General features: G+C 63.0%; 60 protein-coding genes (2 of these 60 running past the window's edge). 39 read left to right on the top strand and 21 right to left on the bottom strand.

Annotation, left to right across the window (positions count from 1 at the left end):
• A protein-coding gene (locus tag DUPY_RS12130) for an Hpt domain-containing protein (protein WP_070248349.1) crosses the window boundary here: on the top strand, positions 1-1,665 show its 3' portion. The gene continues 3,462 nt to the left of window position 1, outside the view; only the last 1,665 of its 5,127 coding nucleotides appear in the window; its start codon lies beyond the left edge, outside the window; the stop codon is at positions 1,663-1,665.
• Here the strand turns inward: DUPY_RS12130 and DUPY_RS12125 are convergent.
• Positions 1,646-3,094, bottom strand: a complete 1,449-nt coding sequence (locus tag DUPY_RS12125) for a cryptochrome/photolyase family protein (RefSeq protein ID WP_070248346.1) — start codon at positions 3,092-3,094, stop codon at positions 1,646-1,648. The two genes, DUPY_RS12130 and DUPY_RS12125, sit on opposite strands and share 20 nt — an antisense overlap.
• A gap of 144 nt (positions 3,095-3,238) precedes the next feature.
• On the opposite strand from DUPY_RS12125, the gene DUPY_RS12120 reads away from it, so the two are divergent.
• The 6 genes from DUPY_RS12120 to DUPY_RS12095 are packed head-to-tail and all read left to right on the top strand — an operon-like array spanning position 3,239 to position 7,946.
• Complete coding sequence (locus DUPY_RS12120) at positions 3,239-3,916, top strand: YqgE/AlgH family protein (protein WP_070248344.1); 678 nt, start codon at positions 3,239-3,241, stop codon at positions 3,914-3,916.
• Between the two features lie 24 nt (positions 3,917-3,940).
• Positions 3,941-4,339 (top strand): Holliday junction resolvase RuvX, encoded by a 399-nt coding sequence (ruvX, locus tag DUPY_RS12115; protein ID WP_070248342.1) that lies wholly within the window; start codon positions 3,941-3,943, stop codon positions 4,337-4,339.
• A 2-nt stretch (positions 4,340-4,341) separates the two neighbouring features.
• Positions 4,342-4,857: a bifunctional pyr operon transcriptional regulator/uracil phosphoribosyltransferase PyrR gene (gene pyrR, locus DUPY_RS12110; RefSeq protein WP_070248340.1), complete on the top strand. Its 516-nt coding sequence runs from the start codon at positions 4,342-4,344 to the stop codon at positions 4,855-4,857.
• A gap of 41 nt (positions 4,858-4,898) precedes the next feature.
• Positions 4,899-5,864, top strand: a complete 966-nt coding sequence (locus DUPY_RS12105; RefSeq protein WP_019921341.1) for an aspartate carbamoyltransferase catalytic subunit — start codon at positions 4,899-4,901, stop codon at positions 5,862-5,864.
• An 8-nt stretch (positions 5,865-5,872) separates the two neighbouring features.
• Positions 5,873-7,177, top strand: a complete 1,305-nt coding sequence (locus DUPY_RS12100) for a dihydroorotase (protein ID WP_070248338.1) — start codon at positions 5,873-5,875, stop codon at positions 7,175-7,177.
• A 4-nt stretch (positions 7,178-7,181) separates the two neighbouring features.
• The gene (locus DUPY_RS12095; RefSeq protein WP_070248336.1) at positions 7,182-7,946 is read left to right on the top strand and encodes a lysophospholipid acyltransferase family protein; all 765 of its coding nucleotides are present in this window, start codon (positions 7,182-7,184) and stop codon (positions 7,944-7,946) included.
• 12 nt (positions 7,947-7,958) lie between these two features.
• Here the strand turns inward: DUPY_RS12095 and DUPY_RS12090 are convergent, their stop codons facing one another.
• The gene (locus tag DUPY_RS12090) at positions 7,959-8,837 is read right to left on the bottom strand and encodes a symmetrical bis(5'-nucleosyl)-tetraphosphatase (protein ID WP_070248335.1); all 879 of its coding nucleotides are present in this window, start codon (positions 8,835-8,837) and stop codon (positions 7,959-7,961) included.
• 141 nt (positions 8,838-8,978) lie between these two features.
• Here DUPY_RS12090 and rfbB point away from each other — a divergent pair, with 141 nt between their 5' ends.
• The 9 genes from rfbB to waaA all read left to right on the top strand — a co-directional run bounded on the left by rfbB (position 8,979) and on the right by waaA (position 17,945).
• Entirely contained in the window at positions 8,979-10,052 is a 1,074-nt protein-coding gene (gene rfbB / locus DUPY_RS12085; RefSeq protein WP_070248334.1) for a dTDP-glucose 4,6-dehydratase, read from the top strand.
• On the top strand, positions 10,049-10,957 hold the full coding sequence (gene rfbA, locus DUPY_RS12080; protein WP_070248333.1) for a glucose-1-phosphate thymidylyltransferase RfbA: 909 nt from the start codon (positions 10,049-10,051) through the stop codon (positions 10,955-10,957). The genes rfbB and rfbA overlap by 4 nt, the downstream gene beginning before the upstream one ends.
• Positions 10,954-11,499: a dTDP-4-dehydrorhamnose 3,5-epimerase gene (rfbC, locus tag DUPY_RS12075; RefSeq protein ID WP_070248332.1), complete on the top strand. Its 546-nt coding sequence runs from the start codon at positions 10,954-10,956 to the stop codon at positions 11,497-11,499. The genes rfbA and rfbC overlap by 4 nt, the downstream gene beginning before the upstream one ends.
• Positions 11,496-12,356 (top strand): dTDP-4-dehydrorhamnose reductase, encoded by an 861-nt coding sequence (rfbD, locus tag DUPY_RS12070; RefSeq protein WP_070248330.1) that lies wholly within the window; start codon positions 11,496-11,498, stop codon positions 12,354-12,356. Before rfbC ends, rfbD begins: the two co-directional genes overlap by 4 nt.
• Before the next feature lie 243 nt (positions 12,357-12,599).
• On the top strand, positions 12,600-13,691 hold the full coding sequence (locus DUPY_RS12065; protein ID WP_070248327.1) for an MraY family glycosyltransferase: 1,092 nt from the start codon (positions 12,600-12,602) through the stop codon (positions 13,689-13,691).
• A gap of 65 nt (positions 13,692-13,756) precedes the next feature.
• A complete protein-coding gene (locus tag DUPY_RS12060) occupies positions 13,757-14,071 on the top strand; it encodes an H-NS histone family protein (RefSeq protein WP_070248324.1) in 315 nt (104 codons plus the stop codon).
• Between the two features lie 180 nt (positions 14,072-14,251).
• Positions 14,252-15,634 carry a phosphomannomutase/phosphoglucomutase gene (locus DUPY_RS12055; RefSeq protein WP_070248322.1) on the top strand — a complete coding sequence of 461 codons (1,383 nt, stop codon included), beginning with the start codon at positions 14,252-14,254 and terminating at the stop codon, positions 15,632-15,634.
• A gap of 3 nt (positions 15,635-15,637) precedes the next feature.
• Positions 15,638-16,660 carry a lipopolysaccharide heptosyltransferase I gene (waaC, locus tag DUPY_RS12050; RefSeq protein WP_070248320.1) on the top strand — a complete coding sequence of 341 codons (1,023 nt, stop codon included), beginning with the start codon at positions 15,638-15,640 and terminating at the stop codon, positions 16,658-16,660.
• A gap of 1 nt (position 16,661) precedes the next feature.
• Positions 16,662-17,945, top strand: coding sequence for a lipid IV(A) 3-deoxy-D-manno-octulosonic acid transferase (gene waaA / locus DUPY_RS12045; RefSeq protein WP_070248318.1), 1,284 nt, complete (start codon positions 16,662-16,664; stop codon positions 17,943-17,945).
• 11 nt (positions 17,946-17,956) lie between these two features.
• Here waaA and DUPY_RS12040 read toward each other — a convergent pair whose 3' ends face one another.
• From DUPY_RS12040 to DUPY_RS11990, 11 genes are all read right to left on the bottom strand, one after another.
• Positions 17,957-18,604 carry a hypothetical protein gene (locus DUPY_RS12040; RefSeq protein ID WP_070248316.1) on the bottom strand — a complete coding sequence of 216 codons (648 nt, stop codon included), beginning with the start codon at positions 18,602-18,604 and terminating at the stop codon, positions 17,957-17,959.
• A 179-nt stretch (positions 18,605-18,783) separates the two neighbouring features.
• Positions 18,784-18,963, bottom strand: coding sequence for a hypothetical protein (locus DUPY_RS27200; RefSeq protein WP_071651623.1), 180 nt, complete (start codon positions 18,961-18,963; stop codon positions 18,784-18,786).
• Between the two features lie 81 nt (positions 18,964-19,044).
• Entirely contained in the window at positions 19,045-19,971 is a 927-nt protein-coding gene (locus DUPY_RS12030) for a M48 family metallopeptidase (RefSeq protein WP_141749523.1), read from the bottom strand.
• A 65-nt stretch (positions 19,972-20,036) separates the two neighbouring features.
• Positions 20,037-20,738 carry a lysophospholipid acyltransferase family protein gene (locus tag DUPY_RS12025; RefSeq protein ID WP_371851784.1) on the bottom strand — a complete coding sequence of 234 codons (702 nt, stop codon included), beginning with the start codon at positions 20,736-20,738 and terminating at the stop codon, positions 20,037-20,039.
• Positions 20,739-20,803: 65 nt separating this feature from the next.
• Entirely contained in the window at positions 20,804-21,391 is a 588-nt protein-coding gene (gene gmhB / locus DUPY_RS12020; protein WP_070248310.1) for a D-glycero-beta-D-manno-heptose 1,7-bisphosphate 7-phosphatase, read from the bottom strand.
• Positions 21,391-23,505, bottom strand: coding sequence for a glycine--tRNA ligase subunit beta (glyS, locus tag DUPY_RS12015; RefSeq protein ID WP_070248309.1), 2,115 nt, complete (start codon positions 23,503-23,505; stop codon positions 21,391-21,393). Before glyS ends, gmhB begins: the two co-directional genes overlap by 1 nt.
• 15 nt (positions 23,506-23,520) lie before the next feature.
• Positions 23,521-24,453: a glycine--tRNA ligase subunit alpha gene (gene glyQ / locus DUPY_RS12010; RefSeq protein ID WP_070248307.1), complete on the bottom strand. Its 933-nt coding sequence runs from the start codon at positions 24,451-24,453 to the stop codon at positions 23,521-23,523.
• Between the two features lie 99 nt (positions 24,454-24,552).
• Positions 24,553-26,145, bottom strand: coding sequence for an apolipoprotein N-acyltransferase (lnt, locus tag DUPY_RS12005; protein WP_070248305.1), 1,593 nt, complete (start codon positions 26,143-26,145; stop codon positions 24,553-24,555).
• Entirely contained in the window at positions 26,145-27,029 is an 885-nt protein-coding gene (locus DUPY_RS12000) for a CorC family transporter (protein WP_070248303.1), read from the bottom strand. The genes lnt and DUPY_RS12000 overlap by 1 nt, the downstream gene beginning before the upstream one ends.
• Positions 27,030-27,108: 79 nt before the next feature.
• Positions 27,109-27,609, bottom strand: a complete 501-nt coding sequence (ybeY, locus tag DUPY_RS11995; RefSeq protein WP_070248300.1) for an rRNA maturation RNase YbeY — start codon at positions 27,607-27,609, stop codon at positions 27,109-27,111.
• A gap of 3 nt (positions 27,610-27,612) precedes the next feature.
• Positions 27,613-28,686, bottom strand: coding sequence for a PhoH family protein (locus tag DUPY_RS11990; RefSeq protein ID WP_141749518.1), 1,074 nt, complete (start codon positions 28,684-28,686; stop codon positions 27,613-27,615).
• 331 nt (positions 28,687-29,017) lie between these two features.
• On the opposite strand from DUPY_RS11990, the gene DUPY_RS11985 reads away from it, so the two are divergent.
• Positions 29,018-29,356, top strand: coding sequence for a hypothetical protein (locus tag DUPY_RS11985; RefSeq protein WP_070248298.1), 339 nt, complete (start codon positions 29,018-29,020; stop codon positions 29,354-29,356).
• A gap of 84 nt (positions 29,357-29,440) precedes the next feature.
• On the opposite strand, the gene DUPY_RS11980 is transcribed toward DUPY_RS11985, so the two are convergent.
• Together DUPY_RS11980 and DUPY_RS11975 are read right to left on the bottom strand one after the other, a co-directional pair.
• The gene (locus DUPY_RS11980) at positions 29,441-30,286 is read right to left on the bottom strand and encodes an HDOD domain-containing protein (RefSeq protein ID WP_070248296.1); all 846 of its coding nucleotides are present in this window, start codon (positions 30,284-30,286) and stop codon (positions 29,441-29,443) included.
• Positions 30,279-30,623 carry a hypothetical protein gene (locus DUPY_RS11975; protein WP_070248294.1) on the bottom strand — a complete coding sequence of 115 codons (345 nt, stop codon included), beginning with the start codon at positions 30,621-30,623 and terminating at the stop codon, positions 30,279-30,281. Before DUPY_RS11975 ends, DUPY_RS11980 begins: the two co-directional genes overlap by 8 nt.
• 162 nt (positions 30,624-30,785) lie before the next feature.
• Between DUPY_RS11975 and DUPY_RS11970 the strand changes: the two genes are divergently transcribed.
• The gene (locus tag DUPY_RS11970) at positions 30,786-32,357 is read left to right on the top strand and encodes a sensor histidine kinase (RefSeq protein WP_070248292.1); all 1,572 of its coding nucleotides are present in this window, start codon (positions 30,786-30,788) and stop codon (positions 32,355-32,357) included.
• Positions 32,358-32,414: 57 nt separating this feature from the next.
• Here the strand turns inward: DUPY_RS11970 and DUPY_RS11965 are convergent, their stop codons facing one another.
• Entirely contained in the window at positions 32,415-32,726 is a 312-nt protein-coding gene (locus DUPY_RS11965) for a hypothetical protein (RefSeq protein ID WP_141749517.1), read from the bottom strand.
• Between the two features lie 252 nt (positions 32,727-32,978).
• On the opposite strand from DUPY_RS11965, the gene DUPY_RS11960 reads away from it, so the two are divergent.
• The 5 genes from DUPY_RS11960 to DUPY_RS11940 all read left to right on the top strand — a co-directional run bounded on the left by DUPY_RS11960 (position 32,979) and on the right by DUPY_RS11940 (position 38,182).
• A complete protein-coding gene (locus DUPY_RS11960) occupies positions 32,979-33,839 on the top strand; it encodes a ChaN family lipoprotein (RefSeq protein WP_229255337.1) in 861 nt (286 codons plus the stop codon).
• Complete coding sequence (locus DUPY_RS11955; RefSeq protein WP_070248284.1) at positions 33,836-34,162, top strand: thioredoxin family protein; 327 nt, start codon at positions 33,836-33,838, stop codon at positions 34,160-34,162. The genes DUPY_RS11960 and DUPY_RS11955 overlap by 4 nt, the downstream gene beginning before the upstream one ends.
• A 103-nt stretch (positions 34,163-34,265) precedes the next feature.
• Entirely contained in the window at positions 34,266-35,549 is a 1,284-nt protein-coding gene (locus DUPY_RS11950) for an MFS transporter (protein ID WP_070248282.1), read from the top strand.
• A 158-nt stretch (positions 35,550-35,707) separates the two neighbouring features.
• Complete coding sequence (locus tag DUPY_RS11945) at positions 35,708-37,111, top strand: MFS transporter (RefSeq protein ID WP_070248280.1); 1,404 nt, start codon at positions 35,708-35,710, stop codon at positions 37,109-37,111.
• A 69-nt stretch (positions 37,112-37,180) separates the two neighbouring features.
• Positions 37,181-38,182 (top strand): LacI family DNA-binding transcriptional regulator, encoded by a 1,002-nt coding sequence (locus DUPY_RS11940; protein WP_084640673.1) that lies wholly within the window; start codon positions 37,181-37,183, stop codon positions 38,180-38,182.
• A 112-nt stretch (positions 38,183-38,294) separates the two neighbouring features.
• Here DUPY_RS11940 and trmL read toward each other — a convergent pair whose 3' ends face one another.
• Both trmL and DUPY_RS11930 read right to left on the bottom strand, forming a co-directional pair.
• On the bottom strand, positions 38,295-38,765 hold the full coding sequence (trmL, locus tag DUPY_RS11935) for a tRNA (uridine(34)/cytosine(34)/5-carboxymethylaminomethyluridine(34)-2'-O)-methyltransferase TrmL (protein ID WP_070248276.1): 471 nt from the start codon (positions 38,763-38,765) through the stop codon (positions 38,295-38,297).
• Positions 38,766-38,785: 20 nt separating this feature from the next.
• Entirely contained in the window at positions 38,786-39,505 is a 720-nt protein-coding gene (locus DUPY_RS11930; RefSeq protein WP_070248373.1) for a ComF family protein, read from the bottom strand.
• A 151-nt stretch (positions 39,506-39,656) separates the two neighbouring features.
• Between DUPY_RS11930 and DUPY_RS11925 the strand changes: the two genes are divergently transcribed.
• From DUPY_RS11925 to DUPY_RS11900, 7 genes are all read left to right on the top strand, one after another.
• On the top strand, positions 39,657-40,580 hold the full coding sequence (locus DUPY_RS11925) for a methyltransferase domain-containing protein (protein WP_070248371.1): 924 nt from the start codon (positions 39,657-39,659) through the stop codon (positions 40,578-40,580).
• Positions 40,581-40,953: 373 nt separating this feature from the next.
• Complete coding sequence (gene coxB, locus DUPY_RS11920) at positions 40,954-42,168, top strand: cytochrome c oxidase subunit II (protein WP_071651622.1); 1,215 nt, start codon at positions 40,954-40,956, stop codon at positions 42,166-42,168.
• Between the two features lie 25 nt (positions 42,169-42,193).
• On the top strand, positions 42,194-43,807 hold the full coding sequence (gene ctaD / locus DUPY_RS11915; RefSeq protein WP_070248273.1) for a cytochrome c oxidase subunit I: 1,614 nt from the start codon (positions 42,194-42,196) through the stop codon (positions 43,805-43,807).
• A 10-nt stretch (positions 43,808-43,817) separates the two neighbouring features.
• Complete coding sequence (locus DUPY_RS28875) at positions 43,818-43,922, top strand: cytochrome oxidase small assembly protein (protein WP_229255336.1); 105 nt, start codon at positions 43,818-43,820, stop codon at positions 43,920-43,922.
• Between the two features lies 1 nt (position 43,923).
• A complete protein-coding gene (locus DUPY_RS11910; protein WP_070248272.1) occupies positions 43,924-44,478 on the top strand; it encodes a cytochrome c oxidase assembly protein in 555 nt (184 codons plus the stop codon).
• On the top strand, positions 44,479-44,676 hold the full coding sequence (locus tag DUPY_RS11905; RefSeq protein ID WP_070248270.1) for a DUF2970 domain-containing protein: 198 nt from the start codon (positions 44,479-44,481) through the stop codon (positions 44,674-44,676). It abuts the gene before it with no gap.
• A 27-nt stretch (positions 44,677-44,703) separates the two neighbouring features.
• On the top strand, positions 44,704-45,564 hold the full coding sequence (locus tag DUPY_RS11900; RefSeq protein WP_070248269.1) for a cytochrome c oxidase subunit 3: 861 nt from the start codon (positions 44,704-44,706) through the stop codon (positions 45,562-45,564).
• A 105-nt stretch (positions 45,565-45,669) separates the two neighbouring features.
• On the opposite strand, the gene DUPY_RS11895 is transcribed toward DUPY_RS11900, so the two are convergent.
• Positions 45,670-45,870 (bottom strand): twin transmembrane helix small protein, encoded by a 201-nt coding sequence (locus DUPY_RS11895; protein WP_070248267.1) that lies wholly within the window; start codon positions 45,868-45,870, stop codon positions 45,670-45,672.
• Positions 45,871-45,904: 34 nt separating this feature from the next.
• On the opposite strand from DUPY_RS11895, the gene DUPY_RS11890 reads away from it, so the two are divergent.
• Genes DUPY_RS11890 through DUPY_RS11860 form a run of 7 tightly spaced genes read left to right on the top strand, consistent with a single transcriptional unit; the run spans position 45,905 to position 51,419 of the window.
• A complete protein-coding gene (locus DUPY_RS11890) occupies positions 45,905-46,642 on the top strand; it encodes an SURF1 family protein (RefSeq protein WP_070248265.1) in 738 nt (245 codons plus the stop codon).
• Positions 46,608-47,240, top strand: a complete 633-nt coding sequence (locus DUPY_RS11885; RefSeq protein WP_070248264.1) for an SCO family protein — start codon at positions 46,608-46,610, stop codon at positions 47,238-47,240. Before DUPY_RS11890 ends, DUPY_RS11885 begins: the two co-directional genes overlap by 35 nt.
• A gap of 15 nt (positions 47,241-47,255) precedes the next feature.
• Positions 47,256-48,419: a COX15/CtaA family protein gene (locus DUPY_RS11880; protein ID WP_070248263.1), complete on the top strand. Its 1,164-nt coding sequence runs from the start codon at positions 47,256-47,258 to the stop codon at positions 48,417-48,419.
• A gap of 45 nt (positions 48,420-48,464) precedes the next feature.
• A complete protein-coding gene (gene cyoE / locus DUPY_RS11875) occupies positions 48,465-49,355 on the top strand; it encodes a heme o synthase (protein WP_070248261.1) in 891 nt (296 codons plus the stop codon).
• Positions 49,352-49,936 carry an SCO family protein gene (locus DUPY_RS11870; RefSeq protein ID WP_070248259.1) on the top strand — a complete coding sequence of 195 codons (585 nt, stop codon included), beginning with the start codon at positions 49,352-49,354 and terminating at the stop codon, positions 49,934-49,936. Before cyoE ends, DUPY_RS11870 begins: the two co-directional genes overlap by 4 nt.
• Positions 49,937-49,941: 5 nt before the next feature.
• A complete protein-coding gene (locus tag DUPY_RS11865; RefSeq protein ID WP_070248257.1) occupies positions 49,942-50,982 on the top strand; it encodes an AI-2E family transporter in 1,041 nt (346 codons plus the stop codon).
• Positions 50,979-51,419, top strand: a complete 441-nt coding sequence (locus DUPY_RS11860) for a ribosomal maturation YjgA family protein (protein ID WP_070248255.1) — start codon at positions 50,979-50,981, stop codon at positions 51,417-51,419. Before DUPY_RS11865 ends, DUPY_RS11860 begins: the two co-directional genes overlap by 4 nt.
• On the opposite strand, the gene DUPY_RS11855 is transcribed toward DUPY_RS11860, so the two are convergent.
• Entirely contained in the window at positions 51,370-52,707 is a 1,338-nt protein-coding gene (locus tag DUPY_RS11855; RefSeq protein WP_070248251.1) for a hemolysin family protein, read from the bottom strand. The genes DUPY_RS11860 and DUPY_RS11855 overlap by 50 nt on opposite strands.
• A gap of 210 nt (positions 52,708-52,917) precedes the next feature.
• Positions 52,918-53,823: a transcriptional activator NhaR gene (gene nhaR, locus DUPY_RS11850; protein WP_070248249.1), complete on the bottom strand. Its 906-nt coding sequence runs from the start codon at positions 53,821-53,823 to the stop codon at positions 52,918-52,920.
• 113 nt (positions 53,824-53,936) lie between these two features.
• Here nhaR and DUPY_RS11845 point away from each other — a divergent pair, with 113 nt between their 5' ends.
• Both DUPY_RS11845 and DUPY_RS11840 read left to right on the top strand, forming a co-directional pair.
• Positions 53,937-54,992: a DUF475 domain-containing protein gene (locus DUPY_RS11845; RefSeq protein WP_070248246.1), complete on the top strand. Its 1,056-nt coding sequence runs from the start codon at positions 53,937-53,939 to the stop codon at positions 54,990-54,992.
• 92 nt (positions 54,993-55,084) lie between these two features.
• On the top strand, positions 55,085-55,518 hold the 5' portion of the coding sequence (locus DUPY_RS11840; protein ID WP_070248245.1) for a TerD family protein. The gene runs 142 nt beyond the window's last position; 434 of the gene's 576 nt are visible here — the first part of the coding sequence; it begins with the start codon at positions 55,085-55,087; its stop codon lies off the right edge, out of view.

Below are 55,518 nucleotides of genomic sequence, written 5' to 3'. Positions count from 1 at the left end.
GCCGAGTCGCAGATCGCCTCGAGCATGTCGCGCATGGCCGACATCAACGAGCGCGATTTCGATCCGCTCGAATTCGACCGCTTTACCCGTTTGCAGGAACTCACGCGCATGATGGCCGAAAGCGTCAACGATGCAGCCAGCCTGCACGAGCACCTGTCGCACAGCGTCCATCACGCCGGCGACGACCTGGTGCTGCAGGCGCGCGTGACGCGCGACCTCCAGCGCGACCTGATGCGGGTGCGCATGGTGCCGTTTTCCAGCATTGCCGAACGGCTGTTCCGGGTGGCGCGCCAGAGCGCCAAGGAAGTGGACAAGCGCGTCAACCTCGACCTGCGCGGCGGCAGCGTGGAAATCGACCGCGGCGTTTTGGAGCGCATGGTCGCGCCGTTCGAACACCTGCTGCGCAATGCGATCGCCCACGGCGTGGAACCGCGCGCCGCGCGCACCGCCGCAGGCAAGAGCGAAACCGGCGAGCTACTGATGGAAGTGACGCAGCAGGGCAACGAGGTCGTGATCGAATTCTCCGACGATGGCGCGGGCCTCGACCTGGCGCGCATCCGCGCCAAGGGCGTGGCCAGCGGCTTGCTGGAAGACGGCGAAGATGTCACCGAAGCCCAGGTGGCCGACCTGATTTTCGAACCCGGCTTTACCACCGCCGAAGCGCTGACCGAATTGTCTGGCCGGGGCGTGGGCATGGACATCGTGCAGTCCGAGGCGCAGGCACTGGGCGGCCGGGTGGACCTGGAATCGACGCCGGGCAAGGGCACGCGTTTCGTGATCCGCCTGCCGCTCACGCTCGCTGTTACCCAGGTTGTGCTGGTGGCCGCCGGTGGCCGCAGCTACGCCTTGCCGGCCATCCTGGTCGAGCAGGTGCAGCAGATGAAGGAGGAGGCACTGGCCGCCGCCCACCGGTCGGGTCACGTGACGCTACAGGGCCGCCAGGCCGCGCTGCACTACCTGCCCGCGCTGCTGGGCGATGTGGCCGCGCAGCCGCAGGTGAAACAGTCGGCGCCGGTGATGATGCTCAAGAACGGCACCGAGCGGCTGGCATTGCAGGTGGACCAGGTACTGGGCAACCGCGAAGTGGTGGTCAAGAATATCGGTCCGCAGCTCGCGCGCATGGCCGGCATCGCCGGCGCCACCGTGCTGGGATCGGGCGATATCGTGTTGATCCTTAACCCGGTGGCGCTGGTGCAGCACCTGGCGCAACACCCGGAGGCGCGCGAGCAGTATGCCCAGGCGGCTCAAGGTGGCGCCGCCCCCGGTACCGGTGCGGTGGCGGGCGCACACGCAGCGACGGTGATGGTGGTCGATGATTCGATGACGGTGCGCCGCGTAACCGGGCGCCTGCTCGAGCGCGAAGGCTACCGCGTGCTGCTGGCCAAGGACGGCGTCGATGCGCTCGAACAGCTGCGCGAGCAAAAGCCCGACATGCTGCTGGTCGATATCGAAATGCCGCGCATGGACGGCTTCGACCTCACGCGCCAGGTGCGCGGCGACGACAGCACGGCGGCCATCCCGATCATCATGATCACGTCGCGCAGCGCCGACAAGCACCGCAACTACGCGCTGGACCTGGGCGTGAATGCCTTCTTCGGCAAGCCGTTCCCCGAGCCGGAACTGCTGGCGACGATGCAGGAACTGCTCAATCCTCAGGAGGCTTGACCTTTTTGACGACCTCGTAGCGCTCGAGCGTACGCTTGCGCGCCTCGTCGTGCATGACGATCGGGCCGGGGTACGCCAGCGGCTCCATGCGCGTGTGCAGCCACGGCGCGTGGATTTCCTTGTCGCCCAGGTGTTTCAGCTGCGGCAGGTAGCGGCGTATGAATTTGCCGGCGCCGTCGAATTTTTCCGACTGCGTGATCGGGTTGAAGATGCGAAAGTACGGTTGCGCGTCGCACCCCGACGATGAGGCCCACTGCCAGCCGCCGTTGTTCGACGCCAGGTCGAAGTCGTTCAGGTGCAGCGCAAAATAGGCTTCGCCCCGGCGCCAGTCGATGCCGAGATCCTTGATCAAAAAACAGGCGGTCACCATGCGCAGGCGGTTGTGCATATAGCCGGTCTGGTTCAGTTGCAGCATGGCCGCATCGACCAGCGGATAGCCGGTGCGCGCCTCGCACCAGGCGATAAACAGCTCATCGGCTTCCGGCCCGGTCTCCCATGCGATGGCGTCATAGGCGGGCTTGAACGCGCTACCCACCACGTGCGGATTGTGGAACAAAATCATGGCGTAGAACTCGCGCCAGATCAGTTCCGCCAGCCACACCGGCGCGCCGTCGCCGCCGCCGCCGCGCGCCATCAGGTCCACCACGGTGCGCACCAGGTGGCGCACCGACAGGGTGCCAAAACGGAAATGCAGCGACAGGTAAGACGGGCCTTTGACGGCCGGGAAGTCGCGCGCGGTCTTGTAGTGGGCGATGCGCGGTAAAAAATCATCGAACAATTGTGCGGCGCCCGACATGCCGGTGGGGATTTTCAGTTCGGCCAGGTTGCTCGGCTCGAAGCCAAGCTGCTGCAAGGTGGGCAGCGTGGAGGACGGGAAGGGCGGCGGCGCCAGGCGCGCCGCGTGCGGCTCGATGTGGTACGGCGCGATCACGCTCGGATCGGCCTCGAGCTTTTTGAGCCAGGCGTTCTTGTACGGAGTGAAGACGGAAAACACGCCACCCGTTTGCGACAGCACTTCGCTCTTTTCGAACACCACCTGGTCCTTGAAACCGGTCAGCGCGCGGCCATCGGCTTGCAATGCTTGATGGACGGCGGCGTCGCGGGCGATTGCCTGCGGTTCATAGTCGTGGTTGCAATAGACCGCAGCGACGTTCAACTCGGCGGCCAGCGCCGGAATCTCCTTGAGCGGGTCGCCGTGGCGCGCCAGCAGGCAGCCACCGAGCTGGCGCAGCTCCGCATCCACTTCGGCCACGCTGGCGTGGATAAAGTCCACGCGCCGGTCCTGGCGCGGCAGGGCGTCCAGGATGGTGCTGTCGTAAATGAAAACGCAGTAGACTTTGTCGCTGTCCTGCAGCGCCTGGTGCAAGGCAACGTGATCGAAAACCCGCAGATCGCGGCGCAGCCATACCAGGGTGGAATCGTGTTTCATTTAGTCTGTGTCTATCTTGTGGGGCAACGCAATCGTGGGTGCGCCGTGATTTCAGTGTAAACTACGCGGTGATTTGCTGGTTTCTTGCAGGCGAATACTAGCACCGACCGCCCCGAGCGGCCCCGCACACAGAGAGCAATGCGTATGAAGAAGAGCAAAATCGGCAAAACGCTTCCTGTTCCCGGCTTGTTACAGGAAGATCCATTGGCCCCCGCAGGTGCCACAGGTCCAGCCGCCACCGAAGGTGACAGCCCGGTCCCGCAACTGAACCTGGCCAATCATTTCCTGATCGCCATGCCTTCCATGCAAGACCCGGTATTCGGCGGCACCGTCGTGTATGTGTGCGAACACAATGAGAACGGCGTGCTGGGCGTGGTGATCAACAAGCCTACCGACATGACCATGCAGGTGTTGTTCGAGCGTATCGACCTGACCCTCGAAGGTGACCAGGACAGCGCAGTCGATCAGCCCGTCATGTTTGGTGGCCCGGTGCAGGACGATCGCGGTTTTGTCCTGCACACGCCGGGCCAGCGCTACTCGTCCTCGCTCACCGTCACCGAAGAAGTGGCGTTTACCACGTCGATCGACGTGCTCGAAGCGGTTGCGTCCGGCGACGGTCCGCCGCGCATGCTGGTGTCGATAGGCTATTCGGGCTGGAGCCCGGGCCAGCTCGAGGACGAGATCGGCCGCAATGGCTGGCTCACGGTCGGCGCCGATCCCGAGATCCTGTTCGGCGTGCCGATCGATCAACGCTACACGGCGGCCATCCGCCTGCTGGGTATCGACCCTTTGATGCTCGCGTCCGAGGCCGGTCATGCGTAAAGCGCTGTACACGGTGACTTCCCGGTGAGCGCGGATACCATCTTTGCCTTCGACTTCGGCGTCAAGCGCATCGGTGTGGCCATGGGCAATACTCTGATCCGCCAGGCCACGCCCGTAAAAGTCATTGCCGCCATCGACAATGCCACCCGCTTTGCTGCAATTCAAACCCTGCTCGACGAGTGGCAGCCCACGCTGCTGGTCGTCGGCCTGCCGATGCACCCGGACGGCACCTCTCACGACATGACGGCGCGCGCGCGCAAGTTCGCCAACCAGCTGCACGGCCGTTTCAATTTGCCGGTAGAACTGGTCGACGAACGCTATACCTCGGCCGTGATCAGCGCCAAGCGCGGCGAGGTGATCGACGACCGCGCCGCTGCCATCATCTTGCAACAATATTTCGACGCTCATTTTTCACGCCCTTGACTATGCCTACAACAAACCCCAACCAACTCGATGCCGAAGCGCTGTACGCGACGCTGCTGGCGGACGTCCAGGCCGGCCTGGCCGGCGTGGCCGATGTCGCCATCGTCGGCATCCACTCCGGCGGCGCCTGGATCGCCGAACGCCTGGCAGCCGACCTCGGCCTGTCCGACCGCTGCGGCGTGCTCGACGTCTCGTTCTACCGCGACGACTATGCCAAGAAGGGTCTGCCGGCCGAGGTCAAGCCCACCAACATCACGTTCGATGTGGCTGCGGCCAACATCCTGCTGGTCGATGACGTGCTGTACACGGGCCGCACCACGCGCGCTGCAATTAACGAGCTGTTCGATTACGGCCGCCCGGCGCGCATCATGCTCGCGGCCCTGGTCGATCGCGGTGAGCGGCAGCTGCCGGTCGCGGCCGATTTCGTGGCGGCGCACGTCACCGTGCAAAAAGGGCAGGCGCTGGTCCTCAAGCGCGCCGACGACGGACAATTCACGCTCACCATCGATCACGCATAACTCTACGCTCAACTCTACGCTCAACTCCGCGCCCAACCACCATGCTCAATCCGCAACTGAACAAACACGGCGAACTGCAGCACCTGCTGTCGATCGAGGGACTGCCCAAGTCCATCCTCAATCACATCCTCGATACTGCGTCGTCGTTCGTCGGCATTTCCGACCGCGATGTGAAAAAAGTGCCGCTGATGCGCGGCAAATCGGTGTTCAACCTGTTCTTCGAGAACTCCACGCGCACCCGCACCACCTTCGAGATCGCCGCCAAGCGCTTGTCGGCCGACGTGATCAACCTGAACATCCAGGCGTCGTCGGCCAGCAAGGGCGAGTCGCTGCTCGATACCATCGACAACCTGTCGGCCATGCATGCCGACATGTTCGTGGTGCGCCACGCGCAGTCGGGCGCGCCGTACCTGATCGCCAAGCACCTGATGGAAACCAAGCAGTCGCACGTGCACGTGGTCAACGCCGGTGACGGCCGCCATGCCCACCCGACCCAGGGCTTGCTGGACATGTACACGATCCGCCACTACAAGAAAGATTTCACGAATCTGCGCGTGGCCATCGTCGGCGACATCCTGCACAGCCGGGTGGCCCGTTCCGATATTCACGCCCTGACCACGCTGGGCGTGCCGGAAGTGCGCGCGATCGGCCCGCATACCTTGCTGCCGGGCGGCCTCGAGCAGATGGGCGTGCGCACCTTCACCAACATGGATGAGGGCCTGAAGGATGTCGACGTGATCATCATGCTGCGCCTGCAAAACGAGCGCATGAGCGGCGCGCTGCTGCCATCGGCGCAGGAATACTTCAAGAGCTATGGCCTGACGCCCGAGCGCCTGGCGCTGGCCAAGCCCGACGCCATCGTGATGCACCCCGGTCCGATGAACCGGGGCGTGGAAATCGATTCGGCCGTGGCCGATGGCGCACAAGCGGTGATTTTGCCGCAGGTAACTTTCGGGATCGCCGTCCGCATGGCGGTGATGAGCATCGTGGCAGGTACGCAGGGATGAACGCAAGTATGAACAAAATCATTATCAAGAACGGCCAGTTGATCGACCCGGCCAACGGCATCGATGGCCGGCACGACGTCTACATTGTCGATGGCAAGATCGCCGCCATCGGCACAGCACCTGTGGGCTTTACCGCCGACCACACCATCGACGCTGCCGGCCTGGTCGTGGCCCCTGGCCTGGTGGACCTGGCCACGCGCCTGCGCGAACCGGGTTACGAGTACAAGGCTACGCTGGACTCGGAAATGCAGGCCGCCATGCAAGGCGGCGTGACCAGCCTGGTGTGCCCGCCCGATACCGACCCGGTGCTCGACGAACCCGGTTTGGTGGAAATGCTGAAACATCGGGCCCGTTCGCTGAACCAGGCTCACGTGCATCCGCTGGGCGCACTGACCATGGGCCTGAAAGGCAAGGCGCTGACCGAGATGGCCGAGCTGACCGAATCGGGTTGCATCGGCTTCTCGCAGGCCGAGGAACCGATCGAAGACACCAACGTGCTGTTGCGCGCGCTGCAATACGCGGCCACGTTCGGCTTTACCGTGTGGCTGCGCCCGCAGGATGCGCACATCGGCCGCAGCGGCATCGCTGCCAGCGGCCCGCTGGCCTCGCGCCTGGGGCTGTCCGGCGTGCCGGTCATGTCCGAGACCATTGCCCTGCACACGATTTTTGAGCTGATGCGCGCCACCGGCGCCCGTGTGCACCTGTGCCGTATTTCGTCGGCTGCCGGCCTGGAGCTGATCCGTGGCGCCAAGGCCGAAGGCCTGCCGGTCACCTGCGACGTCGGCGCCCACCACGTGCACATGACCGACGCCGACATCGGCTTCTTCGACTCCAATGCCCGCATGACGCCGCCATTCCGCAGCCAGCGCGACCGCGACGCGATCCGCCTGGGCCTGCTCGACGGCACCATCGACGCGCTGTGCTCGGACCACACGCCGGTCGACGACGACGAAAAACTGCTGCCCTTCGGCGAAGCCTCGCCTGGCGCCACCGGCCTGGAACTGCTGCTGTCACTGAGCCTGAAATGGGCCACCGACTACGCGGCCCAGCAAAATACTGGCGATACCCGTCCTTTGGCGCGCGCGATCGCGCGCATCACGTCCGAGCCGGCCCGCGTGGCCGGGCTGGCAGCCGGTACCTTGTCGGTCGGCGCGGTGGCCGACGTGGTGGTGTTCGATCCCGAAGCACACTGGACGGTGGAAGCCTCGGCCCTGGCCAGCCAGGGCAAGCACACGCCTTTCCTCGGCTACAACCTGGCCGGGCAGGTGCGCACCACCATCGTGGCGGGTCACGTCGCGTTCCAGCGTTCTTGATGGCATGAAGCTGTCGACGATGTTGCGCCTGGCGCGCGTGCTGTTGCACGTGCTGCAAGGCATGGCGATTTGCGCTGTCGTGTTCCCGTGGCTGGGGCAGGAGCGGCGCAACGGTCAGATTCGCCGCTGGTCGCGCAAGTTGCTGTTGCTCTGCAATGTGACGGTGGCGCAGGATGGCGGCGCGTTATCGGGTGCGCCAGCGCCGGTGCTGGCGCAGGCGATGGTGGTATCGAACCATGTGTCGTGGCTCGATATTTTCGTCATCCACAGCCTGTATCCGAGCCATTTCGTGGCCAAGGCCGAAATCCGGTCGTGGCCGCTGGCCGGCTGGCTGGCGCAAAAAGCCGGCACGGTGTTTATTGCGCGTGGCAATCGGCGCGACTTGCGCCTGATTTTCGAAGGACTGGTGGCGACCTTGCAGCGCGGCGAACGCGTGGCGTTCTTCCCCGAGGGCACCACCGCCTCGCAGGGCGAGTTGCTGCCGTTCCACGCGAACCTGTTCGAAGCGGCGATCGACGCCGGCGTGCCGGTGCAGCCGTTCGCGCTGCGTTACGTCGATGCCAAGGGCGCGCTGCACCATGCGGTCGATTTCATCGGCGAGATGACGTTTGCCCAGAGCATCGTGGCGATCCTGGACGGCCCGCCGGTGACGGCGCGGGTGGCCATCATGCCCGCCATCGCTACCACGGGCGCCCACCGGCGCGAACTGGCCGAGGTGGCGCAACAGGCCGTCGCTGCCGCCCTGGGCGTATCCGCCGGCGTTCACTAGGCTTTCTTTGCACTAGGCTTTCTTCTTGCCTGGCTCCTGGAACTGCGGACATTGCACTTGCAGCAAGCTGCGGTCTTCCAGGCACATGGCAGATAATTGCCCGCCCCATACGCAACCGCTGTCGAGGCCGATCAGGTCGGGCCGCACCGTCAGCCCCAGCGCCGACCAGTGGCCGAACACCACGGTGGCGTTTGCGCTCTGGCGGCCCGGCACCTCGAACCACGGCATCAGCCCGGACGACGGGTCGGCCTTGCCGCTTTCCTTCATCTTGAAGTCCATTACGCCATCGGCATCGCAAAACCGCAGCCGTGTCATGGCGTTGATGATGCAGCGCAGGCGGTCGGCGCCTTGCAAGCGGTCCGACCAGTGCGCCGGTTCATTGCCGTACATCTGTGCCAGGAATGCTGCAAATTCGTTATCGGGACCGCGCAACATGGCGTGCACCTCGTCGGCCAGCGCCAGGGCTTGCTCAGGGTTCCATTGTGGCAACAATCCAGCGTGGACCAGGACGTGCTGGCAACCGGCGGCATGGACGCCAATCGCCAGCGGCCGGCGCCGCACCCAGTCGATCAGTTCGTCTCGGTCGGGGGCGGTCAGAATTGCCGACAGGGTGTCGGACTTGTGCTCAGCGCGGATGCCATGGGCCACCGCCAGCAGGTGCAGATCATGGTTGCCCAGCACACTGTCGATGCGACCGTCGCTGGCCAGCGCCAGTTGGCGCACGTGGCGTAGGGTGGCCAGCGAGTCGGGGCCCCGGTTGATCAGGTCGCCGGCAAACAGGATGGCAGGTTTCATGTCACCGCATTCGGCCGCGTGCGCGCGGATGCGGTCGAGCATGGACAAGGCTTGCTCGTGGCAGCCTTGCAGATCCCCGATGACATAGGTTTTCATATTAAATACTCACGGAATCGTTGTTTGGACATTTGAAAATAACGGGGAAATCAGGGCACGATGTCGATTTTTGCCCATCAGCACGGTAGTTTCACATAAAATATCGCCTAATATTAACTAACGCTTGCCGCAGGATACTAAATGATTTTTGTTACAGGTGGTGCCGGTTTCATCGGTTCGAATTTTGTCCTCGACTGGCTGGCCCAGTCCGATGAGCCAGTGATCAACTTCGACAAGCTCACGTATGCCGGCAACCTCAATAACCTGGCGACCCTGAAACAGGATGCGCGCCACATCTTCGTGCGCGGCGACATCTGCGACCAGGCCCAGGTACTGGCGCTGTTCCAGGAACACAAGCCACGCGCGGTGGTGCACTTCGCCGCCGAGAGCCACGTCGATCGTTCGATCGTGGGTCCTGGCGAATTCATCAACACCAATATCAACGGCACCTTCAGCCTGCTGGAAGCCGCACGCGCTTACTGGTCGGCGCTGCCGGACGCAGAAAAAGCGTCGTTCCGCTTCCTGCACGTGTCCACCGACGAGGTGTATGGCACGCTGGGCCCGGACGATGCGCCGTTTACCGAAACCACCGCGTTTGCGCCCAACAGCCCGTATTCGGCATCGAAAGCCGCCTCGGATCACCTGGTGCGCTCGTACTTCCACACCTACGGCCTGCCGGTGGTGACCACCAACTGCTCGAACAACTACGGTCCGTACCATTTCCCGGAAAAGCTGATCCCGCTGATCATCGCCAACGCCCAGGCCGGCAAACCGCTGCCGATCTACGGCGACGGCCAGCAGGTGCGCGACTGGCTGTACGTGAGCGACCACTGCGCGGCAATCCGCCGCGTGCTGGAAGCCGGCCGCCTGGGCGAGACCTACAACGTGGGCGGCTGGAATGAAATGGCCAACCTCGACGTGGTCAACACCTTGTGCGACATGCTCGACAAGCAAAAGCCGAAGGCCGACGGCAGCAGCTACCGCGCCCAGATCACCTATGTCAAAGACCGTCCGGGCCACGACCGCCGCTACGCCATCGATGCCCGCAAACTCGAGCGCGAACTGGGCTGGAAGCCGGCCGAGACCTTCGAGACCGGTATCGCCAAGACCGTGCAATGGTACCTGGACAACCAGGCCTGGGTCACCGACGTGCAGTCGGGCAGCTATGCCAACTGGGTGGAAACCAACTACTTCAATCGCGAAGGCCAGCAATGATCGCCGTAAACAATACCCTGAACCGCAAGGGCATTATCCTGGCGGGCGGTTCCGGCACCCGTCTGTACCCGGTCACGATGGCCGTATCGAAGCAGTTGCTGCCGATTTACGACAAGCCGATGATTTATCATCCACTGACCGTGTTGATGCTCGCTGGCATCACCGAAATCCTGCTGATTTCGACGCCGCAAGACACGCCGCGCTTCCAGGATCTGCTGGGCGATGGCAGCCAGTGGGGTATCAAGCTCAGCTACGCGGTACAGCCATCGCCGGACGGCCTGGCGCAAGCATTCATCATCGGCAGGGAATTCATCGGCGATGCGCCATCGGCGCTGATCCTCGGCGATAACATTTATTACGGTAACGATCTCGATGGTTTGCTGCGCAGCGCCAACGACGAGCCGCAAGGCGCGACCGTGTTCGCTTACCACGTACAGGATCCCGAGCGTTACGGCGTGGTGGAATTCGACGACGGCCGCACCGCCATCTCGATCGAGGAAAAGCCGCTCAAGCCAAAGTCGAACTACGCGGTCACCGGCCTGTATTTCTACGACAACAAGGTGTGCGACATCGCCGCCAGCATCAAGCCGTCGCCGCGCGGTGAACTGGAAATTACCGACGTCAACCGCGTCTACCTCGAGCAGAACAAGCTCAAGGTGGAAGTGATGGGACGTGGCATGGCCTGGCTCGATACCGGCACCCATGACTCACTGCTGGAAGCGGGGCAGTTCATCGCCACCATCGAAAAGCGCCAGGGCCTGAAAGTCGCGTGCCCCGAAGAGATCGCCTACCGCAAGGGCTATATCACCGCCGACCAGGTACGCAAGCTGGCCGAGCCGCTGAAGAAAAATAATTATGGCCAGTATTTGCTGCAGATTTTGCAAGATAAGGTTGTTACCCGATGAATGTGATTACTACCCCGCTGGAAGGCGTACTGGTGATTGAACCACGCGTGTTCGGCGACGACCGCGGTTATTTTTTCGAAAGCTATAACGCCCGTCGTTTCAAGGAATTGTCGGGCGTCGATCCGGTTTTCGTGCAAGACAATCATTCGCGCTCGGCCAAGGGCGTGTTGCGCGGCCTGCATTACCAGATTCAGCAAGCCCAGGGCAAGCTGGTGCGCGTGACCGAAGGCGCGGTGTTCGACGTCGCCGTCGATCTGCGTAAGAGCTCGCCAACTTTCGGCCAGTGGTTCGGTATCGAACTGTCGGCCGAGAACAAGCGCCAGTTGTGGATACCCGCCGGCTTCGCGCACGGCTTCGTGGTCACGTCCGACGTGGCGTCGTTCCTCTACAAGACCACCGATTACTGGGCGCCGGAATTCGAGCGCGCGGTGCTGTGGAACGATCCGGCGATCGGCATCGAGTGGCCGCTCGACGGCGAACCGCAGTTGTCGGGCAAGGACCAGGTAGCAGCGCTGCTGGCCGACGCCGAGGTCTTCGCATGAAGATCCTGCTGACCGGCAGCACCGGCCAGGTCGGTTACGAGCTGGCGCGCAGTCTGCAAGGCCTGGGCGACGTGGTGGCAGTCGACCGCAACGTCATGGACTTGTCCAACCTCGACCAGGTGCGCGACGTGATCCGTACCGTGCGTCCGCAACTGATCGTCAACCCGGCCGCCTACACCGCCGTGGACAAGGCCGAGAGCGAGCCGGAACTGGCGTATCGCGTCAATGCCGAAGCACCGGGCCTGATGGCGCAGGAAGCCAAATTGCTGGGCGCTGCCATGGTGCATTATTCGACCGACTACGTGTTCGATGGCAGCAACCCCGAGCCGCGCGGCGAGGACGATGTCACCGGCCCGCTCAACGTGTATGGCGCCAGCAAGCTGGCCGGCGAACAGGCGATTGCCGCCGCCGGCATCGATCACCTGATCTTCCGCACCAGCTGGGTGTATGGCATGCGCGGCAAGAACTTCCTGCTGACCATGATGCGCCTGGCCAGCGAGCGCGAGGAATTGAAGGTTGTGGCAGACCAGCATGGCGCGCCGACCTGGAGCCGCACCATTGCCGACACCACGGCCCTGGTGCTGGCGCAAGCCCGGCAGGGCGGTCCGGAGTGGTGGGGCCAGAACAGCGGTGTGTATCACCTCAGTGCACAAGGCCAGACCACCTGGTTCGAGTTCACCCAGGCCATCGTCGAAGCTGCCGGCCTGTCGTGCCGCGTGCTGCCGATCGGTAGCGCCGAATATCCGACCCCGGCTCGCCGTCCGCAATATTCAGTGATGTCGTCCGAACGCCTGGTATCGCGCTTCTGCCACCTGCCCGACTGGAAGCAGGCCCTGCACCTGTGCATGGGCCAGTAACATCGCAGTAACATGTTACAAATTTGGCGAGTTTGTATCGATTGGTAAGCAAGCAAGCTTTACCGATTTTCCACTGCTAAGATCGCGGCGCACCTTTATGCGCCGCGCATCGCCCCCTCCCTTGCTGCGCGCATAGATCCCCACCAATACACGACGGCTACCGGCGATCCGGTACAATCGCGTTGACGTGCTGACAACCAGGACGTCGGACGTAGCAGGCGCCTTCGGTACCATGGACCATCTATGTTTTCTTTCTTGTTGAGCTTTATCGCTTCCGCGCTCCTGACCTTGTTGGTAATCAAGGAATCGCGGCTGCACGGGGCCGCGCTCGATGACGTGGCCGGCGTGCAGAAAGTGCATGCGCACCGGGTGGCGCGCATCGGCGGATTGTCGATTTTCCTGGCGGTGGCGCTCAGTTCCGCCATTTCCGTCTGGCGCGTGCCCACCATGGGCGCATGGCTGGCAGGCTTGTTGCTGTGCTCGGCGGTAGCGTTCGCCGGCGGCATCATCGAGGATTACACGGGGCGGGTGAGCCCGGCGCGGCGCCTGCTGCTGACCATGATTGCCGCCGGGCTCGGGTTCTTCCTGCTCGACGCCCGCATCGACCGCATCGACTGGCCGTTTGCCGTGCTGGCGCTGAGCCACTGGTGGTTTACCTTGCCGCTGACGGTGCTGGCGGTCTCCGGCATCGCCAACGCGGTCAACATCATCGACGGCTTCAATGGCCTGGCCAGCGTGGTATGCATCTGCATGTTGCTCTCGCTCGGCTATGTGGCGTTGCAAGTGAGCGATACTTTCGTGCTGGTGGCCGCGCTGATGGTGGCCGGCGCCACCGCCGGTTTCCTGATCTGGAATTATCCGGTAGGGCTGATCTTTCTCGGCGATGGCGGCGCTTATTTCATCGGTTTCATGCTGGGAGAACTGGCCTTGTTGCTGGTGATGCGTAATCCCGAGGTGTCGACCTGGTACGCGGCATTGTTATTAATTTATCCCGCATTTGAAACCCTGTTCTCGGTGTACCGCAGAATGTTTGTTCGCGGAAAATCCCCGGCCATACCCGATGGCATCCATTTGCATAGCCTGATCTTTCGGCGGGTGGTGCAATGGGCAGTGGGGCGCAAGGAAGCGCGGGCGCTGGTGCGCCGCAATTCGCTCACTTCCCCTTATTTGTGGCTGTTCTCGCTCTCGGCAGTGATACCGGCCACCCTGTTCTGGAATAACACGCCGGTGTTAATGGGCTGTTGCCTGGTATTTATGGCCAGCTATATCTGGATTTATGTGCGCATCGTGCGTTTTAAAGCCCCGCGCTGGATGATACGGCATAAGAAACCGTGACTTTTCCGTGATGAGGTAATATATTCTGCCGGCGAAAATAGTTCGTTATCACTTAAAGGATCGACATGGACCTGAGTAAATTAACTTCCGCGCAATTACGTCAATTGCAGGACCAGTTAAAAGATGAATTGGCGCAGCGCGCCACCCAGGGCAGGGCCGAGGCGCTCGAGCGAATCCACGCCATCGCGCGCGGCGTCGGTTTGCCGCTCAAGGAACTGCTGGGCAGCCTCCCCGTGCGTGGTGGCCGTACCGGCCCGGTCGCAGCGCGCTACCGCAATCCGGCCGACGCATCGCAGCAATGGACCGGCCGTGGCCGCCAGCCGAAATGGGTCAAGGACTGGGTCGATGGCGGCAACGATATCGCCGGCCTGAAAATTTAAGTAACTGAAATGTTCGGCTTGCGGCGGCAGGGCTTGCCTGTCGTCGATATCGCACTTACTATGTCACCATTATCGCAGTTTGACATCATGCTTCATCCTGCTGCAGCCACTTCCCTTTAATCCGCTCTTGCTTGACGGTCTGCGCCGCCGGCACTGGCACGACCTGCGCTCCTACACACTATGGTTTCCTTATCCAAAACGATCTTCAAAGCTTACGACATTCGCGGCATCATCGATAAAACCCTCGACGAGGGCGTCGCCCGCCAGATCGGCCAGGCGTTCGGCCAGGCCGCCCTGGCCAAGGGCGAGCATACCGTGGTGATCGGCCGCGACGGTCGTCTCTCGGGCCCGGCCCTGACGGCTGCGTTGGCGCAAGGACTGCAGGCGGCGGGCGCCAATGTGATCGACCTGGGCGTGGTCGCCACGCCGATGGTGTATTTCGGCACCAACGTGCTCGGTGCGGCGTCGGGCATCATGGTCACCGGCAGCCACAATCCCCCCGACTACAACGGCTTCAAGATGGTGCTGGCTGGCGAGGCCATTCACGGTGATTCGATCACAGCCTTGTACCAGAGCATCGTCGATCACGATGGTTCCACGGCCGCCGTGCCGGGCACCTACGCCACCCACGACATCCGCGCCCGGTATCTCGAGCGCATCATCGGCGACGTCAAGGTGTCGCGCCCGATCAAGATCGCCGTCGATTGCGGCAACGGCGTGGCCGGCGCGTTTGCCGGCGACCTGTATCGGGGCATGGGATGCGAAGTGATCGAGCTGTTCTGCGAAGTGGACGGCACCTTCCCCAACCACCATCCCGATCCGGCCCACCCGGAAAACCTGCAGGACCTGATCCGCTGCCTGCAAGAAACCGATGCCGAGATCGGGCTCGCCTTCGACGGCGACGGCGACCGCCTGGGCCTGGTGACCAAGGATGGCCAGATCATTTATCCGGATCGCCAGATGATGTTGTTTGCCGAAGATGTGCTGTCGCGCAATCCTGGCGAGCAGATCCTGTATGACGTCAAGTGCACGCGCCACCTGGCGCCGTACATCGAAAAATCGGGCGGCGTGCCATTGATGTACAAGACCGGCCACTCGCTGGTGAAAGCCAAGCTGAAGGAAACCGGCGCCCCGCTGGGCGGCGAAATGAGCGGCCACATCTTCTTCAAGGACCGCTGGTACGGTTTCGACGACGGCCTGTACGCCGGCGCCCGCATGCTGGAAATCCTGACCAAACAGGCCGACCCGTCGGCGCTGCTCAACGCGCTGCCGCAGTCCGACAGCACGCCCGAGTTGCACCTGCACCTGGCCGAAGGCGAGAACTTCATCGTCATGGACCACCTGCGCGCCAACGCCGAGTTCCCGGGCAATAAGCAGATCATCACCATCGACGGCCTGCGCGTGGAATACGAGGACGGTTTCGGCCTGGCGCGTTCGTCCAACACCACGCCGGTGATCGTGATGCGTTTCGAAGCCGAGACGCCGGCAGCTTTGGCGCGCATCCAGGGCCAGTTCCGCAGCGTGATCCTGGCCGCCAAGCCGGACGCCGAATTGCCGTTCTAACCCATGGTGACGCAAGCGCGCGGCGGCAAGCCGTTGAATATTTTGCTGGTGCGCGTGTCGTCGCTGGGCGATGTCCTGCATAACCTGCCCATGGTGGCAGACATCGCCCGCCACTTCCCGGACGCCAATATCGACTGGGTGGTGGAAGAGGGCTTTGTCAGCCTGGTGCGGCTCAACCCCCGGGTGCGCACCATCATTCCATTCGCCTTGCGGCGCTGGCGCAAAAGCCTGGGCAAGCCCGAGACCCGGGCCGAAATCAAGGCATTTTTTCGCACCTTGCGCGCGCAGGAATACGACTATGTGTTCGACACCCAGGGCCTGCTCAAGACCGGCGTGATCATGGGCGCTGCGCGCGTCGTCAAGGGCGGGCGCAAGGTCGGCATGGCCAACGGCAGCGAAGGTTCCGGTTACGAAGGCGTTTCGCGCATCTTCCATAATCTCAGTGTGCCGACCGATCCGCATACCCACGCGGTGGCGCGTGGACGCATCGTTGCCGGCGCTGCGCTCGGCTACCCTGTCGATACGCCAGCCGACTTCGGCCTGGCGCCGCTCGCTGCCGACACCCCGCGTCCCGACTGGATGCCCCCCGCCTATACCGTGTTCTTCCACGGCACCGCGCGCGACGCCAAGAAATGGGCGCCGCAGCACTGGATCGCGTTGGGCCGCGCCTTGGCGGACGAGCCTGCTCCCATGCCGATCCTGCTGCCGTGGGGCTCACCGAAAGAAAAGGCCGAAGCCGAGCAACTGGCAGCCGGCCTGCCCAATGCGCAGCTGCTGCCCAAGCTGTCGATGGCCGACGCCGTGCTGCTGGCGCGCCGCGCCGACCTGGTGATCGGCGTCGACACCGGCTTGACCCATATCGCCGCTGCATTCGTGCGGCCCACGGTGGAAATTTACGCCGACTCGCCGCGCTGGAAGACCGAGGGCAACTGGTCGCCGCGCATCATTAACCTCGGCGACACCGGCGCACCGCCGACGGTGGCGCAGGTGCTGACCGCCGCCCGCACCCTGCTGGCAGGGGCCTGACATGCGCCTGCTTTATTCGTTGGCGTGGTGGCTGGCGTTGCCGCTGGTGCTGGCGCGCCTGTGGCTGCGCGGGCGCCGAGAACCGGGCTACCGCCAGCATTGGGCCGAGCGCCTGGGTTTTTACGGTAAGGCTGTTTCGTCAGCCGCAGCGCCGGTAGTGTGGGTGCACGCCGTATCGGTGGGCGAGACCCGCGCCGCCGAGCCGCTGATCGATGCCTTGCTGGCCGAATATCCGCACAGCCGGGTGGTGCTGACCCATATGACGCCTACCGGCCGCGCGACCGGCCGCACCCTTTTCGCCAGGCATGGCGCGCGGCTGGTGCAAGCGTACCTGCCGTACGACACCGGCCCGATGGTGTCCAGTTTCATCCGGCATTTCAAGCCGGCGATGTGCATCCTGATGGAAACCGAGGTGTGGCCCAACCTGATCGCCATTTGTGGCCGGCGCGGTGTGCCGGTGCTGCTGGCCAACGCGCGTCTGTCGCAGCGTTCGCTGGGCAAGGCGCAGCGCCTTGGTGTGCTGATCCGCGAAGCGGCGCAGGGCATCACGCTGGTTGCTGCACAAACCGAAGCCGACGCCGCGCGCGTGCGCACCCTGGGTGTGCCACGCGTGGAAGTAACCGGAAGCATCAAGTTCGACGTGGTGGTGCCCCCAGCGGCGCTGGCGGTGGGCGCCAGCCTGCGTGCCGCTATTGGCACGCGGCCGGTGCTGCTGTGCGCCAGCACCCGCGACGGTGAAGAAGCCCTGATCCTCGAAGCGTTTCGCCGCGCCCGTGCGGATTTGCCGGCCAAGACCTTGCTGCTGATCGTGCCCCGTCATCCGCAGCGCTTCAACGACGTGGAAAAACTGATCGGCTGGCAGGGACTGAACGTGCAGCGCCGCAGCACGCTGGAGTTGGGTACGCCGCTGGCGGCCCATATCGACGTGGTGCTCGGCGACTCGATGGGGGAAATGTTTGCCTACTACTACGTATGCGACGTTGCGTTCGTGGGCGGCAGCCTGCTGCCGCTGGGCGGCCAGAACCTGATCGAACCGGCCGCCCTCGGCAAGCCGGTATTGATCGGCCCGCATACCTTCAATTTCGAACTGGTCACGCAGGAAGCGGTGGCAGCAGGCGGCGCCGTGCGCGTGGCCGACGCTCCCGACCTGATGGCGCAGGCAGTAACCCTGCTCAACGACACGGAAGTGCGCAGCGCCATGGGCGCCAAGGCGCTGGCGTTCGCCAACCAGCACCGTGGCGCCACGGCCCGCACGCTGGCCTTGCTGCCAGAACTATTGGGCTGAACGGCCGCCGATCAGTAACCCATGCTGGTGGTGGCTTCTATTAACGTCGCTTCCAGCTGTTTGCGAATTGCTGCGGCCGCGCGCTGTTCCACGGCAGGATCCTGCAGGCTCGACAAATCGTAGTTGAGTCCGATCTCTGCGGCCGGCACACTGCCATCAGGGCCGCCAGCGCGGCGGATTTCCTCGCCATTCTTGTCCAGCAGCGCCAACATGATGCGCGCATGCACCATGGCGTTACCCACGTTATCCTTGTTCATGGTGCGGGTGCGGATGCCCATGCCGCGAGCCTGCGTATTGTCGCTGGTGGTATCGAGCATGACGAATACCAGGTCGGCACCGGTGTCGCGCGCGATGGCCAGCAGTTCAGGTTTGACGCGATTGGTAAACGATACCCACGGTATGCCATCGTTCAATTTGGCCGCCAGCGCAGCGTCGGTTGGAACTGCCACGATCGACCACTGCGGACGGGCCGCGTGCAAGCGCTCCTCGACCACGCGCAAGGCAGTGCGGTTCAGTTCGCCTTTTTGGTCGACTATCTTGTAATCGTTATTGAATACCGTCAGTCCGAAGTGAGCCACCGGTGTTTTTTCTTCAAGCAGCGACACAATGGCGACTTTTTTGACATTGCGGTCTTCTTCAAGGGTGCGCGGCTGTGTCATCGCGCAACCAGTCAGTACAGAAGCGAACGCGACCACTAAAAGGGTCGATGGGATAAGTTGGCGCAAGCGTTGAACGAACATTGGTTTCCTGATCGAAATAAGGTGAGGGCGCCTATTTTGCGGCTTCCCCATCCTTGTTGACCAGAACAATTTAAGACATGACGCACGCGCCCAACAAGTCACCCGCCACCGATACCCTCGATGACCATGCCGGTGCCACCGCAATTGGCGCACGAGACGTTATCGCCATCCTGCTCGACCTGGCCACTGCCGTGACAGATCGGGCAGACATCTTCACCGGTGCCGGGCGTGCCGGCGGGCGCGTCGTCACCGGGGTTGAGGGGGGATGTGTTTTCCATGGCAGCCTCGCAAGAGAGTAATGAAGTGTCATTTTGACACGGCGACCTTTTATGCCGCACTCGTTTCGGCCAGGCAAAGCTTTAGCTGAAGAGGACGGGCAATTCCTGGGCTCGCTTGCGCAGCAGGTTGCGGGCGTCGTCGTATTCCGGGTAGATCAGGCCCACCGTGTCCCAGAAAGCGGCGCTGTGGTTCATCTCCAGCGTGTGCGCCAGCTCGTGTGCCACCACGTAGTCGATCAGCGGCAGCGAGAAGTGGATCAGCTTCCAGTTCAGACGGATCTTGCGGTCGGCCGTGCACGAGCCCCAGCGCGTGCCGGCCGACGACAGGCCGAACGAGCTGTAATGCACGCCCAGGCGGTCCGCGTACAGGTCCAGGCGCTGCACGAACAGCTGCTTGGCTTCCTGCTGGTACCAGGCTTTGACCCGTTCCTTCAGGGCGCTCTCGGTGGCGCCCGGCAGCAGCACCATGGTCAGTTCGCGCGTGGCGGCGTCGAAACTGCTGCGGTAGCGGCCGCCGACCAGCAGGCGCAAGGTGATGTCGGCGCCGAGGTAGGGCAGCTGGGCGCCGTCGATCCACTCCACCGGCGGCTTTTGCAGGCGCGCGGCACGGCGTTCGCGGCGCTCGCGGAGCTTGGCCAGGATCCAGCCCTGCTTGGTGCGGATGGCGTTGTCGATCTCGGTGATGGTCACACGCTTGGGCGCGGTCACGCGCAGGCCGTCGTCGTCGATCATGAAACCGATCGAGCGGCGCGTCGAGCGGCGCAATTCGTATTCGAGGATGAATTCGCCTACTTGCAGCTGGCGCTTGGAGCTGTGTTCAGGTGTTGGCACCGGCGTGCGGGATTTGACCGGTACTGCAACGGTGGGTGGCGCAACCGGCGCGGCCGGAGTGATATAGGGAGAAACCGGCGGCGGCTTGGCGGCCGGTGGTGGCACCGACCAGACCGGTGCCGTGTACACCGAACGCGGTGGCGGCGCCTCGCGTCCGAACAGGTCGGGCTGGTCGATAGCAGCAGCTGCGGCGGGCTGGGCCGCCGCTGGAGCGGGAGTTGGCTCCGCCTGCGCCTGCGTGGTCAGGTCGTCGAGCCAGCGTTGTAGGCGTGGGGCGAAATGACGCGCATTTCTGATTCTATCCAATTTTCCACCTGTTGCATCATGCCGTCCGGCGTTTGTCCTTCGGAAGAAATAGGCTTGCCTATCGATACTGTAACAAGCCCGGGCCGTTTAATAAAAGAATTTTTTGGCCAGCATTCGCCCGAATTGTGGGCAATCGGCACCACCACCGCGCCGGTGGCGATCGCCAGCCGGGTGCCGCCGCTCTTGTACTTGCCGGTCTGGCCCACGGGAATGCGCGTACCCTCGGGGAACATGATGATCCACTGGCCGTCGGCCAGGCGGCGCTTGCCGATCCGTACCACGTGCTTGAAGGCGTTCTTGCCCTGCTTGCGGTCGATCGGGATCATGCGCATCAGCGCCATGGCCCAGCCGAAGAACGGGATGTACAAAATCTCTTTCTTGAACACGAACACCAGCGGGCGCGGCAGGTTAGGCAGCAGGAAGATGGTTTCCCAGGCCGACTGGTGCTTCGACAGCACCACGGCTGGCGCATCGGGAAAATTCTCGGCGCCGCGAATCTCGTAGCGGATGCCGCAGATCACCTTCAGGCACCAGACGATGAACACGTTCCAGCGCGACGTCACCCAGAAGCGCTTGTTGTACGGCAGCGGCGCGGCCAGGAAGCACACCAGCGACCAGACGATGGTCGCCACGATCATCACGATGGTGAACAGCAGCGAACGTAAAAACAAAATCGGATGACCCAATGCAGACTCCAGATACTTTATTGATTGATGGCAGGCGCCGGCGCCGGTGCAGCCGCGGTTTTAAGCAACTGCGCCACCATGGCGGCCAGGTCGGCAAACACTTGCGTGCCGGGCGGCAGACCGCCGGTGGCCCGGGTTTTCTCGCCCTTGCCGGTCAACACCAGGTACGGTGTGCAGCCGCTGACATAGCCGGCCTGCAGGTCGCGCAGCGAGTCGCCCACCACCGGTACGCCCTTGAGGCTGACCTTGTAGCGCTGGGCGATCTCGGTAAACATGCCCGGCTTCGGTTTGCGACAGTCGCAGTTGTCGGCCGCCGAATGCGGGCAGAAGAACACCGCGTCGATGTCGGCGCCCACTTGCTGCGCCAGGCTGTGCATCTTGTGATGGATGGCGTTGAGGGTGACCATGTCGAACAGTTCGCGGGCGATGCCCGACTGGTTCGACGCGACCACCACCCGGTAGCCGGCCTGGTTCAGGCGCGCGATCGCCTCGAGCGAGCCGGGCACGGGGATCCACTCGGCCGGCGACTTGATGAAGTCGGGCGAGTCGTGATTGATCACGCCGTCGCGGTCGAGGATGATCAGCTTGAAGGCCGGCGCACCCACTACGCCGCCAGCTTCGAAATGTCGGCCACGCGATTCATCATGCCGTGCAGCGACGACAGCAGGGCCAGGCGGTTGTTGCGCAGGGCAACGTCCTCGGCCATCACCATCACGTCGTTGAAGAAGGCATCGACCGCATCGCGCAGTTGCGCCAGGGTTTTCAGGGCGTCTTCGAAGTCGCCACGGATGAAGGCGGCGTCGATGTCGGGCTGCACGCGCGACACCGCTGCGGCCAGGTTCTGCTCCGCTTCATCCTGCAGCAGGGCCGGATCGACCACGGTGGCGCTTTCGCCGGCGGCAGCCAGCGCAGCCTCGTTCTTTTTCAGGATGTTGGTGATGCGCTTGTTGGCGGCAGCCAGCGAGGCCGCCTCCGGCAGGGCCGCAAAGGCTTTGACCGCTTCCAGGCGCTGGACGATGTCGTCGAGGCGGTCCGGGTGCTGCGCCACGACCGCTTCGATCTCGTTCGGCGAAAAGCCGCGTTCGCGCAGGATGCCGCGCAGGCGGTCCATCATGAAGGCGGACACTTCGCGCGCCGGATCGGTAAAGCCGGCCACGCCGGTGAACTGCTGGGCCGCCGCTTCGAGCAAACCGCTGATCGACAGCATCAGGCGCTTTTCGATCAGCATGCGCAGCACGCCCAGGGCATGGCGGCGCAGGGCGAACGGGTCCTTGTCGCCGGTGGGCTGCAGGCCGATCGACCAGATGCCCACCAGGGTTTCGAGCTTGTCGGCCAGCGCCACGGCGGTGCCGGTGACGGTCGATGGCAGCGCGTCGCCGGCAAAGCGCGGCTGGTAGTGCTCGGACGCGGACAGCGCCACTTCTTCCGGCTCGCCGTCGTTGCGGGCGTAGTAGGTGCCCATGATGCCTTGCAGCTCGGGGAATTCACCGACCATGTCGGTCAGCAGGTCGGCCTTCGACAGCTTGGCGGCGCGGGTGGCCATGGCGGTGTCGCCGCCGATCTGGGTGGCAATGAAGCCGGCCAGGCCTGACACGCGTTCGCTGCGCTCGGCCTGCGTGCCCAGCTTGTTGTGGTAGACGACGTTCTTGAGCAGCGGCAGGCGCGATTCCAGCGTCTTTTTCTTGTCCTGCTCGAAGAAGAACTTGGCGTCGGAAAGGCGCGGGCGTACCACGCGCTCGTTGCCGCCGATAATCGCCTGCGGCGTGTCGGTGGCGATGTTGGAGACGATCAAAAAGCGCGAGCGCAGCTTGCCGTCGGCGTCGGTCAGCGCAAAATATTTCTGGTTGGTCTGCATGGTGAGGATCAGGCATTCCTGCGGCACGGCCAGGAATTCTTCCTCGAAGTGGCAGGCGTATACCACCGGCCACTCGACCAGCGCGGTCACTTCGTCGAGCAGCGCTTCGGGCATCAAGACCTGGTCGGCGCCGGCTGCGGCCAGCAGTTCGGCGCGGATCTTTTCCTTGCGCTGGTCCACGCCTGCCAGGACTTTACCTTGTGCTTCGAGCGTGGCGGCGTAGCTGTCGGCGTCATCGATGGTGACGTCGCGCTGGCCGGGAGCGGTCAGGAAGCGGTGGCCTTCGGTGACGTTCGACGCGGTCAAACCCAGCAAGGTCAATGGCACGACGGTGGCGCCGTGCAGCGCGACCAGGCGGTGGGCCGGGCGCACGAATTGCACGGTGGCGCCGTCCGGGCGCTGGTAGCTCATCACTTTCGGGATCGGCAGCTTGGCTACCGATTCCATCAGTGCAGCTTGCAGGCCCGCTTGCAGCGCGCTGCCGGCGGCGGTGTAGGTGTAGAAGAAGCTCTCGGCCTTGCCGTCCTGCGCGCGCTCGAGTTCGGCCACGGTCAGGTTGGGGAAGCCCAGGGCGGCCAGTTTTTTCGCCAGCGGCGCAGTCGGGTTGCCGGCGGCGTCCAGCGCGACCGACACCGGCAGCACTTTTTCGCGGATCGATTTGTCGGGCGACGTGGCGCGCACATTGGTGATGACCACGGCCAGGCGGCGCGGCGTGGCGTACGAGGTGGCGACGCTGTCGGCGTCGAGGTAGTCGCGCGATTTGAGGCCGTTGACGATGCCGTCGGCAAACGCCTTGCCCAGTTTGGCAAGGGCCTTGGGTGGCAGTTCTTCGGTCAGCAGTTCGATGAGCAGGGTTTGAGTCATGTTATTCAATTCTGATTATTCGGCGACAGTGGCAGCGGCGGCAGGCGCCATCGGGAAACCGAGGCGTTCGCGCGATTCGTAATACGCTTGCGCGACCAGGCGCGACAGCGTACGCACGCGGCCAATGTAGGCGGCGCGTTCGGTCACGGAAATGGCGCCGCGCGCGTCGAGCAGGTTGAAGCTGTGCGAGGCTTTCATGATCTGCTCGTAGGCGGGCAGGGTCAGCTGCGCTTCGATCAGGCGCTTGGCTTCCGACTCGTGGTTGTTGAACTGCGCGAACAGCAACTCGGTGTTCGAGTGCTCGAAGTTGTAGGCCGATTGTTCCACTTCGTTCTGGTGGAAGACGTCGCCGTATTTCAGCGTCTTTTGCACCGGTTCGCCGGCCGCGCCGTTCTCTTCCCAGGTCGTCCACACCAGGTCGTACATATTTTCCACGCCCTGCAAGTACATCGCCAGGCGTTCGACGCCGTAGGTGATTTCGCCCAGCACCGGTTTGCAGTCGAGACCGCCCACTTGCTGGAAGTACGTGAACTGCGTCACTTCCATGCCGTTCAACCACACTTCCCAGCCGAGGCCCCAGGCGCCCAGGGTTGGCGACTCCCAGTCGTCTTCCACGAAGCGCACGTCATTCTGCTTGAGATCGAGGCCCAGTGCGGCCAGCGAACCGAGGTACAGGTCGAGAATGTTTTCCGGCGCCGGCTTCATCACCACCTGGTACTGGTAGTAGTGCTGGCCACGGTTCGGGTTTTCGCCGTAGCGGCCATCCTTTGGACGGCGCGATGGCTGCACGTAGGCGGCGCGCCATGGCTCCGGACCGATCGCGCGCAGGAAGGTGCCGGTGTGGAACGTGCCGGCGCCGACTTCCATGTCGTACGGCTGGAGCAGGGCGCAACCTTGCTGGTCCCAGTAGGTTTGCAAGGTCAGGATAATTTGTTGGAATGTCAGCATCGTGTGTGGTCCAGGGCGCGCCAGCAGGGCAGGCGCGCGGGTTGCAGTTTCACTAAAGGAGCAATTTTAGCGGGTTTTACGGGGGCTGGAGCTAATCTATCAGGAGGTGGCAGCGTTTTTCGCCGCCCGCGACCGTTTTGCCCACAGCCACGCACCGCCTATTGATAACAGCACCAGCGCCAGGAACAGTTTATTGCCCAGCACGATGTACGGCGTGGTGCCCGCCATGCCCTGGACGTTGGCGGCCAGGGTGCCGGTAGTGTTGACCGGCAGCTGTTCGCGCACGGCGCCGCGGCCATCGATGATGGCGGTGGCGCCGGTGTTCGTCGCCCGCAGCATCGGGCGTCCCGTTTCCAGCGTGCGCATCTGCGAGATCTGCAAGTGCTGCGGAATGGCGATGGTGTCGCCGAACCAGGCCAGGTTGGAGACGTTGAGCAGCATGGTGGCCGGCTGCTGGCCCTGCGCCGGGGTGTTCAATTGCGCGGCGATTTCCTCGCCGAACAAGTCTTCGTAGCAGATATTGGGCAGCACGCGCTGGTCCTTGATCGGGAACGCCGGCTGGATATCGGGGCCACTGGTCTGGTCGCCGAGCGGGATCGACATCAGGTTGACGAACCAGCGGAAGCCCCACGGGATGAACTCGCCGTACGGCACCAGGTGGTGCTTGTCGTAGCGGTAGTAGCCGCCGGCGACTTGCGCCGCGCCCGGGTTGGCGCTGATACCGAGCACGCTGTTGAAATACGCGGTGCGGCTGTCTGCCATCGGGATGCCGAGGATCAGGTTGCTATTGGTCTGGTGCATGAACTGCGCCAGGCCGGGCAGGTAGTCGGGCGGCAGCTGCTGCGGCAGCATGACGATGGCCGTCTCCGGCGTGGCGATCAGGTCGGCCGGCGCGGCGGTGATGGCGTCCTGGTACTGGCGCATCACGGCAGCGACGCGCGAGCCGTCGAATTTTTCTTCCTGCGGCACATTGCCCTGGATCAGGCGTACCGAGATCGGCTGGCCTTCCGGGTGGGTCCATGCAATAAAGCTCAGGCCCACGCCGGCCACCGAGATCGCCACGACCAGCGCCAGGGCGCGCAGCCGGGTGCGGTGGAAGACCAGCAGCAGGGCCCCGGCGATCAGCGCCGCCAGCCAGCCGAGGCCATACACGCCAATGATCGGTGCAAAGCCGGCCAGCGGGCTGTGATTGTGGGCGTAGCCCGACGACAGCCACGGAAAACCGGTAAACAACCAGCCGCGCAGCCACTCGAACAGCGACCACAGGGCAGGCAGCAGCAGCAGGTTGGCAGCCGGCAGCGGCAGCGCCCATTGTTTGCGCAGCCAGGCGGCCGTGCCCATCGCCAGCGCCACGTAAAAGCCCATGGCCCAGCCCAACAAGGCCACCGCCAGCACCGCCAGCGGCGCCGGCATGCCGCCGTGGTCGTGCATGGAAACGTAGAGCCAGTGGATGCCGGCGGCAGTCCAGCCGAAGCCGAACGCCCAGCCGATCAGGCCGGCAGCTTTGACGCTGCTGCTGCGCAGTACCTGGTAGAACAGGGTGGCCAGGCCAAGAATTTCCAGCGGCCACCAGCCGAATGGCGCGAAGCCCAGCACGCACAGCGCGCCGGCCACGGCCGTCATCAACATGCGGCCCTGGGTGCTGCGCTGTGGCTTGGGTGGGGCGTTGGGATCGGCGCGGCGAAAGCGCATTACAGGTCGTCGCCGCCGCTTGGTGCCGCTGGCAGTTTTTCCACCAGCAGCACGTGGATCTGGCGCGCGTCGGCACGCAGCACTTCGAAGCGCAAGCCCTGGTAATTGAACACGTCGCCCTTGTGCGGCATGCGCGACAGGTGCTTGGCGACCAGGCCGCCGATGGTGTCGACGTCGTCGTCTGGCAGTTCGGTATCGAGCTCTTCGTTGAATTGCTCGATTTCGGTCAGCGCCTTGACGCGCCAGCGCGGACCGCGCGGCCCTTCCTTGATCGACAGGATGTTGTCTTCTTCTTCGTCGAAGTCGTATTCGTCTTCGATGTCGCCGACGATCTGCTCGAGCACGTCTTCGATGGTGATCAGGCCGGACACGCCGCTGTATTCATCGACCACGATCGCCATGTGGTTGTGGGTGGCGCGGAAGTCGCGCAGCAGCACGTTGAGGCGTTTCGATTCGGGGATGAACACGGCCGGGCGCAGCATGGCGCGCACGTCGAACGATTCTTCGGCGTAGTAGCGCAGCAGGTCTTTCGCCAGCAGGATGCCGATTACCTTGTCGCGCTCGCCTTCGATGGCGGGGAAGCGCGAGTGAGCCGTTTCCAGCACGATCGGCATCCATTCCTCGATCGGGCGGGAAATGTCGATCACATCCATTTGCGAGCGCGGCACCATGATGTCGCGCGCCGACAGGTCGGAAACCTGGAACACGCCTTCGATCATCGACAGGGCGTCGGCGTCGATCAGGTTGCGTTCGTGAGCGTCATGGAGAACCTCGAGCAGTTCCGCGCGGTTCTCGGGCTCGGGGGAGATAAATGCGGTCAGGCGTTCGAACAGCGACCGATGGGGTTTGGCGTCAGTTTTGACGCCACTAGAGTGCTCTTGCATAGTAGGCGTGAGCCATTGTTTTGAAGGGGTATAGGATACACCAAATGGTGTGGTTCAGCGGTTTTTGTCAAAAAACCAGTCATGTTCGCGGAAGTTCCGTCTTTTCCTGGGCGTACGGGTCGGCAAAACCGAGCGTTCCCAGCAACTCAGTCTCCAGCGTTTCCATCTCGGTCGCTTCCTCGTCGTCCTCGTGGTCGTAGCCCTGGGCGTGCAGCACGCCGTGCACGATCAGGTGCGCCGTGTGTTCTTCCACCGTCTTGTTCTGCTCGGCCGCCTCTTTTTCCAGCACATCGGTGCACAGGATGATGTCGGCCTGCGTCGGCGCGTCGTCCGGCAATTCTTCCCCTTCGTTGTAGGCGAAGGTGAGCACGTTGGTGGCGTAGTCCTTGCCGCGGTAGTCGCGATTGAGGGTGCGGCCTTCGTCGACATCGACAAAGCGGATGGTCAGTTCGGCCGGCGCGAACAGCGCGGCGCCGATCCAGCGCTTGAGCTTGGCACGGGTGACCAGGGCTTTCAGGCGCGGGTCGGGGTATTGCACCGACAAGGTCAGACTGAACGGTGGACTATTTTTTTCGGACATTTTTCAGGGCGGTGGTTTTGAGCAGGGGGCGATTTCCGCCTCGTGGTTTTGCGCGGTTTCGTAGGCATCGACGATGCGGCCCACCAGCGGGTGGCGCACCACGTCTTCGCTGGTGAAATGGCTGAAGGCCACGCCGCGCACGTCCTTGAGCACCTGGACTGCATCGACCAGGCCGCTTTTCTGACTCTTGTGCAGGTCCACCTGCGTGACGTCGCCGGTGACCACGGCCTTGCTGCCGAAGCCGATGCGGGTGAGGAACATCTTCATTTGCTCGACCGTGGTGTTCTGCGCCTCGTCGAGGATCACGAACGCGTGGTTCAGGGTACGCCCGCGCATATAGGCCAGCGGGGCGATCTCGATCACCTGCTTTTCGAACATCTTCTGGGTACGGTCGAAGCCGAGCAGGTCGTACAGCGCGTCGTACAGCGGGCGCAGGTACGGGTCGACTTTTTGGGTCAGGTCGCCGGGCAAAAAGCCCAGCCGTTCGCCCGCTTCCACGGCCGGACGCGTCAAGATGATGCGCTTGACGGCGTCGCGCTCGAGCGCGTCGACCGCGCACGCCACGGCCAGGTAAGTCTTGCCGGTGCCGGCCGGACCGACGCCGAAGCTGATGTCGTGCTCGAGGATGTTGCGCAGGTAGCGGATCTGGTGCGGCGTGCGTCCGCGCAGATCGGCGCGGCGGGTTTTTAATACCGGGCTGTTGATGTCGGGCTCGACGAACGGCGCGGCAGCAGCGGCGCGCGCGGCTTCCTTGACCGGCGCCGCTGCATCCGGGGTGGAGGCAGCTGCCGCAGCGGCGTTGAGGCCGGCGCGTTGCTCGACCAGCGCCAGTTGTACTTCCTCGATCGGCACCACCTTGTTGGCGATGGCGTAGAACTTTTCGAGGATTTGCACCGCCCGTTCGGCATTGTAGCCGCTGACGATGAATTTCTCGCCACGGCGGAAAATGGTGACGTCCAGCGCCGCCGAGATCTGGCGCAGGTTTTCATCGAGAGGGCCGCACAGGTGGGCCAGGCGCGTGTTATCGAGCGGCTCCGGGACGAAGTAGTGCGGCTGGACTGGGGTCTTGGTTTTCAATGGCGTTGGGCTTTATGGAGGATGGGGCGCCGGTGCGCGCAGCCGCTAGTTTAGCGTAAAACGACCGACCGCCGCCCTTGCGTGCGCCGCGCTGCCGCTCGCTGTGTTGGAATGGCATGGTTGCCATGTTTTCTACATGGCGATTGATGCCGCACAATCTTGATACGGGCGGCCTATCGGACAACCCGGCTTTTGCGCATAGAATAATATTGCTTTAAATGCAATTCGTGACAAAGGTCCGGAAAAGTCCATTTGTTAATTATTGAAAACTCTAAGTTTTCCTTAAGTTCGGACCAGCAATATCTGTTCACCCAACCAACGAGGACACATCATGGCACACCACGCACTCGCATCGCAGGAAAGCTACAACCCGAACCACCTGCTCGACATTTTGCTGGGCAAGATGCAACTGAAAAACGACGCTGCGCTCTCGCGCTTGCTGGAAGTGGCGCCGCCGGTCATCAGCAAGATCCGCCACCACCGCCTGCCGGTAGGCGCCTCGCTGCTGATCCGCATGCACGAAGTGACCGGCATGAGCATCCGCGACCTGCGCGACCTGATGGGCGACCGCCGCACCAAGTACCGCCTGTCCGACGCCCAGGGCCGTCCGAAGCCTGAAGACCGCAACAACAACGACAAGGCCTCGGCCGGAAACGTAGCACATCACTAATGCGCCCCGCGCTCCGCACCTGTCGCGCCGGTCTTTGACCGGCATGGCAGGGAGCCGAGGCTGCCAGGTCGGCCGATCAGCTGATTAGCTGAGCAACACCATCGAAATCTCGTCGTACTGCAATTCCGTCTCACGGAATATCTGCAAATAAATTTCCTCGTCCAACCCCAACGCTGTCCACGCCACGTTCGACACCTGCGGCACCAGGTCGTCCTGCACCTGCGCCAGGTCGAGCGCGTGCACCATCGCGTCCGCCACGTGGATGATGGCCGCCAAAAAGCCCGCACCCGGCACTTCCGGGTCGTGGTGATAAGCGATGGCCTGGCGCATGGTGGCGGAAAAATTCCAGTGTTCGGCCAGCGCCACGCCGGCCTGCACGTGATCGACGCCCAGCACGTGCCGCTCCGCCGCCAGCAGATAGCAGTCGTGCTCGTCGCGCCAGGCGATCGCGGTCGAATACTGGTTGGGGAAGCACGACACCAGCACCAGCCGGCCGATATCGTGCAGCAGCCCGGCCGTAAATGCGTAGTCCTGGTTGAAGCGCATGTGGCGCGCCAGCACCTTGGCGCAGGCGGCGGTGGCGATCGAGTGGCGCCAGAACGCCTTGTCGTCGAAGCCCGGGCAGTGGCCCTGGGCGAAATAGCCGGTGACGGCGGCGGCCGTGATCAGGTTGCGGGTGGTCTGGAAACCCAGGTAAGTAATCGCTTGCTGGATGGTGGTCACTTTCACTTGCAAGCCGTAGGTCGAGGAATTGGCCAGGCGCAGCGTCTTGGCGGTCAGCGCCTGGTCGTGCGACACCTTTTTGGCCAGCACCGAGATATCGACGTCGTCCTGGTCGATGCTGTTGAGCAGCTCCATTACCACCGCCGGCAGCGAGGGCAGGTCGTCGAGGTTGCGCACCACGTCGTCGTAGCTGACAGTATTACTCATGGTGGTGCTCCGGGCGGCCGATGCGGAAGTCGCGCACGAAGCGTTGCAGCAGGCTGGTGGCCCAGTCGGCGCCGGCGTCCGGGTCGGTCTTGCGGAACAGGTGGGCGATGCGCGCCTCGTGGTGCTGGCGCGTGGCTTGCTCTTCTTCGGGCGAGACCGCCCCGGTTTCCACCGGCAGCATTTCGATGCCGTGGCGCGGCATCAGCGCCAGCATCGCTTCGGTCAGCACCGCGCCTTGCGGCAGCAGGACCTGGCCCTGCACGTCGAGCAGCACGTCCGACAGGACCATGCCCGGTCGTACCTCGGCCAGCGCCAGTTGATGATAAGTGCCTGTCATTGCAGTCTCCCGAGGTTCCCTGTTTGGATCGATATTACCATTGAGAACGTTCCAAGTCTGCTTGCGCCGCGCGGTGTTGTCCGATCGTTGCTTGCCAAGATGCATTGCTTACCTTACATTCACCAGTTGCGGTCAAATTCAGCGTGAGGGAGGTAAAGTTCGATGTTTGGCATTCAAGGCCGCCTGACGCTGCTGTTCGTGGTGATCGTCACCCTCGTGCTCGGTATTTCCGGCACCTATGCCCAGCACAGCCTGTCGCAGGAACTCGAGGCGGGCAGCCAGCGGCTGCGCCAGGGCGTGCTGGCGCGGCTGCAAACGAGCTTGCCTTCGGCGCTGTGGGACCTGGACAAGGCCAAGGTCGACAACATCGTGGCCGCCGAAATGATGCCCCCCGAACTAGTTTCGATCCGCGTGTACGACACCTCGGTCGGGCTGTTCTCCGGCCGGTTGCGGCGCGAGGACGGCGCCCTGGTACCGATCGAAACCGACGCCGCCGTCGGCGGCACCCCGGTGGTGGCCGACCTGGCCTACCGTGATTCCGGCGGTGCCGGCGCTGCCCTCAAGCCGGTGATCGTGGGCCGGGTGGTGGTCAATTTCAGCCGCGCCCAGATCGAGGCCACGCTGGCGGCCGAGGTGCGGCGCAAGGTGATCGAGGTGCTGCTGCTGGACCTGATCCTGGTGGCGGCGCTGGCCCTGTCGCTGCGCATCGTTTTCGATCCGCTCAAGCGCCTGCGCGACGGCCTGGTGGACCTGGCCACCCGCGACAGCGACGAAGTGGAAGAGTTGCCCGACAACCGCCACGACGAACTGGGCGAAGTCATTCGTGGTTTCAATGCCATCCAGCGCAAGGTCAAATCGAATATCCAGCGCATCCGCGAGGCCGAGGACGAGGCGCGCCAGGCCGCGCTGGCCACTACCCGTGCCCTCGACGAGCTGCGGCTGGCGCAGGAATCGCTGCTGCAAGCCGAGCGGCTGGCCTCGCTGGGCGGCCTGGTGGCCGGCGTGGCCCATGAAATCAACACCCCGGTCGGCATCGCCCTCACCAGCGCCTCGGTGCTGATGGAGGCGACCGAGAAGGTCCACGCAGCGGTGGCCGAAGGCAATATCAAGAAGTCGGACATCACCCGCTACCTGGAGACGGCTGCCGAAAGCACGCGCCTGATCATGAACAACGCCTACCGCGCGGCGCACCTGATCCACAGCTTCAAGCAGATCGCGGTGGACCAGGTGAGCGAGGCGCGGCGCCGGTTCGAGCTGCGCGGCTATATCAACGAGGTGGTGTCGAGCCTGCAGCCCAAGCTCAAGAAGACCCGGATCACGGTCAGCATCGCCTGCCCGCCCGACCTGGTGCTCGACAGTTACCCGGGCGCGCTGGCCCAGGTGCTCACCAATCTCACGCTCAATTGCGTGGACCATGCGTTCGAACCGGAAGAGGAGGGGCGCATCATGATCGGCGTGGCGCGCCAGGGCGACTGGCTCGAGATGCAGGTGAGCGACAACGGCAAGGGCATTGCGCCGGACATGATCGACAAGGTATTCGATCCGTTCGTCACCACTCGGCGCGGCCAGGGTGGTACCGGCCTGGGCCTGAATATCGTGTTCAACCTGATGGCCAAGCAGTTCGGCGGCACCGTCACGGTGGCCAGCGTACTGGGGCAGGGCGCCTGCTTTACCCTGCGCATGCCCTGCGTGACACCGGTGACACCGGTGACACCGGCAACACCTGTCATCTAACCTCGACATAAAAAAAATCCCGCACCAGGCGGGATTGCAGGGGACCTACGTTGGCACTTAGCGGTCGAAACGCTCCGACGACCGTCGGCGCGAGGTCACGCCCAGCACGACCAGGCCCAGCATGAACATCAGCGAAGTTTCGAGTTCCGGCACCGGCAGCGGTGCTTCCTCGACCTTGGCGGCCGACTGGCGGTCCGGCGTAGCCGGCTGGCCGTTACGCTGTGCAACGCTGTCGCACCCGGTATCGTCCGGGCACTGGTGGAACACCGATATTGCAGGCGCGTCAGGCGTGGTGGCAACCTCGGCCGAGGCGGTGCCACACAAGCCCAAAGCGAAGATAGCGGTACTGATGTTTGATAAAATTTTCACATGACACTCCTGAAACTGTATTCGGCGCCAGGCTTAACAGCAATTTAATGCGTTATCCGTATAATTTTTGCGCCAGATCGATTGACAACTGACCGAACTGACATTTAACCACAATTCATAACACATTGCTATTTTAGTTTATTCAATAGAAATTTTTTATTGCACTGCACCAACAGTGTTACGTGTGGCGCTGGGTCTGTCATAAATTAGACCCATCAAATCAACCAATTAGCCTGCAGAGGGTGATATCCCATGATGTACAGAGTCCGATTGATGTGTGGCGCCAGCGTGCTGGCCACCCTCGCACTGTTGAGCGGCTGCGCTGGCGTGGCCAGGCCGGGCGCAGTCGTCAGCACCGCTGCGGCGCCCCCGGCGCCGGTGGGCCCGAATCCCCAGGTCCTGCTGCTGGGCGAGGTGCATGACAACCAGCAAGGCCACCGCCTGCGCTACGAGCTGCTGCGCCAGCGCGTAGAGGCGGGCTGGCGCCCGACCATCGTGATGGAGCAGTTCGACCGCGAAAACCAGGATTTGCTCGACAGGGCGCAAAAGGGCTGTCTTGATGCCCAGTGCGTGATCCAGATCGTTCACGGTCCGCGCTGGGACTGGCAGTTGTACTACCCGGTGATCCAGCTGGCGCTCACGTACCACTTGCCGCTGGTGGCGGGCAACCTGTCGCGGGCCGATGCCTCGCGCGTGGTGCGCGACGGCATCCAGGCCACGTTCGACCCGCAAGGCATCAAGGACTACCGCCTGGACCAGCCGCTGCCGGCCGATCTGCGCGCCGCCCAGCAAAAAGAGATAGAGATGGGCCATTGCGGCATGTTGCCAGCGATGATGGTCGATGGCATGGTCAATGCCCAGTTGGCGCGCGACATCTGGATGGCCAGGATCATCCGCGACCAGCGCCCGCGCGACGTCGTGCTCATCGCCGGCAACGGCCATGTGCGCAAGGATATCGGTGTGGCGCGCTGGCTTAACCTGGTCCAGCCTATACTGACGGTGCGCGCCGAAGGCTACGTGGAGCCGGGCGAACACGCCGGCCGCTATGATCAAACCTATGCGCTGAGCACGCAGGAACGACCCGACCCCTGCGCCAAATTCAGGAAAAAATGAAAACTCACTACCTAGCCGAGGCGCCGCAGCGCGCCGATATCGATGCCCTGCCGGGCGCAGTCCTGCTCGAGTTCGGCGCCAACTGGTGCGGCCACTGCCAGGCCGCGCAGGCGCCGCTGGCGCAGGCGTTTGCCGGTCACGAGCAGATTATCCACTACAAGGTGGAAGACGGCCCCGGCCGCGCGCTGGGCCGCTCGTTCAAGGTCAAGCTGTGGCCGACCATGATTTTTCTGAGGGATGGCGTGGAAGTGGCGCGGGTGGTGCGTCCGCTCGAGGCGACCGCGATCGCGGACGGTTTGCAACAGATCGATCCCCGAGCTTGATCGTTCTCTCAGTAGCACTACCTGCCGCAGCCTTCTTTGCTTGGCATCCTGCCAATGGCGTGTGTATGATGGACCGCACCGTTCATTCGCAGGAGCTTTACGCATGAGTCAGTCAAAACCGGCCCAGACCAACAAGCCGGCCACCGTGCTGTTCGCCAGCTTGATCGGCACCACGATCGAATTCTTCGACTTCTACATCTACGCCACCGCCGCCGTGCTGGTGTTTCCCAAGCTGTTCTTCCCCGCCGCCGATCCGGCCGCCGCCACCTTGCAGTCGCTGGCCACGTTTGCCATCGCCTTCTTTGCGCGACCGATCGGCTCGGCCGTGTTCGGTCACTTCGGCGACCGCGTGGGTCGCAAGGCCACCCTGGTGGCGGCGCTGCTCACCATGGGGCTGTCCACGGTGGTGATCGGCCTGCTGCCCACGTACGCGACCATCGGCACCTGGGCGCCAGCGTTGCTGGCGCTGTGCCGCTTTGGCCAGGGCCTGGGCCTCGGTGGTGAATGGGGCGGCGCGGTGCTGCTGGCTACCGAAAACGCGCCGCCGGGCAAGCGCGCCTGGTACGGCATGTTCCCGCAACTGGGTGCGCCGATCGGCTTCTTCCTGTCGGGCGGGATTTTCCTGCTGCTCACCGAAGTGCAGACCGATGCCGAATTCTTCGCCTACGGCTGGCGCATCCCGTTCCTGGCCAGCGCACTGCTGGTGATCGTCGGTTTGTATGTGCGCCTGAAAATCCACGAAACACCGGACTTCCAGAAAGTGCTGGAAAAGAACGAGCGCGTCAAAGTACCGGTGGTGACGGTGTTCCGCGACCATGGCCGCATGCTGGTGCTGGGCACCCTGATTGCGCTGGCGACCTTCGTGCTGTTCTATTTGATGACGGTGTTCGCGCTCAGCTGGGGCACCACGGCGCTGCATTTCTCGCGCAAGGACTTCCTGATCCAGCAACTGTTCGCGGTGCTGTTCTTTGGCCTGACCATACCGATCGCAGCGGTGTGGGCCGACCGCCATGGCCGTGCGCGCACGCTGATCTGGATTTCGGCGGCGATCGCCGTCTTCGGGCTGGCGCTGGCGCCGCTGTTCGGCTCGGGCAGCACGGTCCAGGTAACGGTATTCCTGTCGCTGGGCCTGGGGCTGATGGGACTGACCTACGGTCCGCTGGGCACCATCTTGTCGGAGCTGTTTCCGGCCGAAGTGCGCTACACAGGCGCCTCGCTCACGTTCAACCTGGCCGGTATCCTGGGCGCCTCGCTGGCGCCGTACATCGCCACCTGGCTGGCCACCAACTACGGTCTGCAATACGTCGGCTACTACCTGAGCGGGGCGGCGGTGATCAGCCTGATCGCGCTGTTGCTGGCCCGTCCCAGAATGAAGCAAGCAGCATAAAAAACCGCTTCGCGCAACGATTTGATCATTTGGTGGCTGCCTTTGAGCAGCCACTTGTTTTTTCTTGCTTCACAACTTTTATGGTTGTACGATGACATATGACATGATCTCGTGGAGACCGGGAGATCATCTATATAAACATAATACAAAGTGATGCCATGAATCTGAGCGAGCCCGTCAACCCGCAGTCAGTCGGCCAGGCCGTCGGTAAATACCGCTGGACCATCTGTGCCTTGTTGTTTTTTGCCACCACCATCAATTACCTCGACCGCCAGGTGCTCAGCCTGCTGGCGCCGGACCTGTCCAGGGAGTTCGGCTGGACCAATACCGATTATGCCAACATCGCCGCCGCGTTCCAGTTCGTGTACGCGGTCTCGATGCTGCTGGCCGGCCGCGTGGTCGACCGCATCGGCACCAAGACCGCGTATATCGTGGCCATCGTGATCTGGTCGCTGGGCGCGATCCTGCACGCGTTTGCGGTGCCGATGGGCGAGGGCATAGCGGTGGTCGCTGGCGCCTTCGGGCTGGTGCTGGTGCCGTCGATTATCGGTTTCATGGTGTCGCGCGCGTTGCTGGCGATCGGCGAGGCCGGTAACTTCCCGGCCGCGATCAAGGCCACTGCCGAATACTTCCCCAAGAAAGAGCGTTCGTTCGCCACCGGCATCTTCAACTCCGGCGCCAACGTCGGCGCGATCCTGGCGCCGATCAGCGTGCCGCTGATCGCCTCCGTGTGGGGCTGGCAGTGGGCGTTCATCATCATCGGCGCGGTCGGCTTCTTCTGGATGGCGCTGTGGATCTGGTTGTACGACAAGCCGGAACAGCAAAAGCGCATGAGCGCCGCGGAACTGGCCTATATCCGCAGCGACCAGGTGGTCAAAGTCGAAACCACCGAGGAAGCGTCGGCCGCTGCTGCCCGTAAAACCTCGTGGTTCCAGTTGCTGAAATACCCGCAGACCTGGGCTTTCGCCTTCGGCAAGTTCATGACCGACGGCGTGTGGTGGTTCTTCCTGTTCTGGCTGCCTACTTACCTGTCGGCCCAGTACGGCATGAAGGGCGACGCCATCATCGTGCCGCTGGCCGTGCTCTACAGTATGACCATGATCGGTTCGATCGGCGGCGGCTGGTTCCCCAGCTACTTCATGGCCCGTGGTTATGCGCCGTATGACGGCCGCATGCGGGCGATGTTCGTGATCGCGCTGTTCCCGCTGCTGGTGCTGCTGGCGCAACCGCTCGGTTCGATCAGCTTCTGGGTGCCTGTCATCCTGATCGGTATGGGCGCCTCGGCCCACCAGGCCTGGTCGGCCAATATCTTTACCACCGTGTCGGACATGTTCCCGCAAAAAGCGGTGGCGTCGGTGGTCGGTATCGGCGGCATGGCCGGCGGTATCGGCGGCGTGCTGCTGACCAAGCTGGGCGGCTGGGTGTTCGACCACTACAAGGCGGTCAACGACATCTACACCGGCTACATGATCATGTTCGCGATCTGCGCCGTGGCCTACCTGGCAGCGTGGTCGGTCATGAAAATCCTGGTGCCGCGCCACAAAGAGATTACCGATCTGTAAGGGGTAGGGGCCGGTGGGCGCGTGCTAAGATCGTTGCCACGATCGATCACGCGTCCACTCCTGCCTGCAATGAAAAAAAACGTAGCAACCATCCGTGACGTGGCCGCCGCCGCCGGCGTCTCGACCGCCACCGTGTCGAAGTTTGTAAACGGCGCACAACGGTTTTCACCGGCAGTCGAAGCCACCATCAAGGAAGTGATCGCCAAACTGGGCTACCGGTCCAACCCGCTGGCGCAATCGATGATCACGGGCCGCACGCGCAGCATCGGCCTGTCCATCCTCGACATCAACAATCCCCATTTCACCAGCATCGTCAAGGGCGCCAACCGCGTCGCCCTGGCCCATAATTACACCTTGCTGCTGGTCGATACCGAAGAAAACGCCGACCGCGAACGGCCGCTGATCGAAGCGCTGAGCCGCCGTGTCGATGGCCTGATCCTGTTCTCGCGCATGGTCGAGTCCGAGATGGACTGGCTGATGGACCTGGACAAGCCGCTGGTGTATTTCGGTCGGCCCACGCGGCTGCCGTTGCAATGGGTGAGCAGCGACGACACCCGTGGCGCCGCCATGCTGGTGCGTCACCTGCTGTCGCTGGGGCACCGGCGGTTTGCCTACCTGCGTTTTGCCCGCGCCCGACGCGACCACGACCGCCTCGACGCCATCCGCGCCTGCCTGGGCGAGCAGGACCTGGAACTGACGGTGTACGAGGGCGGCACGCCAACGTCGGCCGAGGGCGAACGCATGTGTTCGGCCATCCTGCTGGGCGGCAACCCGCCCGATGCGCTGATCTGCTACAACGATTTGATGGCGCTGGGCTTCATGAAGGCGGCGCAAACCCTCGGTTTTTCGCTGCCCGACGACCTGTCGGTGGCGGCGTTCGACAATATCTCGTATGGCCAGTACACGTCGCCGGCGCTGACCACCGTCGATATGCAGAGCGAGCGGATGGGGGCGGCGGCGATGGAAAAACTGATTGCCGCCATCGATGGCAAGCCGGAGCCGGAGACCGGCATGATCGAGCCGCAGCTGATCCTGCGCACTTCTACTGCACGCAGAAAGACGAGCGCCTGACGAAGCTCCATGGCGGCGTCGCAACTCCTCGCCGTACTGGGGTACTGTCTTCGTCGCTGCGCCTTGCCCTGGAGGTTCGTCAGGCGCTCTGCGTTGACGATTCCTTTAAACCCTAAGCGCCGCCGGCGTAGCCGTTCTGGCGCCAGGCTTCAAAAACTACTACCGCGACAGTATTGGACAGATTGAGGCTGCGGTTGTCGGGCCGCATCGGCAGGCGGATGCGCTGTTCGGCCGGAAAATTGTTGCGCAGGGCGGGCGGCAGGCCGGCGGTTTCCGAGCCGAACACGAACACATCGCCCGGCTGGAAGCTGGCGCTGGCGAACGGCGACGAGCCGTGCGTGGTCATGGCAAACATGCGCGACGGGTCGGGCTGCAGGTCGGCGCAGAACGCTTGCCAGTCGGCGTGCACCTTCATTTTCGCGTACTCGTGGTAGTCGAGGCCGGCGCGCTTGAGCTTGGAATCTTCAAGCGGAAAGCCGAGTGGCTCGATGAGGTGCAACTGGGCGCCGGTGTTGGCGCACAGGCGGATGACGTTGCCGGTATTGGGCGGGATTTCGGGGTGGACCAGTACGACGTGAAACAAGATGCTTCTCCTTAAATATTTCAATGGGGCGGCGTGCGCGCGAACACGAAGTTGCTCACGCGCGCCGCGCCGTGGCGCTTGAGGGTGGCAGCCATTTCGTCGAGCGTGCCGCCGCTGGTCATCACGTCGTCGACCACGCCGATATGGCGCCCGCGCACCAGTGCCAGCGCCGGCGCGGCCAGCGCAAAGGCGCCGGCGATATTGGCGCGCCGATGCTCGGGCGCCACGCTGCTCTGCGCGGCCGTCTCGCGGATGCGCGCGAGCAGCCTTGGCTGCAGTACCACGCCGAGGCTGCGCGCCAGCGGCCGGGCAATTTCCAGCGCCTGGTTGTAGCCGCGCTGCGCCAGCCGACGCCGACCCAGCGGCACCGCGCACAGCACGTCGGGCAGCGTGTCCGGGTGTTGGCCCACCACCACCGCCAGCCGCCGCGCCATCAGCGCCGCCAGCGCCAGCCGGTGGCCGAATTTCAGCTGCAGCACCAGTTGATCGACCGGCAGCGCATAGTCGGCGGCCACGATGGTGCGGTCGAATGCCGGGCGCGCAGCGATGCAGTGGCCGCACAGCGTCGCCCCGGCCACGACCGGGTTGGCGCAGCAATGACAGCGCGGCAGGCGCGTGGCGTCACCGAAAAACTGGTCCACGCAGGCGCTGCACAAGGTGTCGTCACCGCCCGCGCCGCACAGCGCACACGAGGTGGGCAACAGCAGATTGAGCGCACGCTGGAACAGCTTGCCATTCATGCCAACTTCCCAAAAATCGCGGCGCACGGCGGCCAGCCTGGCGCCAACCATGTACACTGCCGACATTATCGCATTACCGACGACGACTGCTGCAGCCAACAGCTGCATGATGGTGCTGTCGTCCCCGGTAGAACCCAACTGTCAACCATATATGCACGCCCCTGCCAACCCGCCCAAACTCAGCGCCCCGATTGATCTGCATCATGTGCGCGCCCTGTTTTCCCGTCCCGAACGCACCCGTGCCGCTGATTTCCTGCGCCGGGAAATCGCCTCGAGGATGGTCGACCGGCTGGAACTGGTTAAAATCGCGCCCTTGCGCGTGCTCGATGCCGGTTGTGGCGATGGCGCCGACCTCGGCATGTTGCAGAAAATGTACGCTGCCGCCCAGATTCTCGGTGTCGATGCGGCCGAGGCGCCGCTGCGCGCCGTGCGCAGCCAGGGCGCCAGGCAATCGTCGCTGAACCAGCTGCTGGCGAAGTTGCTGCCGGCGAAGGCCGGAATCGACCTGGTCTGCGGAGATTTCGCCGATTTGCCGCTGGCGCCGAACTCCATCGATCTGGTGTGGTCCAACCTGGCGTTGCACTGGCATCCGCAGCCCGACCGCGTGTTTGCCGAGTGGCGCCGCGTGCTGCGGGTCAACAGTCTGCTGATGTTTTCGTGCTTCGGCCCCGACACCCTGCGCGAGTTGCGCACGGCGTTTGCCGAAGCCGACCTGGCGCCGCACGTGCTGCCGTTCGTCGATATGCATGATTTCGGCGACCAGCTGGTGGAAGTGGGCTTTTCCACGCCGGTACTCGACATGGAAGTGATCACGGTCACTTACGATACAACGCAGGCGCTGCTGGCCGATGTGCGCGCGCTGGGCGGCAATCCGCTGGCCACGCGCAGCCGGGGGCTGACGGGCCGGCAGGCGTGGCAGCGCATGCTGGCGGCGCTGGAGCGCCAGCGCCGGCCCGACGGCAAGCTGACGCTGACGTTCGAGGTGATCTACGGCCACGCATTCCGGCCAGCGCCGCGCACCACGTCCAAGGGCGAGGCGATCATCCGCTTCGACCTGCCGCGCAAGAAGAATTAACATCGTCCATAGCGCGATCGCGCCCCGGATGCAAGCGAAATGCGTCCCTGGGACCACAGAGTTGCAAAATCGTTTATTTGTTGATGTGCGTGGTTTTTGTTCTATATAATCAATAACCAACTTTGCCACCAATTCATGGGCAAAGCCGCTATCCGGTCACTAAATGAAACGAAGTGGGCAGTTGATTTAAGCAGCATCGGGCTTTTGTATAGTTCTCTCGCAGCACGCTGTGAAGTAGGGGATGGAGACAAAGGCTTCAGCGTCCCGGCAGTGTGCCAACGGGACCTGGAGTTGTTTAAGGAGCGACGCGGGTTTGGTTTACCGGAATCCAGGTCGTTACAAAATAATTACACTTGGGTTTGTTGGGGAAAACATGACACTTGCGAAGCGACTTACATCGTTCATGCTCGGCTTTACGATGACGGCAGCCAGTATTGCAGCGAGGGCGGCAGACACTGCCGGAACCTACGGCCCGGCCACCGGCGGCACCGGCGGCCCCATCGAAAAGCAGCTCAACCTGCAACCGCCTGCCACCCGCATCGCCACCGAGGTCTATGACCTGCACACGTGGATGATGATCGTGTGCCTGGTGATCTTCGTCGCCGTGTTCGGCGTGATGTTCTACTCGATCTTCAAGCACCGCAAATCGCTGGGCCACAAGCCGGCCACGTTCCACGAATCGACCAGCGTCGAAATCGCCTGGACCATCGTGCCGTTCCTGATCGTCATCGGCATGGCGCTGCCTGCCACCCGCACCGTGGTCGGCATGAAAGACACCAGCAACGCCGACATCACCATCAAGGTCACCGGCATGCAATGGAAGTGGGGCTACGACTACCTGAGCGGCGAAGGCAACGGCATTTCCTTCCTGTCCAACCTGACCACGCCACGCGCGCAGGTTGGCGCCCCCGGCTTCGCGCCGACCGAAAAGCGCGGCGACAATTACCTGATGGAAGTCGACAACGAGATGGTGGTGCCGGTTCATAAAAAGATCCGCATCGTCACCACCGCCGCCGACGTCATCCACTCGTGGTCGATTCCCGCGTTTGCCGTCAAGCAGGATGCGATCCCGGGTTTCGTGCGCGACACCTGGTTCAAGGCCGAACACACCGGCACCTACCGCGGCTATTGCTCCGAGCTGTGCGGCAAGGAGCACGCGTTCATGCCGATCGTGGTGCGCGTGGTCAGCGACGCCGACTACACGGCTTGGGTCGATGGCAAGAAAAAGGAAATGGCCGCGCTGGCCGACGATCCGAACAAGACCTTCACCATCGACGAGCTGAAAACGCGCGGCGAAAAAGTCTACACCGCCAACTGCGCGGTCTGCCACCAGGCCAACGGCAAGGGCGTGCCGGACGCGTTCGCCCCGCTCGACGGCTCGGCTGTCGTCAACGGCGACAAGGCCGCGCAAATGCACGTGCTGCTCAACGGCCAGAAGAGCGGGAAATATCCTGCCGAAATGCCGGCGTGGAAGCAGCTGTCCGATACCGAAATTGCGGCCGTGATCACGTACACCCGCAACAGCTGGTCGAACAAGCCAGAACAAAACATCGTCCAACCGGCCGAAATCGTGGCTGCACGTAAATAATCCAGCAGAACAGCAGGAGACACAAATGAGCACAAGCACCATTGATCACGCCCATGGTCATGAGCACGACCACGCGCACGACCACGACCACGCACATGAGCACCCCAGCGGCCTGAAACGCTGGCTGTTCGCCACCAACCACAAGGATATCGGCACGCTGTACCTGTGGTTCTCGTTCGTCATGCTGCTGTCGGGCGGGGTGCTGGCGCTGATGATCCGCAGCGAGCTGTTCCACCCTGGCCTGCAATTCTTCCAGCCCGAATTCTTCAACCAGCTGACCACCATGCACGGCCTGGTGATGGTGTTCGGCGCCATCATGCCGGCCTTCGTGGGCTTTGCCAACTGGATGATCCCGCTGCAGATCGGCGCGTCCGACATGGCCTTTGCGCGCATGAACAACTTCTCGTTCTGGCTGCTGCCGCCCGCTGCGCTGTTGCTGGCGACGTCGTTCCTGGTGCCCGGTGGCGCCACCGCCGCCGGCTGGACCCTGTACGCGCCGCTGTCCACGCAAATGGGACCGGGCATGGACATGGCGATTTTCGCCATGCACCTGATGGGCGCCTCGTCGATCATGGGCTCGATCAACATCATCGTCACCATCCTCAACATGCGCGCGCCCGGCATGACCCTGATGAAAATGCCGATGTTCTGCTGGACCTGGCTGATCACCGCCTACCTGCTGATCCTGGTGATGCCGGTGTTGGCGGGCGCGATCACCATGACGCTGACCGACCGCCACTTCGGCACCACGTTCTTTAACGCCGCAGCCGGCGGCGACCCGGTGATGTACCAGCACATCTTCTGGTTCTTCGGCCACCCCGAGGTGTACATCATGATCTTGCCGGCGTTCGGCATCGTCTCGCAGATCCTGCCGGCGTTCGCGCGCAAGCAGCTGTTCGGCTACGCGTCGATGGTGTATGCCACCGCGTCGATCGCCATCCTGTCGTTCGTGGTCTGGGCCCACCACATGTTTACCACCGGCATGCCGGTGACGTCGCAACTGTTCTTCATGTACGCCACCATGCTGATCGCCGTGCCCACCGGCGTGAAAGTGTTCAACTGGATCGCCACCATGTGGAAGGGCTCGATGACCTTCGAGACCCCGATGCTGTTTACGGTGGGCTTCATCTTCGTGTTCACCATCGGCGGCTTTACCGGCTTGATCCTGGCGGTCACCCCGATCGACATCCAGCTGCAGGATACGTATTACGTGGTGGCGCACTTCCACTACGTGCTGGTCGCCGGTTCGCTGTTCGCGCTGTTTGCCGGCTTCTATTACTGGTCGCCCAAGTGGACCGGCCACATGTACAACGAAACCATGGGCAAGGCGCACTTCTGGCTGTCGCTCATTTCGTTCAACGTCACGTTCTTCCCGATGCACTTCCTGGGCCTGGCCGGCATGCCGCGCCGCTATGTCGATTACTCGGCGCAGTTCACCGACTACAACATGATCGCCACCATCGGCGCGTTCGGCTTCGGCATGTCGCAGGTGTTCTTCCTGTTTGGCGTGGTGATACCCACCATCCGGGGCGGCAAGAAAGCGGAAGCCAAGCCATGGGAAGGCGCCGAGGGCCTCGAGTGGACCGTGCCGTCGCCAGCGCCGTTCCATACGTTTGAAACGCCACCGCAGTTCAAATAAGCTGACCGCCATGAGCACAAAAAAGCCCAACAACACGCGCCTGGCCCTGCTGCTGGCCGGGCTGGCGGTGCTGTTTTTTCTGTCGGTATTCGTCAAGCGCATCTGGCTGAGCTGACATGAAAAAAGACGGCACCTCCGGACTGAACCGCACCATGCTCGGCAAGCTGCTGGTCACGGCCGTGGTGATGTTCGGCTTTGCCTATGCGCTGAACCCGTTCTACCGCCAGATCTGCGAAGCGCTGGGCCTGAACGTGCTCACGCAAAAAGATGGCACGGTCGAGTACGACAAGAACACGCAGGTGGACGCCACCCGCAACATCACCATCGAGTTCGATGCCAACAGCCAGGGCCCGTACCGCTTCCGGCCCACGGTGGCCTCGATGACGGTGCACCCGGGCGAGCTGGCCACGGTGACCTACGAGGTGGTCAACACCCAGAACCGCGACGTCGCGGCGCAGGCGATCCCGAGCTACGCGCCGCAGAACGCCATGCAGCATTTTAAAAAGGTCGAGTGCTTCTGCTTCCGCCAGCAAGCGCTGAAACCGAACGAAGCGCGGCAGATGCCGGTGATGTTCTACATCGATCCCAAGCTGCCGCGGGACGTCAAGACCATCACCCTGTCGTACACCTTCTTCGAGGTGGGCGGCATGGACAAGACGGCGGCCAAGTAAATGGACAAGAAGCCGGCGTCGTTTCTGTATTCGTTGAAAGCGGTGGTGTGGTCGTTCTTCGGCCTGCGCCGCAAAAGTGATTTCGACAACGATGATGCCCGGCTCAACCCGGTGCACATCGTGATCGCGGCGCTGATCGCCGTGGCCCTGTTCATCGGGCTGCTGATCCTGGCCGTGCAGTGGGCGGTAGCAAAATAGTCCTTACAAAATGACAGGGAGATCAAGATGAGCGCACACAACACCGCAGCACCGTACTACTTCGTGCCGGGGCCGTCGCGCTGGCCGCTGCTGGCCGGTATTGCGCTGCTGGTCACCATGGCCGGCGCCTCGGCCTGGGTGAACGACGTGTCGTGGGGCATGCCGGTCAACATGGTCGGCCTGGCCGGCATCATCGCGGTGCTGTACTTCTGGTTCGGCGACGCCATCAAGGAATCCGAAGGCGGCTTGTACAGCCAGCGCATCGACTACTCGTTCCGCTGGTCGATGGCGTGGTTCATCGTCTCCGAGGTGATGTTCTTCGGCGCCTTCTTCGGCGCATTGTTCTACGTCCGCGTGATCTCGATGCCATGGCTCGGCGACATCGACCATAAATTCATCTGGCCCGATTTTGCCGCGCACTGGGGCGGCGCCAGCCCGGCTGGCATGGTCGATGAGTTCCGCACCATGGGACCGTTCCCGATTCCAACCATCAATACCGCCTTGCTGCTGACCTCCGGTGTGACGCTCACCATCGCCCACCACGCGCTGCGCGCCGGTCACCGCGCGCTGACGGCGATCTGGCTGTTTGCCACCGTGCTGCTGGGCGCCACCTTCATGGGTTTCCAGGCTTACGAATACATCCATGCCTACAATGACCTCAACCTCAAGCTGACGTCCGGCATCTATGGCTCGACCTTCTTCATGCTGACCGGCTTCCACGGTTTCCACGTGACGATGGGGGCGATCATGCTGTCGGTGGTGTTGTACCGGGTGCTCAAGGGACACTTTACGCCCGATAATCACTTTGCCTTCGAGGGCGCCGCGTGGTACTGGCACTTCGTGGACGTGGTGTGGCTCGGTCTTTACGTGGTGATCTACTGGCTCTGAACATCGCCCAAACATCGGCGCTATAATGCTGTCGGCCGCACACGGAAGGTCCGGTGCGGCCGTTTTTTCTGGCGTAACGGTAACCTCAGCCGCAGCCGCAGCCGCTCAGCGCAAGCCGGTGGGCTGGATGTAGCCGAGCTTGTAGGCAACCAGGATCATCACGAACAGGGCGATCGACAAGCCCACCCGCACCGCCAGCGAGCGGACCGTGTTGTTGCTCTTGCCCTTGTCGCGCATGAGGAAGAACAGCGCGGAACCGAGGCTGCCGATGATCAGCACGAACGCGATGGCGACGACAATTTTCATGACAGGGCAGCGAGATGAGTGAGGCTTCATTGTAATGCCGATTGCCTTCCGATTTAAATTGATTCCCTTGATCGCCACGGTCCTGGTGGTGGCGCTGGGCATTGCCCTGGGCAACTGGCAGGAGCGCCGCGCCGATGAGAAAATCGCCACCCAGGCCCGGCTCGACCAGGGCGCGGCCGCCGCGCCGCTGGCGCTGACCGGCACGCCGCTGGCCGCTGCCGACGTCGAATACCGCCGCGTGACCGTCACCGGCCAGTTCGTCCAGGACTGGCCGTTGTACCTAGACAACCGCCCGTACCAGGGCCGCGCTGGCGTCTATCTGCTGATGCCGTTCAAGATCGACGGATCCAATATGCATGTGCTGGTGCAGCGCGGCTGGTTGCCGCGCGATCCGCTGGCGCGCGACAAGCTGCCCGCGTTCGCCACGCCCACAGGTATCGTCACCGTGGACGGCGTGGCGCGTCTGCATTCGGGCCACGTGATGGAGCTCGGTGCGGGGCCGGCGCTGGCGCCTGGCGTCATCGTGCAAAACGCCGATCCGCTGCAGGTGGCCAAGGCCAGCGGCCTGACCATGCAGCCGTTCGTGCTGCAGCAAAGCACGCCGGCGCGCCCGGGTGGCGACGACCTGCGCATGGGCCGCGAATGGCCGGCTTCGGGCATGAATCCCGAAAAACACCAGGGCTACGCCTTCCAGTGGTATGCGCTGGCGGCGATGGCGGTCATCTTTTTTGTCGTAAATGGATTCAGACGTGGAAAATCAGGCAAACCCTAAACAGACGGCGCGCGGGCGCTGGAAGCTGCTGGCCGTGATCGCGGTCTGCGCGGCGCCATTGCTGGCGTCATACTTCATGTACTACGTGGTCAAGCCCAAGGGCGGCGAGACCAACTATGGCACCCTGCTCGACGCGCGCCAGTATCCGATCCCGCCGATGGCCAGCCGCCAGCTCGACGGCAGCCCGGCGTCCCTGGCCGATTATCGCGGCAAGTGGATCATGCTCAAGGTGGGGCCGTCCGACTGCCAGCAGGCTTGCCAGGACCAGCTGTTTGCCATGCGCCAGTTGCGCACCATGCAGGGCAAGGCGATGGAGCGCGTGGAACGGGTTTGGCTGATCACCGACGAGCAGCCGCTCGAAACCATGCTCATGCGCGTGAACGACGGCACCCACATGTTGCGTGCGCCGGCGGCCACCGTGCAAAAATGGCTGCCGGTGGAGCAGGGCGAACGCGCCGCCGACTACGTGTATTTGATCGACCCGCTGGGCAACCTGATGATGCGCTTTCCGAAAGGCGCGGTCTCCAGCGATACCGCCAAGGCGAGCAAGGTCCACAAGGACATCGCCAAACTGCTCAAAGCTTCCGCCATAGGATAATAGGATAGATATACGATGCACCTGACTCTCGCTCAAATGGCCATCACGGCGCTGCTGGTGGCGCTGCTGCCGCTGTCGCTGGTATGGACATCGTCCGACGCCAACAAGTACCGCAAGCTGATCTGGGTGAGCGTATTTCTCACGTTCGACCTGATCGTGTTTGGCGCGTTTACCCGGCTGACCGATTCCGGCCTCGGCTGCCCGGACTGGCCCGGCTGTTACGGCGCCGCCAACCCGTTCCTGGCCCATGCCGAAATTGTCGCCGCCGAAACCCTCAACCCCACCGGCCCGGTCACCGTGGCCAAGGCCTGGATCGAGATGATCCACCGTTACCTGGCCATGGCGATCGGCGTGCTGATCGTGGCGATGATGGCGCAGGCGTGGTACCAGTGGCGTAAATCGAAGGGTACCCGCCCCGAGTACAAGCCCGGGATGCCGACCTTCTTGTTCTTCTTCGTCTGCCTGCAAGGCGCGTTCGGTGCCTGGACCGTGACCTTGAAACTGCAACCGGTGATCGTCACCATCCACTTGCTGCTGGGCATGGGTTTGCTGGCGCTGCTGGTGTGGTACGGCGGCCGCCAGAACCAGCTGATTGCGCCGGTGCGCACGCTGTCCGGTTCGCCCACCGCGATGCGCAAGATCCGCTGGCTGGCCGGTATCTCGGCCCTATTGCTGGTGGTGCAGATCGCCCTCGGTGGCTGGGTGAGTACCAACTACGCCACGCTGGCCTGCACCGATTTCCCGCTGTGTGGCGGCAAGCTGGTGCCGGACATGGACTTCCAGCACGGCTTTACCCTGTGGCGCGAACTGGGCAAGACCGCCGCCGGCCATTACATACCGTTCGCGGCGTTGACGGCGATCCACTGGGTGCATCGCAACGCCGGCTTCATCGTGGCGCTGGTGGCCGGTTACACGGCGTGGCGCGCGTGGGGCAACGTAGTCCTGCATAACACCGCGCGCGCCATCGCCATCGTGCTGGTGGCGCAGATCGCCACCGGCCTGGCGACGATCTACTTCAGCTTCCCGCTGACCATTGCGGTGTTGCATAACGCCGGGGCGGCGCTGCTGGTACTTTTGCTGACCGTGTTAAACTACAAGGCTAAATTCCAGCACGATCTTGCCAAAAAAGCAGCATCGGGTGCTGGTTTATCGCATAATTTACCGTTGAAGCAGCAATAGTTTGCCATCTGTTTGCCATCCGGCGACGGGCTTCGAAATGACATCATGACCACGCAGACTCTGACCAAATCCTCCCACCGCGCCTCGCAGTTCTGGGCGCTGACCAAGCCGCGCATCACCCAGATGGCGGTGTTTTGCGCCATCATCGGCATGTTCCTGGCGACGGACGGGATTCCTGACTGGCGCGTGGCGGTGCCGGCCACCCTGGGTATTTTCCTGCTCACCAGCGCGGCCTTCGCAGTGAACTGCCTGGCCGAGCGCGAGATCGACGCCCGCATGGCCCGCACCGCGCGCCGCCCGAACGCCATGGGCGACGTCACCGTGGGCGAAACCGTGGTGTTCGCGCTCCTCATCGGCGGCGCCGGCATGTGGATTTTGTATGCGCTGGTCAATCCGCTCACCATGTGGCTCACGTTCTTCAGCTTTGTCGGCTACGCGGTGATCTACACCATGATCTTGAAGCCTGCCACGCCGCAGAACATCGTCATCGGCGGCCTGTCGGGCGCCATGCCGCCAGCGCTGGGCTGGGCCGCGATGACCAACGAAGTGCCGGCCGAAGCGTGGCTCTTGGTGATGATCATTTTCGTCTGGACCCCGCCGCACTTCTGGGCGCTGGCGCTGTACCGCCGCGACGATTACGCCAAGTCGGGCCTGCCGATGCTGCCGGTCACGCATGGCATGGAATACACGCAGTTCCACGTGTGGCTGTACTCGATCGCGCTGGCCGCCACCACGGTGCTGCCTTACGTGGTGCAAATGAGCGGACTGATTTACCTGGTCGCTGCCATCATCCTCAACGCGGTCTTCCTGCGCCATTCGTGGAAGATTTACCGCCATTATTCCGACCAGGTGGCCCGCAAGGCGTTTGCCTGGTCGATCATGTACCTGGGCTTGCTGTTCGCGGCGCTGCTGGTGGACCACTACATCAAAATATGAAGAAACTGTTCGCGTTGGCCGTGCTGGCCGTCTCCATGATCATGGCCGGCTGCGGCGAGAAAACTTCCTCGCAGAGCTTCCAGAATGTCGACATCACCGGCGCCGCCTTTGCGAAAGACTTCGCGCTGACCGACCATACCGGCAAACCGCGCACCATGGCCGATTTTCGTGGCAAGGTGGTGGTGATGTTCTTCGGCTTTACCCAGTGCCCGGACGTCTGTCCCACCACCATGGCCGAGATGGCCGGCGTGATGAAAGCCCTCGGTCCCAGGGCGGACCAGGTGCAGGTGCTGTTCGTCACCGTCGATCCCGAGCGCGACACCCAGCCGCTGCTGGCGCAATACGTGCCCACCTTCGATCCGCGCTTTATCGGCCTGTACGGCACACCCGCGCAGACCGCAGCGGTGGCCAAGGAATTCAAGATCTTCTATGCCAAGGTGCCCGGCACCGATGCCGCCAACTACTCGGTGGACCACACGGCAGCGAGCTACATCTTCGACAAGCACGGCAAGGTGCGCCTGATGGTGCCGCACGCCAAAGGCCAGGCGGCCATCGTGCACGATATCGAACAGCTGTTGTAACTGCCATGCGCCAACGCTTTCAACCGTTCACCCGGCTCGCCGCCGTCATCCTGCTGGTCATCGGCTGCCTGATCGTGCTGCGCCCGTTCGTGGCGGCGATCCTGTTTGCCTGCGCCATCACCATCTCGAGCTGGCCGCTGTACCTGCGCCTGCTGAACGAGGTCAAGGGCCGGCGCTCGATCGCTGCCGCGATCATGAGCGTGGGATTGACCCTGCTGATCCTGGTGCCGCTGACCCTGGTGACCTGGAATATCGCCGACAACGCCGCCTCGTTCTACGACCACTTCAAGGCCAGCCTTGGCAGCGGCACGCTGGCGCCGCCGGGCTGGCTGCGCGACCTGCCGCTGGTGGGCGAGATGATCGACACCTATTTGCGCAAGTTGCTGGGCAGCCGCGAGGAATTGCTCAACGTTGCCAAGAACCTGCTCGAGCCGGCGCGCCACCTGCTGCTCGGTGGCGGCGTGCTGCTGGGCAGCGGCGTGGCGCAGGTAAGCCTGGCCGTGTTCGTCAGCTTCTTCCTGTACCGCGATGGCGTTACCATGCTGGCTTCGCTTAGCAGGGGAATGGACAAGCTGATCGGCGCCGAACAGGCCACGTCGGTGTCGGACACGATCGGTCGCACCGTGCGCGGCGTGATGTACGGCCTCCTGGGCACGGCGCTGGCGCAATCGGTGGTGGCGGCGGCAGGCTTCCTGATTGCCGGCGTGCCGGCTGTCGCGCTGCTGTCGGTGGCCACCTTCCTGTTTTCCCTGATTCCGGTCGGGCCGCCGATCATCTGGATCGGCGCCACCATCTGGCTGTTCGACCACGGCCAGACCGGCTGGGCCATCTTCATGGCGATCTGGGGCGTGCTGCTGATCAGCGGCGTCGATAACGTGGTCAAGCCGCTGCTGATCAGCCGTGGCAGCAGCCTGCCGTTCATCCTGGTGCTGCTGGGCGTGATGGGCGGCGTGCTGGCGTTCGGCTTCGTGGGCCTGTTCATCGGCCCGACCCTGCTGGCGGTAGGCATGGGGTTGCTGCGCAACTACACCGCGCAGCAGGAGTGAGCGCTCTTATCAAGCCGCGCAACCGTCTGGTTTATTGTGCGATCGTGCTGGCGGTAATCGCACTGGGCCTGGCGTCGCGCAAATTCCCCGGGTTGTTTCCGGCCGCGCTGGGCAAGTACCCGGGCGACGCGCTATGGACCATGATGGTGTTCTTCGGCCTTGCCGTGATCGCACCGCGCCTGAGCGTCCTGCAGCTGGCGCTGGGCGCCTTGGCGATTTCCTGGGCGGTGGAGTTCGGCCAGCTGTACCAGGCGCCGTGGATCGTGGCCGTACGTGCGCATCCGCTCGGGCACCTGGTGCTGGGGACGGCGTTCGGGTGGCTGGACCTGGTGGCCTACGCGGTGGGGGCGGTGGCGGCTTTCGTGATCGAGTCAGTCATCAGGCGCCTTAATCCAGATCCGCGTTATCTTCAGTGTCGTCCTTCGGTATCACCTTGACCAGCAGGATACGCGGTCCGTTCATTTTTTTCGCCACAATATCGAAATGCCGGAAGCTGATGCGCTGGCCCTGCTTGGGGATGTCGCCGAGCTTGACCATGATCAGCCCGCCCACCGATTCGACTTCCTCCATGCCCAGTTCCTCGTTCTCGATATCGATGCCCAGCGTGCGTTCGAGCGAGAAGATCGGCAGGCTGGCCTTGCCGATCAGGGTGCCGTCCGGCTGCTTGAGCCAGTCGTTTTCGTTGAGGCGGAATTCGTCGTGGATTTCGCCGACCATCGCGCCGAGCAAATTGTCGAGCGTGATGAAGCCCACCGGCCGCTTGCCTTTTTCGCCGATCAGCGCGAAGTGCGGGGCGCCGTCGCGGAAGCGGCGGAACTGTTCCAGCGCCGGCGTGCGGGCTGAAATGGTTTCAACCGGCCGCAGGAACGGCACCAGGTCGGTAATCGGCTTGCCCGACTGCTGGGCGAAGAACAGGTCTTTCAGGTGCACCACGCCCAGTACGGTCTCGCCGTCGCGGTCGTAGTACGGGTAGCGGCTGAAGCGGTTGCGCAGCATGGTGTCGAGGTTGTCGGCCAACGTGCGGCTCGCGTGCAGGCTGATCACCTCGTTAATCGGGCGCATCAGGTCCGAGACTGCCAGGTCGGAAAAATCGAGCGAATGGGCCAGGATGTTGCGCTCGTCCTTGTTGAACTTTTCGCCCGGCTGGCTGGTGCGCAGGATCAGCTTGAGTTCGTCGACCGAGTAATGGCTGTCGTGGCCGCCCTTGCCGGACAGGCCGGCAATGCGCAGCACCATGTTGGCGCTGGCGTTCAGTACCCAGATGAACGGGTACATGATCCAGTAGAAAATATACAGCGGCGGCGCGGCCCAGAGGCCCACGGCTTCGGGCATGCGGATGGCCAGCGACTTCGGTGCCAGTTCGCCCACCACGATGTGCAGGAAGGAAATTACGCTGAAGGCAAACACGAAGGCGATGCCATGCACCACTTCGGGCTTGGTGATGCCGATGGCGGTGAGCACCGGCTCGAGCAGGCTGGCAAAGGCCGGCTCGCCCACCCAGCCCAGGCCCAGCGAGGCCAACGTGATACCGAGCTGGCAGGCCGACAGGTAGGCGTCGAGCTCGCCGTGCACCTTGCCGAGGATGCGCCCCCGCAGCCCCTGCGTCTTGGCAATTGCCCGTACCCGGGTTTTACGCAGCGTGACAATGCCGAATTCGGCCGCCACAAAGAATCCATTGAGCGCGACCAAAAATAGGGCGAGCACGACAAGCAGAACGTTTTGCATAGGGGCCGAGCGGCGAATTTCTTCGTATAAAAACGCCTATATTAAACGACAGCGGCCCAAAGCAGCACGAATTGCCTCTTTCGGGAGGCCCCAAATTCGAGGGTCAGTGCCGACATTCGGACATTACGGAACTTTTTCTTTGATGCGCACTTCAATACAAAGGTTCAAAAATGTCCGAATGTCGGCACTGACCCCGAAGTGGTCCGGCGTTCAGTGGGCGAAGAGGCCGCTGTGGACGGCCGAGATGATGGCTTCGATTGCGGGGTGGCGGATCTTGCGTTCGTTGGAGATGGCGTAGAAGTGTTCGCGCAGTTCGGGGGCGTCGCCTACCAGTACCGCGCCCAGCTGGTCTTCGATGTCGTGCGCCAGCGCCGACGGGGCGAAGAACAGGCCCATGCCGTTACGGCCGAACGTATTGAGCATGGCGTTGTCTTCGAATTCGCCGGCGATCTCGGCGCGCACCTTGTGCTGCACCAGCCAGGTATCGATCCGTCCGCGCAGCGCGTTGTTGCGGGTGGGTACCAACAGCGGCGCGTGGTGCAGGCTGGCCGGGAAGTTGCCGCGATATTTGTCCGCCAGGCGCGGCACCCCGAACAGCTTCATGTCGCTCTCGCCCAGCAGGTGGCTGAACACCTTGAGGCTGCCGCCGGCGCGCACGGTACGGTCGGTCAGCACCACGTCGAGCTTGCCCAGGGCCAGGTCGGCCAGCAGGTTTTCGAATTCGTCTTCCATGCACACCAGCCGCACCTGCTTGTTCATGGTCTGCGTGGCTTGCAGCAGGCGGAACGCGATCAGCTTGGGCAGCGAGTCGGAAATGCCGACGGTCAACCGCATCTTGCCGGCCTCGGCTTCGTCGAGCGCATCCTGCAACTGGTCGCCCAGCAAAAAAATCTGCTCGCAATAGCTGAGCGCCAACCTGCCGGCCTCGGTGGGCACCAAGCGCCGGCCCTGTGGCTCCAGCAGTTGCTTGCCTATCGATAATTCCAGCGCGGAGAGCTGCATGCTGATGGTTTGCACCGCCAGCCCCAGCCGCTCAGCCGCGCGGGTGACGCCGCCTTCCTTGGCAACGATCCAGAAAAAGTACAAGTGACGATAGTTCAGACCGCTGGTTTTCATCAACAACCCTTCAATTAATACGAAGTAATACTTCAATTATCTTCTATTTTTAAATGAGTTGTCAGACCCTATACTGCCAGGTGTCGATTTATAACTTACAACGAGAGAAATCCATGAAGCATTTCAGAATTTCCTTCCTCGTGACCTTCATCTGCCTGGGTTTGGCCGGCTGGTGGGGTTACGAATTGGGCGGATGGAGCGGGGCGCTGTCGGCGTTCGGCGTGGCAGTGATTTTGGCGGCGATGGAAGTGTCGCTGTCGTTCGATAACGCGGTGGTCAACGCGTCGGTCCTGAAGAACTGGGACGAATTCTGGCAAAAGCTGTTCCTGGGCCTGGGCATCATCATCGCCGTGTTCGGTATGCGCTTGCTGTTCCCGCTGGTCATCGTGGCGGTCGCCGCCGACATCAGCATCATGGATGTGTGGACGCTGGCACTGAACGATCCGAAAACCTATTCGATGCACCTGACCAACCACCACGCTGAAGTGGCGGCCTTCGGCGGCATGTTCCTGCTGCTGGTATTCCTGAACTTCCTGCTCGACAGCGACAAGGAAGTGCACTGGCTCGGTAACTTCGAGAAGAAACTCGGTTCACTGGGCAAGGTCTCGTCGATCTCGGTGATGATTTCGCTGGCCGTGCTGCTGGGCTGCATGAGCATCGTCACCGAAGCGCAAAAACTGGTCGTGCTGATCTCCGGCCTGTGGGGCATCCTGGTGTACGTCGGTGTCGATGCGATCAGCAGCCTGCTGGAAAAAGAGGAAGAAGGCGGCAGCGATGTCGGCGACATGGTCAAAAAGGGCGGTATCGGCGGTTTCCTGTATCTGGAAGTGCTTGATGCATCGTTCAGCTTTGACGGCGTGATCGGCGCGTTTGCCATCACCACCGACGTCGTGATCATCATGCTGGGCCTGGCCATCGGCGCGATGTTCGTGCGTTCGATGACGGTGTACCTGGTGAAAAAAGGTACTCTCGACCAGTTCGTGTATCTTGAGCACGGCGCCCACTACGCCATCGGTATCCTGGCGGCGATCATGTTGGCAAGTATGAAGTTCCACGTGCCGGAAATCTTTACCGGCCTGATCGGTGTAGCGTTCATTGCCGCCTCGGTCTGGTCCTCGATCCGTTACCGTCGTCAGCAGGAAGCTACTGCGGCCATCGCAGCGAAGTAACGAACCAAAGAACACAGCGGGCCGTCTATTACGGACACGGCTCGCTGCTCTGTAGTACCCCTAGTCCGGTTTTCTTTTTAAGGAGTCTTACCATGGCAATCAGTCTGCAAAAAGGCGGTAACGTTAATCTGAGCAAAGAAGCCCCAGGCCTGTCGAAAATCATCGTCGGCCTCGGCTGGGACGTGCGCTCCACCGATGGCAGCGCGTTCGACCTGGACGGTTCTGCATTCCTGCTCAAGGCCGACGGCAAAGTTCGCGCCGACAACGACTTCATCTTCTACAACAACCTCAAGTCGTCCGACGGCGCCGTCACCCACTCCGGTGACAACCGCACCGGCGACGGCGCTGGCGACGACGAAACCGTTACCATCGACCTGGCCACCGTGCCGGCCGACATCGAGCGCATCGCCATTTGCGTGACCATCCACGACGGCGACGCCCGCAAGCAGAACTTCGGCCAGGTGCAAAAGGCCTACGTGCGCACCGTCAACGCTGCCGGCGAAGCGGAAATTGCCCGCTACGACCT

The sequence above is a fragment of the Duganella phyllosphaerae genome, assembly GCF_001758785.1.
Classification (GTDB): Bacteria; Pseudomonadota; Gammaproteobacteria; order Burkholderiales; family Burkholderiaceae_D; genus Rugamonas; species Rugamonas phyllosphaerae.
Note: the sequence above shows the minus strand (reverse complement) of the source record. Positions and strands in the feature narration are given on the sequence as shown.

Coding starts and splice junctions, on each gene's coding strand:
- DUPY_RS12125 (WP_070248346.1), bottom strand. CDS start 3,094: ATGAAACACGATTCCACCCTGGTATGGCTGCGCCGCGATCTGCGGGTT.
- DUPY_RS12120 (WP_070248344.1), top strand. CDS start 3,239: ATGAAGAAGAGCAAAATCGGCAAAACGCTTCCTGTTCCCGGCTTGTTA.
- pyrR (WP_070248340.1), top strand. CDS start 4,342: ATGCCTACAACAAACCCCAACCAACTCGATGCCGAAGCGCTGTACGCG.
- DUPY_RS12105 (WP_019921341.1), top strand. CDS start 4,899: ATGCTCAATCCGCAACTGAACAAACACGGCGAACTGCAGCACCTGCTG.
- DUPY_RS12100 (WP_070248338.1), top strand. CDS start 5,873: ATGAACAAAATCATTATCAAGAACGGCCAGTTGATCGACCCGGCCAAC.
- DUPY_RS12095 (WP_070248336.1), top strand. CDS start 7,182: ATGAAGCTGTCGACGATGTTGCGCCTGGCGCGCGTGCTGTTGCACGTG.
- DUPY_RS12090 (WP_070248335.1), bottom strand. CDS start 8,837: ATGAAAACCTATGTCATCGGGGATCTGCAAGGCTGCCACGAGCAAGCC.
- rfbB (WP_070248334.1), top strand. CDS start 8,979: ATGATTTTTGTTACAGGTGGTGCCGGTTTCATCGGTTCGAATTTTGTC.
- rfbA (WP_070248333.1), top strand. CDS start 10,049: ATGATCGCCGTAAACAATACCCTGAACCGCAAGGGCATTATCCTGGCG.
- rfbC (WP_070248332.1), top strand. CDS start 10,954: ATGAATGTGATTACTACCCCGCTGGAAGGCGTACTGGTGATTGAACCA.
- rfbD (WP_070248330.1), top strand. CDS start 11,496: ATGAAGATCCTGCTGACCGGCAGCACCGGCCAGGTCGGTTACGAGCTG.
- DUPY_RS12065 (WP_070248327.1), top strand. CDS start 12,600: ATGTTTTCTTTCTTGTTGAGCTTTATCGCTTCCGCGCTCCTGACCTTG.
- DUPY_RS12060 (WP_070248324.1), top strand. CDS start 13,757: ATGGACCTGAGTAAATTAACTTCCGCGCAATTACGTCAATTGCAGGAC.
- DUPY_RS12055 (WP_070248322.1), top strand. CDS start 14,252: ATGGTTTCCTTATCCAAAACGATCTTCAAAGCTTACGACATTCGCGGC.
- waaC (WP_070248320.1), top strand. CDS start 15,638: ATGGTGACGCAAGCGCGCGGCGGCAAGCCGTTGAATATTTTGCTGGTG.
- waaA (WP_070248318.1), top strand. CDS start 16,662: ATGCGCCTGCTTTATTCGTTGGCGTGGTGGCTGGCGTTGCCGCTGGTG.
- DUPY_RS12040 (WP_070248316.1), bottom strand. CDS start 18,604: ATGACACAGCCGCGCACCCTTGAAGAAGACCGCAATGTCAAAAAAGTC.
- DUPY_RS27200 (WP_071651623.1), bottom strand. CDS start 18,963: ATGGAAAACACATCCCCCCTCAACCCCGGTGACGACGCGCCCGCCGGC.
- DUPY_RS12025 (WP_371851784.1), bottom strand. CDS start 20,738: ATGATCGTGGCGACCATCGTCTGGTCGCTGGTGTGCTTCCTGGCCGCG.
- glyS (WP_070248309.1), bottom strand. CDS start 23,505: ATGACTCAAACCCTGCTCATCGAACTGCTGACCGAAGAACTGCCACCC.
- glyQ (WP_070248307.1), bottom strand. CDS start 24,453: ATGCTGACATTCCAACAAATTATCCTGACCTTGCAAACCTACTGGGAC.
- lnt (WP_070248305.1), bottom strand. CDS start 26,145: ATGCGCTTTCGCCGCGCCGATCCCAACGCCCCACCCAAGCCACAGCGC.
- DUPY_RS12000 (WP_070248303.1), bottom strand. CDS start 27,029: ATGCAAGAGCACTCTAGTGGCGTCAAAACTGACGCCAAACCCCATCGG.
- ybeY (WP_070248300.1), bottom strand. CDS start 27,609: ATGTCCGAAAAAAATAGTCCACCGTTCAGTCTGACCTTGTCGGTGCAA.
- DUPY_RS11985 (WP_070248298.1), top strand. CDS start 29,018: ATGGCACACCACGCACTCGCATCGCAGGAAAGCTACAACCCGAACCAC.
- DUPY_RS11980 (WP_070248296.1), bottom strand. CDS start 30,286: ATGAGTAATACTGTCAGCTACGACGACGTGGTGCGCAACCTCGACGAC.
- DUPY_RS11975 (WP_070248294.1), bottom strand. CDS start 30,623: ATGACAGGCACTTATCATCAACTGGCGCTGGCCGAGGTACGACCGGGC.
- DUPY_RS11970 (WP_070248292.1), top strand. CDS start 30,786: ATGTTTGGCATTCAAGGCCGCCTGACGCTGCTGTTCGTGGTGATCGTC.
- DUPY_RS11960 (WP_229255337.1), top strand. CDS start 32,979: ATGATGTACAGAGTCCGATTGATGTGTGGCGCCAGCGTGCTGGCCACC.
- DUPY_RS11955 (WP_070248284.1), top strand. CDS start 33,836: ATGAAAACTCACTACCTAGCCGAGGCGCCGCAGCGCGCCGATATCGAT.
- DUPY_RS11950 (WP_070248282.1), top strand. CDS start 34,266: ATGAGTCAGTCAAAACCGGCCCAGACCAACAAGCCGGCCACCGTGCTG.
- DUPY_RS11945 (WP_070248280.1), top strand. CDS start 35,708: ATGAATCTGAGCGAGCCCGTCAACCCGCAGTCAGTCGGCCAGGCCGTC.
- DUPY_RS11940 (WP_084640673.1), top strand. CDS start 37,181: ATGAAAAAAAACGTAGCAACCATCCGTGACGTGGCCGCCGCCGCCGGC.
- DUPY_RS11930 (WP_070248373.1), bottom strand. CDS start 39,505: ATGAATGGCAAGCTGTTCCAGCGTGCGCTCAATCTGCTGTTGCCCACC.
- DUPY_RS11925 (WP_070248371.1), top strand. CDS start 39,657: ATGCACGCCCCTGCCAACCCGCCCAAACTCAGCGCCCCGATTGATCTG.
- coxB (WP_071651622.1), top strand. CDS start 40,954: ATGACACTTGCGAAGCGACTTACATCGTTCATGCTCGGCTTTACGATG.
- ctaD (WP_070248273.1), top strand. CDS start 42,194: ATGAGCACAAGCACCATTGATCACGCCCATGGTCATGAGCACGACCAC.
- DUPY_RS28875 (WP_229255336.1), top strand. CDS start 43,818: ATGAGCACAAAAAAGCCCAACAACACGCGCCTGGCCCTGCTGCTGGCC.
- DUPY_RS11910 (WP_070248272.1), top strand. CDS start 43,924: ATGAAAAAAGACGGCACCTCCGGACTGAACCGCACCATGCTCGGCAAG.
- DUPY_RS11905 (WP_070248270.1), top strand. CDS start 44,479: ATGGACAAGAAGCCGGCGTCGTTTCTGTATTCGTTGAAAGCGGTGGTG.
- DUPY_RS11900 (WP_070248269.1), top strand. CDS start 44,704: ATGAGCGCACACAACACCGCAGCACCGTACTACTTCGTGCCGGGGCCG.
- DUPY_RS11895 (WP_070248267.1), bottom strand. CDS start 45,870: ATGAAAATTGTCGTCGCCATCGCGTTCGTGCTGATCATCGGCAGCCTC.
- DUPY_RS11890 (WP_070248265.1), top strand. CDS start 45,905: ATGCCGATTGCCTTCCGATTTAAATTGATTCCCTTGATCGCCACGGTC.
- DUPY_RS11885 (WP_070248264.1), top strand. CDS start 46,608: ATGGATTCAGACGTGGAAAATCAGGCAAACCCTAAACAGACGGCGCGC.
- DUPY_RS11880 (WP_070248263.1), top strand. CDS start 47,256: ATGCACCTGACTCTCGCTCAAATGGCCATCACGGCGCTGCTGGTGGCG.
- cyoE (WP_070248261.1), top strand. CDS start 48,465: ATGACCACGCAGACTCTGACCAAATCCTCCCACCGCGCCTCGCAGTTC.
- DUPY_RS11870 (WP_070248259.1), top strand. CDS start 49,352: ATGAAGAAACTGTTCGCGTTGGCCGTGCTGGCCGTCTCCATGATCATG.
- DUPY_RS11865 (WP_070248257.1), top strand. CDS start 49,942: ATGCGCCAACGCTTTCAACCGTTCACCCGGCTCGCCGCCGTCATCCTG.
- DUPY_RS11855 (WP_070248251.1), bottom strand. CDS start 52,707: ATGCAAAACGTTCTGCTTGTCGTGCTCGCCCTATTTTTGGTCGCGCTC.
- nhaR (WP_070248249.1), bottom strand. CDS start 53,823: ATGAAAACCAGCGGTCTGAACTATCGTCACTTGTACTTTTTCTGGATC.
- DUPY_RS11845 (WP_070248246.1), top strand. CDS start 53,937: ATGAAGCATTTCAGAATTTCCTTCCTCGTGACCTTCATCTGCCTGGGT.